Annotated in this window: 57 protein-coding genes (2 of these 57 only partly in view); 28 read left to right on the top strand and 29 right to left on the bottom strand. The window is 73.2% G+C overall.

Going from position 1 to position 54,844, the window contains the following annotated elements:
* The 5 genes from KZ813_RS11190 to KZ813_RS11170 all read left to right on the top strand — a co-directional run.
* Positions 1-1,173 carry the 3' portion of a hypothetical protein gene (locus KZ813_RS11190; protein WP_219755058.1) on the top strand. The gene continues 78 nt to the left of window position 1, outside the view, so 1,173 of the gene's 1,251 nt are visible here — the last part of the coding sequence; its start codon lies off the left edge, out of view; it ends in the stop codon at positions 1,171-1,173.
* A 63-nt stretch (positions 1,174-1,236) separates the two neighbouring features.
* Positions 1,237-1,611, top strand: a complete 375-nt coding sequence (locus KZ813_RS11185) for a hypothetical protein (protein WP_219755057.1) — start codon at positions 1,237-1,239, stop codon at positions 1,609-1,611.
* Positions 1,608-2,336 (top strand): C39 family peptidase, encoded by a 729-nt coding sequence (locus KZ813_RS11180; protein ID WP_219755056.1) that lies wholly within the window; start codon positions 1,608-1,610, stop codon positions 2,334-2,336. Before KZ813_RS11185 ends, KZ813_RS11180 begins: the two co-directional genes overlap by 4 nt.
* Positions 2,333-3,019: a hypothetical protein gene (locus KZ813_RS11175; protein WP_219755055.1), complete on the top strand. Its 687-nt coding sequence runs from the start codon at positions 2,333-2,335 to the stop codon at positions 3,017-3,019. The genes KZ813_RS11180 and KZ813_RS11175 overlap by 4 nt, the downstream gene beginning before the upstream one ends.
* Positions 3,019-4,359: a transporter gene (locus KZ813_RS11170; protein WP_219755054.1), complete on the top strand. Its 1,341-nt coding sequence runs from the start codon at positions 3,019-3,021 to the stop codon at positions 4,357-4,359. The genes KZ813_RS11175 and KZ813_RS11170 overlap by 1 nt, the downstream gene beginning before the upstream one ends.
* 15 nt (positions 4,360-4,374) lie before the next feature.
* On the opposite strand, the gene KZ813_RS11165 is transcribed toward KZ813_RS11170, so the two are convergent.
* Positions 4,375-5,109: a hypothetical protein gene (locus tag KZ813_RS11165; protein ID WP_219755053.1), complete on the bottom strand. Its 735-nt coding sequence runs from the start codon at positions 5,107-5,109 to the stop codon at positions 4,375-4,377.
* Between the two features lie 89 nt (positions 5,110-5,198).
* On the bottom strand, positions 5,199-5,933 hold the full coding sequence (locus tag KZ813_RS11160) for an SDR family NAD(P)-dependent oxidoreductase (protein WP_219755052.1): 735 nt from the start codon (positions 5,931-5,933) through the stop codon (positions 5,199-5,201).
* An 88-nt stretch (positions 5,934-6,021) separates the two neighbouring features.
* Between KZ813_RS11160 and KZ813_RS11155 the strand changes: the two genes are divergently transcribed.
* The 5 genes from KZ813_RS11155 (at position 6,022) to KZ813_RS11135 (ending at position 9,177) form a co-directional block, all read left to right on the top strand.
* Positions 6,022-6,417 (top strand): winged helix-turn-helix transcriptional regulator, encoded by a 396-nt coding sequence (locus KZ813_RS11155; RefSeq protein ID WP_219755051.1) that lies wholly within the window; start codon positions 6,022-6,024, stop codon positions 6,415-6,417.
* Positions 6,418-6,512: 95 nt separating this feature from the next.
* Positions 6,513-7,091, top strand: a complete 579-nt coding sequence (locus tag KZ813_RS11150) for a LemA family protein (RefSeq protein ID WP_219755050.1) — start codon at positions 6,513-6,515, stop codon at positions 7,089-7,091.
* A 150-nt stretch (positions 7,092-7,241) separates the two neighbouring features.
* Positions 7,242-8,042 carry a TPM domain-containing protein gene (locus KZ813_RS11145; protein ID WP_308461863.1) on the top strand — a complete coding sequence of 267 codons (801 nt, stop codon included), beginning with the start codon at positions 7,242-7,244 and terminating at the stop codon, positions 8,040-8,042.
* Positions 8,042-8,701, top strand: coding sequence for a TPM domain-containing protein (locus KZ813_RS11140; RefSeq protein WP_219755048.1), 660 nt, complete (start codon positions 8,042-8,044; stop codon positions 8,699-8,701). The genes KZ813_RS11145 and KZ813_RS11140 overlap by 1 nt, the downstream gene beginning before the upstream one ends.
* Positions 8,702-8,748: 47 nt before the next feature.
* Positions 8,749-9,177, top strand: a complete 429-nt coding sequence (locus KZ813_RS11135) for an acyl-CoA thioesterase (protein WP_219755047.1) — start codon at positions 8,749-8,751, stop codon at positions 9,175-9,177.
* Between the two features lie 13 nt (positions 9,178-9,190).
* On the opposite strand, the gene KZ813_RS11130 is transcribed toward KZ813_RS11135, so the two are convergent.
* The 5 genes from KZ813_RS11130 to KZ813_RS11110 all read right to left on the bottom strand — a co-directional run bounded on the left by KZ813_RS11130 (position 9,191) and on the right by KZ813_RS11110 (position 14,002).
* Entirely contained in the window at positions 9,191-9,382 is a 192-nt protein-coding gene (locus tag KZ813_RS11130; protein ID WP_219755046.1) for a hypothetical protein, read from the bottom strand.
* Between the two features lie 47 nt (positions 9,383-9,429).
* Positions 9,430-10,080 carry a peptidylprolyl isomerase gene (locus KZ813_RS11125; RefSeq protein ID WP_219755045.1) on the bottom strand — a complete coding sequence of 217 codons (651 nt, stop codon included), beginning with the start codon at positions 10,078-10,080 and terminating at the stop codon, positions 9,430-9,432.
* Between the two features lie 56 nt (positions 10,081-10,136).
* The gene (locus tag KZ813_RS11120) at positions 10,137-11,261 is read right to left on the bottom strand and encodes an alpha/beta fold hydrolase (protein WP_219755044.1); all 1,125 of its coding nucleotides are present in this window, start codon (positions 11,259-11,261) and stop codon (positions 10,137-10,139) included.
* A 41-nt stretch (positions 11,262-11,302) separates the two neighbouring features.
* Entirely contained in the window at positions 11,303-12,541 is a 1,239-nt protein-coding gene (locus KZ813_RS11115) for a histidine-type phosphatase (RefSeq protein WP_219755043.1), read from the bottom strand.
* A 150-nt stretch (positions 12,542-12,691) separates the two neighbouring features.
* Entirely contained in the window at positions 12,692-14,002 is a 1,311-nt protein-coding gene (locus tag KZ813_RS11110) for a gluconate:H+ symporter (RefSeq protein ID WP_219755042.1), read from the bottom strand.
* 122 nt (positions 14,003-14,124) lie between these two features.
* Between KZ813_RS11110 and ubiA the strand changes: the two genes are divergently transcribed.
* Positions 14,125-15,030 carry a 4-hydroxybenzoate octaprenyltransferase gene (ubiA, locus tag KZ813_RS11105; protein WP_308461862.1) on the top strand — a complete coding sequence of 302 codons (906 nt, stop codon included), beginning with the start codon at positions 14,125-14,127 and terminating at the stop codon, positions 15,028-15,030.
* A 26-nt stretch (positions 15,031-15,056) separates the two neighbouring features.
* Here ubiA and msrA read toward each other — a convergent pair whose 3' ends face one another.
* From msrA to pabB, 4 genes are all read right to left on the bottom strand, one after another.
* Positions 15,057-15,719 carry a peptide-methionine (S)-S-oxide reductase MsrA gene (gene msrA / locus KZ813_RS11100; protein WP_219755040.1) on the bottom strand — a complete coding sequence of 221 codons (663 nt, stop codon included), beginning with the start codon at positions 15,717-15,719 and terminating at the stop codon, positions 15,057-15,059.
* Between the two features lie 89 nt (positions 15,720-15,808).
* On the bottom strand, positions 15,809-15,949 hold the full coding sequence (locus tag KZ813_RS11095) for a hypothetical protein (protein WP_219755039.1): 141 nt from the start codon (positions 15,947-15,949) through the stop codon (positions 15,809-15,811).
* Positions 15,950-16,154: 205 nt separating this feature from the next.
* A complete protein-coding gene (locus tag KZ813_RS11090; protein WP_219755038.1) occupies positions 16,155-17,354 on the bottom strand; it encodes a pyridoxal phosphate-dependent aminotransferase in 1,200 nt (399 codons plus the stop codon).
* A gap of 52 nt (positions 17,355-17,406) precedes the next feature.
* Positions 17,407-19,155: an aminodeoxychorismate synthase component I gene (pabB, locus tag KZ813_RS11085; protein WP_219755037.1), complete on the bottom strand. Its 1,749-nt coding sequence runs from the start codon at positions 19,153-19,155 to the stop codon at positions 17,407-17,409.
* 194 nt (positions 19,156-19,349) lie between these two features.
* Between pabB and KZ813_RS11080 the strand changes: the two genes are divergently transcribed.
* The 6 genes from KZ813_RS11080 to KZ813_RS11055 all read left to right on the top strand — a co-directional run bounded on the left by KZ813_RS11080 (position 19,350) and on the right by KZ813_RS11055 (position 23,331).
* Positions 19,350-20,009: an MBL fold metallo-hydrolase gene (locus KZ813_RS11080; protein ID WP_219755036.1), complete on the top strand. Its 660-nt coding sequence runs from the start codon at positions 19,350-19,352 to the stop codon at positions 20,007-20,009.
* Between the two features lie 265 nt (positions 20,010-20,274).
* Positions 20,275-20,454 (top strand): 50S ribosomal protein L32, encoded by a 180-nt coding sequence (rpmF, locus tag KZ813_RS11075; protein ID WP_022688053.1) that lies wholly within the window; start codon positions 20,275-20,277, stop codon positions 20,452-20,454.
* 43 nt (positions 20,455-20,497) lie between these two features.
* Entirely contained in the window at positions 20,498-21,532 is a 1,035-nt protein-coding gene (gene plsX / locus KZ813_RS11070) for a phosphate acyltransferase PlsX (protein WP_219755035.1), read from the top strand.
* On the top strand, positions 21,529-22,509 hold the full coding sequence (locus tag KZ813_RS11065; protein ID WP_219755034.1) for a beta-ketoacyl-ACP synthase III: 981 nt from the start codon (positions 21,529-21,531) through the stop codon (positions 22,507-22,509). Before plsX ends, KZ813_RS11065 begins: the two co-directional genes overlap by 4 nt.
* A gap of 91 nt (positions 22,510-22,600) precedes the next feature.
* Complete coding sequence (locus KZ813_RS11060; protein ID WP_183944491.1) at positions 22,601-22,900, top strand: integration host factor subunit alpha; 300 nt, start codon at positions 22,601-22,603, stop codon at positions 22,898-22,900.
* A 5-nt stretch (positions 22,901-22,905) separates the two neighbouring features.
* Positions 22,906-23,331: a MerR family transcriptional regulator gene (locus KZ813_RS11055; protein ID WP_219755033.1), complete on the top strand. Its 426-nt coding sequence runs from the start codon at positions 22,906-22,908 to the stop codon at positions 23,329-23,331.
* A 51-nt stretch (positions 23,332-23,382) separates the two neighbouring features.
* Here KZ813_RS11055 and KZ813_RS11050 read toward each other — a convergent pair whose 3' ends face one another.
* Positions 23,383-23,823 (bottom strand): MarR family winged helix-turn-helix transcriptional regulator, encoded by a 441-nt coding sequence (locus KZ813_RS11050; RefSeq protein ID WP_219755032.1) that lies wholly within the window; start codon positions 23,821-23,823, stop codon positions 23,383-23,385.
* A 124-nt stretch (positions 23,824-23,947) separates the two neighbouring features.
* Between KZ813_RS11050 and KZ813_RS11045 the strand changes: the two genes are divergently transcribed.
* On the top strand, positions 23,948-24,373 hold the full coding sequence (locus KZ813_RS11045) for an organic hydroperoxide resistance protein (protein ID WP_219755031.1): 426 nt from the start codon (positions 23,948-23,950) through the stop codon (positions 24,371-24,373).
* A 133-nt stretch (positions 24,374-24,506) separates the two neighbouring features.
* Here KZ813_RS11045 and KZ813_RS11040 read toward each other — a convergent pair whose 3' ends face one another.
* The 5 genes from KZ813_RS11040 to argH form a co-directional block, all read right to left on the bottom strand.
* Positions 24,507-25,460: a zinc transporter ZntB gene (locus tag KZ813_RS11040; RefSeq protein WP_219755030.1), complete on the bottom strand. Its 954-nt coding sequence runs from the start codon at positions 25,458-25,460 to the stop codon at positions 24,507-24,509.
* A complete protein-coding gene (locus KZ813_RS11035) occupies positions 25,457-26,245 on the bottom strand; it encodes an NAD(P)-dependent oxidoreductase (RefSeq protein ID WP_373369272.1) in 789 nt (262 codons plus the stop codon). Before KZ813_RS11035 ends, KZ813_RS11040 begins: the two co-directional genes overlap by 4 nt.
* A gap of 4 nt (positions 26,246-26,249) precedes the next feature.
* Positions 26,250-27,506 (bottom strand): diaminopimelate decarboxylase, encoded by a 1,257-nt coding sequence (gene lysA, locus KZ813_RS11030; protein WP_219755029.1) that lies wholly within the window; start codon positions 27,504-27,506, stop codon positions 26,250-26,252.
* Between the two features lie 218 nt (positions 27,507-27,724).
* Positions 27,725-27,970 carry a hypothetical protein gene (locus tag KZ813_RS11025; protein WP_183922270.1) on the bottom strand — a complete coding sequence of 82 codons (246 nt, stop codon included), beginning with the start codon at positions 27,968-27,970 and terminating at the stop codon, positions 27,725-27,727.
* Positions 27,967-29,346, bottom strand: a complete 1,380-nt coding sequence (gene argH / locus KZ813_RS11020) for an argininosuccinate lyase (RefSeq protein WP_219755148.1) — start codon at positions 29,344-29,346, stop codon at positions 27,967-27,969. The genes KZ813_RS11025 and argH overlap by 4 nt, the downstream gene beginning before the upstream one ends.
* 16 nt (positions 29,347-29,362) lie before the next feature.
* Between argH and KZ813_RS11015 the strand changes: the two genes are divergently transcribed.
* Entirely contained in the window at positions 29,363-29,959 is a 597-nt protein-coding gene (locus KZ813_RS11015; RefSeq protein ID WP_219755028.1) for a TlpA family protein disulfide reductase, read from the top strand.
* 45 nt (positions 29,960-30,004) lie between these two features.
* On the opposite strand, the gene KZ813_RS11010 is transcribed toward KZ813_RS11015, so the two are convergent.
* Genes KZ813_RS11010 through KZ813_RS11000 form a run of 3 tightly spaced genes read right to left on the bottom strand, consistent with a single transcriptional unit; the run spans position 30,005 to position 33,086 of the window.
* The gene (locus KZ813_RS11010; RefSeq protein WP_219755027.1) at positions 30,005-31,120 is read right to left on the bottom strand and encodes a lactonase family protein; all 1,116 of its coding nucleotides are present in this window, start codon (positions 31,118-31,120) and stop codon (positions 30,005-30,007) included.
* A 20-nt stretch (positions 31,121-31,140) separates the two neighbouring features.
* Complete coding sequence (locus KZ813_RS11005) at positions 31,141-31,515, bottom strand: response regulator (protein ID WP_308461861.1); 375 nt, start codon at positions 31,513-31,515, stop codon at positions 31,141-31,143.
* Positions 31,512-33,086, bottom strand: a complete 1,575-nt coding sequence (locus tag KZ813_RS11000) for a sensor histidine kinase (RefSeq protein ID WP_219755026.1) — start codon at positions 33,084-33,086, stop codon at positions 31,512-31,514. The genes KZ813_RS11005 and KZ813_RS11000 overlap by 4 nt, the downstream gene beginning before the upstream one ends.
* 105 nt (positions 33,087-33,191) lie before the next feature.
* Between KZ813_RS11000 and KZ813_RS10995 the strand changes: the two genes are divergently transcribed.
* Entirely contained in the window at positions 33,192-35,123 is a 1,932-nt protein-coding gene (locus tag KZ813_RS10995; protein WP_219755025.1) for a CocE/NonD family hydrolase, read from the top strand.
* Between the two features lie 22 nt (positions 35,124-35,145).
* On the opposite strand, the gene KZ813_RS10990 is transcribed toward KZ813_RS10995, so the two are convergent.
* From KZ813_RS10990 to KZ813_RS10980, 3 genes are all read right to left on the bottom strand, one after another.
* Positions 35,146-35,334, bottom strand: coding sequence for a hypothetical protein (locus tag KZ813_RS10990; RefSeq protein ID WP_183922252.1), 189 nt, complete (start codon positions 35,332-35,334; stop codon positions 35,146-35,148).
* A gap of 227 nt (positions 35,335-35,561) precedes the next feature.
* Entirely contained in the window at positions 35,562-35,996 is a 435-nt protein-coding gene (locus KZ813_RS10985) for an NIPSNAP family protein (protein WP_219755024.1), read from the bottom strand.
* Positions 35,997-36,076: 80 nt separating this feature from the next.
* Positions 36,077-37,090, bottom strand: coding sequence for a serine hydrolase (locus KZ813_RS10980; RefSeq protein WP_258046656.1), 1,014 nt, complete (start codon positions 37,088-37,090; stop codon positions 36,077-36,079).
* 338 nt (positions 37,091-37,428) lie between these two features.
* Between KZ813_RS10980 and KZ813_RS10975 the strand changes: the two genes are divergently transcribed.
* A complete protein-coding gene (locus KZ813_RS10975; protein ID WP_258046655.1) occupies positions 37,429-39,507 on the top strand; it encodes a M13 family metallopeptidase in 2,079 nt (692 codons plus the stop codon).
* 194 nt (positions 39,508-39,701) lie between these two features.
* Here KZ813_RS10975 and KZ813_RS10970 read toward each other — a convergent pair whose 3' ends face one another.
* The 5 genes from KZ813_RS10970 to KZ813_RS10950 all read right to left on the bottom strand — a co-directional run bounded on the left by KZ813_RS10970 (position 39,702) and on the right by KZ813_RS10950 (position 45,475).
* Complete coding sequence (locus KZ813_RS10970) at positions 39,702-40,385, bottom strand: GIN domain-containing protein (protein WP_219755023.1); 684 nt, start codon at positions 40,383-40,385, stop codon at positions 39,702-39,704.
* Positions 40,373-41,143 (bottom strand): head GIN domain-containing protein, encoded by a 771-nt coding sequence (locus KZ813_RS10965; protein WP_219755022.1) that lies wholly within the window; start codon positions 41,141-41,143, stop codon positions 40,373-40,375. Before KZ813_RS10965 ends, KZ813_RS10970 begins: the two co-directional genes overlap by 13 nt.
* A gap of 113 nt (positions 41,144-41,256) precedes the next feature.
* Positions 41,257-41,790 (bottom strand): CarD family transcriptional regulator, encoded by a 534-nt coding sequence (locus KZ813_RS10960; protein ID WP_219755021.1) that lies wholly within the window; start codon positions 41,788-41,790, stop codon positions 41,257-41,259.
* Positions 41,791-42,164: 374 nt separating this feature from the next.
* Complete coding sequence (locus tag KZ813_RS10955) at positions 42,165-42,704, bottom strand: SixA phosphatase family protein (protein WP_219755020.1); 540 nt, start codon at positions 42,702-42,704, stop codon at positions 42,165-42,167.
* A complete protein-coding gene (locus tag KZ813_RS10950; protein ID WP_308461860.1) occupies positions 42,701-45,475 on the bottom strand; it encodes an ATP-dependent DNA helicase in 2,775 nt (924 codons plus the stop codon). The genes KZ813_RS10955 and KZ813_RS10950 overlap by 4 nt, the downstream gene beginning before the upstream one ends.
* 472 nt (positions 45,476-45,947) lie before the next feature.
* Here KZ813_RS10950 and sucC point away from each other — a divergent pair, with 472 nt between their 5' ends.
* From sucC to KZ813_RS10915, 7 genes are all read left to right on the top strand, one after another.
* Entirely contained in the window at positions 45,948-47,147 is a 1,200-nt protein-coding gene (sucC, locus tag KZ813_RS10945) for an ADP-forming succinate--CoA ligase subunit beta (protein ID WP_219755019.1), read from the top strand.
* Between the two features lie 367 nt (positions 47,148-47,514).
* Positions 47,515-48,264 carry an electron transfer flavoprotein subunit beta/FixA family protein gene (locus tag KZ813_RS10940; protein ID WP_219755018.1) on the top strand — a complete coding sequence of 250 codons (750 nt, stop codon included), beginning with the start codon at positions 47,515-47,517 and terminating at the stop codon, positions 48,262-48,264.
* An 11-nt stretch (positions 48,265-48,275) separates the two neighbouring features.
* Positions 48,276-49,205 carry an electron transfer flavoprotein subunit alpha/FixB family protein gene (locus KZ813_RS10935; protein WP_219755017.1) on the top strand — a complete coding sequence of 310 codons (930 nt, stop codon included), beginning with the start codon at positions 48,276-48,278 and terminating at the stop codon, positions 49,203-49,205.
* Positions 49,206-49,297: 92 nt separating this feature from the next.
* Entirely contained in the window at positions 49,298-50,926 is a 1,629-nt protein-coding gene (locus KZ813_RS10930; protein ID WP_219755016.1) for an NAD(P)/FAD-dependent oxidoreductase, read from the top strand.
* Positions 50,927-51,089: 163 nt separating this feature from the next.
* Positions 51,090-51,491 (top strand): DUF2147 domain-containing protein, encoded by a 402-nt coding sequence (locus tag KZ813_RS10925; RefSeq protein ID WP_219755015.1) that lies wholly within the window; start codon positions 51,090-51,092, stop codon positions 51,489-51,491.
* A complete protein-coding gene (locus tag KZ813_RS10920) occupies positions 51,488-51,649 on the top strand; it encodes a hypothetical protein (RefSeq protein WP_219755014.1) in 162 nt (53 codons plus the stop codon). The genes KZ813_RS10925 and KZ813_RS10920 overlap by 4 nt, the downstream gene beginning before the upstream one ends.
* Complete coding sequence (locus KZ813_RS10915; RefSeq protein WP_219755013.1) at positions 51,649-52,389, top strand: 16S rRNA (uracil(1498)-N(3))-methyltransferase; 741 nt, start codon at positions 51,649-51,651, stop codon at positions 52,387-52,389. Before KZ813_RS10920 ends, KZ813_RS10915 begins: the two co-directional genes overlap by 1 nt.
* 165 nt (positions 52,390-52,554) lie before the next feature.
* Here KZ813_RS10915 and KZ813_RS10910 read toward each other — a convergent pair whose 3' ends face one another.
* On the bottom strand, positions 52,555-54,844 hold the 3' portion of the coding sequence (locus KZ813_RS10910; RefSeq protein ID WP_219755012.1) for a DUF5695 domain-containing protein. It continues 413 nt past the right edge of the window; the window shows 2,290 of its 2,703 coding nt (coding positions 414-2,703); its start codon lies off the right edge, out of view; the stop codon is at positions 52,555-52,557.

The raw sequence follows: 54,844 nt of genomic DNA, 5'->3' as shown, positions 1-54,844 counted from the left end.
CCCACCAGCGGCGCCAGCGCGGGGCAGAACGCCGCCGCGGGGGGCTCGACCGCGTCGACCGACAGCTCGAACAGCTCGACCAACGACTGGTCGAACAGCTCGACGAACGATTGGTCGAACAACTCGACCACCGACAATTCGAACAGCTCGACGACGGATAATTCGAACAGCTCGACCAACGACTATTCGAACAATGCGGTGACCACGTCGGACAGCTCGAACAACTCGACCAACGATTATTCGAACAACGCGATGACCACGTCGGACAGCTCGAACAATTCGACGAACACCGCCGACAGCTATAATTCGTCGACGTCGGACAGCTCCAACAACTCGATGACGACCACCGACGCGTCGGACAACTCGACCACCGACAATTCGGTCACCACCAGCGACAGCGGGAACGCCACCGCCTCGTCGGGTCGTGTCGCCGCCAACAACAGCGCGACCGCGACCGACAACACCAACAACTCGACGAGTGATTCCTCGAACAACTCGACGAACACCGCCGACAGCTACAACGACAAGTCGACGACGACCACGACGACGACGGACGCGTCCAACAACTCGACCACGGACAACGCCGATCGCTCGACCACCGACAACTCGAACAGTTCGACGACGGACAACACGAACAGCTCGACCAACAACAGCAACAACGACAGCTCGACGACGACCACCACCGACGCGTCGAACAACTCCACCACCGAAAATTCCGACAACTCGATGACCGACAATTCGAACAGCTCGACCAACGACAATTCGAACAGCTCCACGACCGACAATTCGGACAATTCCGTCAACAACAGCAACAATGACAGCTCCGACAACTCGACCGACAATTCGGTGAGCAACAGCAACAACGACAGCTCGGATCACTCGATCTCGCTGGTGGGCACCTCGGCGACCGCCTCGGCGTCCAACGCCAACGTGTTCGGCGACAATGCGGTGGTCGCGAGCTCGACGCTGTCGAGCTACGTCACCGGCGTCTCGGTGACCTTCGGCGGCGGCGGTGAGGGCGGCACGCCCGGCACGGCCAACCAGCTGAGCAACAGCGGCAGCGCGTTCCAGAACTTCGCCGGCATGCAGGCGCTCAACCAGAACACCGGCGTGGGCGCCTCGCAGAACGCGAGCGTCTCGGTCGCGGTGACCACCGGCGACGTCACCTTCTGATACCCCCTGGGCCGGCGGCGGTGCCCCCGCCGCCGGTCCTCCTTCGTAACGAGGAGCGTGCCCATGCCCCGCCTGATCCCGATCTGCCTCTGGGCATCGCCGCTGATCCTGGCCGGCGCGCTCGGCGCCGGCGACGCCACCGCGCAGACCGCCGCCCCCCCCTTCGCAGCCGCCCCTTTCGCCGCGGCCGCGCTCGACGAGCCGACGCTCGCGCTGATCGCCGGGCGCGAGGACACGCGCCAGTCGGCGCTCGCCGAGCAGAACGCGGGCGTCGCGCACAACAGCGTCGGCGACAATGTCCGCACCGGCGACGCGACGATCGACGGCCAGGCCTTCCAGAACATGTCCGGCCTGTCCGTGCTCAGCGTCAACACCGGCAACAACGTGGCGATCAACGCCGCGATGAACGTCACGATCGCGCTCGCCCCGGCGCCATGAGCCGGTCCGTCCCCGCTTCGACCTGGCTCGCGGTCGCCCTGCTGGGCGCGCAGACCGCGGCCTGCGCCGGCGACGTGGCGCCGGGCTCGCGCTTCGTCGGCGGCGCGGGGGCGGGACCGGTCGGCGACTATCGCGTCGCGGTCCGCTCGATGGCGGAGCGACGCTTCGAAGGCATCGTGCGCCAGCGCTACGATTTCAGCTGCGGCTCCGCCGCGCTGGCGACGCTGCTGCGCTACCATTACGACTTCGACGTGCGCGAGGACCTCGCGTTCCGCGGCATGTGGCTGCGCGGCGACCAGGAGCAGATCCGCCGGCTCGGCTTCTCGCTCCTCGACATGAAGCGCTGGCTGGCGAGCAGGGGGCTGCGCGCCGACGGCTACAAGGTCTCGCTCGACAAGGTGCGCCAGACCGGCGTGCCCGGCATCGCGCTGATCGCGATCCGCCAGTACCGCCATTTCGTCGTGGTGAAGGGCGTCAGCGCGCGCGAGGTGCTGCTCGGCGACCCGTCGAGCGGGGTCAACGTGATGCCGCGCGCCGACTTCGAGCGCGCCTGGAACGGCATCTACTTCGTCCTCGCCGACGACCAGCCGCTCGCCAAGTCGCGCTTCAACCGCGACGCGCAGTGGCTCGCCTACGCGCGCGCGCCGATCGGCGGCCGCTTCTCGGACCCGGTCAGCCAGCAGGCGCTGTCGATCACCGCGCCGTCCTACGGCGACATATCGTGAGCGGCGCGGCGCTGATGCTGCTGGGGCTCGGCCAGGCGCTGTTCGGCGCGCTGGCGCCCGTGCCCGACGCGACGCTGGCGGACGAGCGCGGCGGCTTCATGCTGCCGGGCGGGATCGACGTCGCGCTGACGGTGCAGACGCAGACCGCGGTCGACGGCGCCGTCGTGCTGCGCACCGTCTTCCAGGCGAGCCAGGGCGCGCCGACGCTGACCGTCTACGCCCCGCGCGCGGGCGTCACGGTCGCCGCCGCGCCGGCGGTGGCGGGCGCCGCGGCGGCGACGCGCGCGCCGACCGTCAGCTACGACTCGCGCGGCGGTCTCCAGGTCACGCCCGCGGCGAGCGCGCCGGCGGTCGGCGTGGGCGCGGGCGGTGCCGCGGCGGCGGGAGTGCCGGCGGGGCTGGAGGCGATCGCGGGCGGGATGACCGACCATGGCGTGATCACGCAGGGTCAGCAGGGGGGCACACGGACGGTGGAACTGAGCGGCAGCGATCTCACGGTGACCCATCTCGCGGGCCATGTCTTCGGCAGCGCGATCGCGAACTCGGGCAGCGATCGCACGATCGACACGCAGACCAGCGTCGCGATCGACCTGGGCGCGGCGGGGGCGGAGCTGCTCGCCGGCTCGGCGCTGCTGCGCGTCGGCGAGGTCGCGGGTGCCGCCACCGCGATGAGGGCGCAGTGATGCGGCGAGTCGCGCTCGCGCTCCTCGCCGCCTCGACCCTCACCGCCCCCGCCGCCGAGGCGCAAACGCCGCGCCGCCGCGCCTCGATGCAGCGCCAGCTCGACCAGGCGCTGCGGCTGATCGAGGCGCAGCGCGCCCGGCTCGACGCGCAAGCGGCCGAGCTGGCCGAGCTGCGCCGTCGCGTCGACTCGCAGGCGCAGTCGGTCGCGCGCGCCGAGGCGGCGCCGCTGCCGCAGCTCGCCGCGGCGCCGCCGCGCGCGCCCGCGATCAGCGCGGCGCAGGGCGCGGCGCCCGGTACCCCGGGCGACCCGGCGGGCGTGCTTCAGCCCCCGCTCGAGCGCGTCGGCCAGGCGCCCGAGGACGCCGACCAGCCGATCCAGCTCGCGGTGCTCGACAGCCAGGCGAGCGTGGTGACGCGCAAGGGCCAGCTCACCGGCGAGCTGCAGGTCGATTACGCGCGCGCCGACCGCAGCCGCGCGGTGTTCCGCGGGGTCGAGCTGGTCGAGGCGGTGCTGGTGGGCGTGTTCGACATCAACGAGAGCCGCCAGGACGTGCTCACCGCCTCGGCGGCGCTGCGCTACGGCCTGACCGACCGGTTCGAGCTGGGCGTGCGCGCGCCTTTCATCCACCGCGCCGACGCCTCGATCATCGCGCCGATCGCGGGCAGCACCAACAACGACCAGGCCGCGACGATCGACAGCTCGGTCAAGGGGACCGGGATCGGCGACATCGAGCTGACCGCGCGCTACCAGCTGCTCAGCGGCGGCAACGGCCGGCCCTATCTGATCGGCAACCTCCAGGGCGTGCTGCCGACCGGCAGCAACCCCTTCGCGATCCGCCGCGACGATCTCGGCCGGCCGACCCGCGCCGCGACGGGGGCGGGCTTCTGGGGCATCGCGCCGAGCGTCACCGCGATCCTGCCGAGCGACCCGGTCGTGCTGTTCGGCACGCTCGGCTACACCTTCAACCTGCCGCGCGACGTCGACACGCGGATCCCGCCGGTGGTGATCACCTATGTCGACCCGGGCGACGCGATCTCGGGCTCGGCGGGGATCGGCATCTCGCTCAACCAGCGCACCACGGTGAACTTCGGCTACGCGCACACCTGGGCGTTCGGCACGCGCACCCGCACCATGCTGATCGAGCCCACCGCGGCCTGGCCCGGCGAGCGCGAGACGATCTCGCGCGACCTGCAGATCGGGCGCTTTCTGTTCGGCGTGACCTATCGCGTGACCGATCGCGCCAGCCTCAACTGGTCGGTCGAGGTGGGCGCGACCGAGGACGCGACCGACCTGCGCACGGTGCTGCGCGTGCCGGTGGTGCTGCTGACCGGGGGCTGAGCGGGCGGCGGCGGCTCAGCCCAACTCGCCGTCGGCGTCGTATTTCAGCTCGAGATAGCGGCCGCGCACCGCGATGCCGTCGACCGCGCCGCGGCCCAGCGCCTGGTCGACTCGCGCGATCTCGCCGTCGATCAGCCGCAGGCCGTTCTCGAGCAGGGCGTCGGGCGCGGCGCCGCCGTCCCGCGCGGCGCCGCGCAGCGAGATCGGCACCGCGCGCCAGCCCTCGACCAGGTCGGGCAGCTCGACCGCCAGCAGCGCGCGCACCTGCGCCGCGGCGGGGCTCCGCGGGTCGAGCTGCGCGAGCCGCGGCGCGAGCGCCTCGAGCCGCTGCGCCATCGTCTCGCTCAGCCGCAGCGCGGGCGCGGGCAGGCCGCGGCGCTGCGCGGCGAGCCACAAAGCGGCCTCGGCGGCGAGATCGGGCAGCGTCGCGCCCGCCAGCGCCTCACGGCCCGGCGCGCGCGGCGCCGCGCGGAGGAGGACGAGGATGGTCAGCAGCAGCATCAGCGCCGCGGCGACTCCGAGCGCGACCGCCGGCGCGACCGCGAGCGCGAGCAGCGCCCAGGTCAGCAGCGACGCCGCGGCGGCGAGCGCGAGCCGCACCAGCACGCGACGCCGCCGCCGCGCCCGCGCCTCGCGCTCGCGCCGCGCCTGCGCCCGGCCCTCGGGCGAGACGCGGCGCAGCAGCTCCTCGGCCTGGGTGAGGCCGACGTCGGCGAACCCGGCGGCGACGCTGCGCGCGCGCTCGATCATCGGCGCGTCTCGGCGGGAATCGGGTTCCATCCCCTGAGGTTGCCGCTGTTCGGCGGCGCGGTCCAGTGGATCCGCTCCGCCGCGCGCGCTCACACCTGCGCCAGCCCGCCGTCGGCGAAGACCTCGCCCCCGGTGAGGAAGCTGCTGTCCGAGGAGGCGAGGAACGCCGCCACCGCGGCGATCTCGTCGGGCTGGCCGACGCGGCCGATCGGCGTGCTCGCGCCCAGCTCGACCATCGCGTCGCGGCCGACGACCTCCTGCGCCAGCTCGGTCAGCGTCGGCCCGGGCGAGAGCACGTTGACGCGGATGCCGGTGCCGCGCAGGTCCTGCGCCCAGCTGCGCGCGAAGTTGCGCACCGCCGCCTTGGTCGCGCTGTAGACGCTGAACGCGGGCGTGCCCATCGCCCCGGTGGTCGAGCCGGTGAGGATGATCGAGCCGCCCGCGCGCATCAGCGGCAGCGCCGCCTGCACCGTGAAGAGGACGCCCTTCACGTTGATGTCGAAGGTGCGCTGATATTGTTCCTCGGTGATCTGGCCGAGCGGGACGAGGTCGCCGTGGCCGGCGTTGGCGAACAGCACGTCGAGCGTGCCGCGCTCGGCCTTCACCTGGTCGAACAGCCGCGCGAGGTCGGCGAGGTCGGAGACCGAACCCTGGACCGCGCGCGCGTTGGCACCGAGCTCCTCCACCGCCCGCTCCAGCGGCTCCTGCCGGCGCCCGGTGACGTAGACGAACGCGCCCTCCTCGACGAAGCGCCTGGCGGTGGCGAAGCCGATGCCCGTCCCGCCGCCGGTCACCACCGCGGTCTTGCCCTCGAGTCTCTTCATGATCGTCTGCTCCGTTCTGCGAACTGGCGCAGAGCTGAGGACGTGCCTACCTGTCGACAAGTATGCACCTTTTGGTAAGTACCAGGAAATGACCGATACCCTAGACCTACCCGCCGCCGGCTTCAGCTGCGGGCTCGACGCCACGCTCCGCGTCATCGCGGGCAAGTGGAAGCCGCTGATCATCTATTTCCTGATCCAGGGGCCGAACCGCTACGGCGCGCTCAAGCGCGCGGTCCGCGGCGTGAGTGACAAGGTGCTGATCCAGCAGCTGAAGGAGCTGGAGGCCGACGGCATCGTCACGCGCCGCGACTATCGGGAGGTGCCGCCGCGCGTCGATTACACGCTGACGCCGCTGGGCCACGGCCTCGCCGCCGCGCTGGCGCCACTGTGCGAGTGGGGCAGCGCGAACATGGACGCGGTGACTCGCCTGCTCGAGGAGCGCGCGCGCTGGCCGACCGCCCCGCGCGCCGCCGGCACGGGCTGACCGCGGCGAGAAGATCGTTACTCCCCTGGTAACTTTTACCCCTGTGCCCGCGTTGGCGCGGGCGTATGGTTCGCCGGAACAGAGGGGAGTTCAACATGATGCACCGTCGTGCCGCCGCGCTCGTGATGGCCCTGCCGCTCGCCGCCTGCGGCGTGAACAGCGTCCCCACCGCCGAGGAGAATGCCAAGGCGCGCTGGGCCGACGTGCAGAACGAGTATCAGCGCCGCGCCGACCTGATCCCCAATCTCGTCGCGACGGTGAAGGGCTATGCCAAGCAGGAATCGGACGTGCTCACCCGCGTCACCGAGGCGCGCGCCTCGGCCAATCGCGTGCAGGTGAGCGGCGACCAGCTCAGCGACCCCGCCGCGGTGCAGCGCTACGCCGCCGCGCAGAACGCGGTGACGCTGTCGCTGCAGCGGCTGCAGGAGGCCTATCCCGACCTCAAGTCGAACCAGAACTTCCTCTCGCTCCAGTCGCAGCTGGAAGGAACCGAGAACCGCATCACCATCGCGCGCCGCGACTACAACCAGGCGGTGCAGGACTATAACACGCGCATCCGCACCTTCCCCGACGCGGTCGGCGCCAAGATCTTCTACGGCGCCAAGCCGCTCGTCCCGTTCCAGGCGACGAGCCCCGGTGCCGAGCAGGCCCCCACCGTCAATTTCGGCGGCTGAGCCGCGACGATGATCGCGCGCGCGCCCGGATCGGTGTCCGATCCATCGGAGCGGAAGCGTGCTCCGGCGAGCGCCCGAGCCCACTCCTTCGGGAACGGCGCTCGTGGCTCCGTGCTCCCGCGGGCGCGGGAGCACGGTCGCGTCTCGCACGTGACGGATCGGACCTCGGCGACGGCGAAGCGCTGGTGCGCGCTGCTGGTCGCGGCGCTGTGGCTGATCGCGGCGGCGACCGCGACCGCGCAGCAGTTCCCGCCGCTGACCGGCCGCGTGGTCGACGAAGCGAAGCTGCTCGACGCCGAGCAGGTGCGCCAGCTCGAGCAGCTCTCCGCCGCGGTCGAGAAGGCCTCGTCGCGCCAGCTCGTCGTCGCCACGGTGCCCGGCCTGCAGGGCTATACGATCGAGGACTACGGCTATCGGCTGGGCCGCGCCTGGGGGATCGGGCAGAAAGGCGCCGACAATGGCGTGATCCTGCTGGTCGCGCCCAACGAGCGCAAGGTGCGGGTCGAGGTCGGCTACGGGCTCGAGCCGATCGTCACCGACGCTTATGCCAGCATCGTGGTCAACCAGACCATCCTGCCGCGCTTCCGCGCCGGCGACATGGCGGGCGGGATCGTCGCGGGCGCGCAGCAGCTCGCCGAGCAGCTCAAGCTGCCACTCGAGGCGGCCGAGCGCCGCGCCGCGCAGGCCAGCGCCAAGCCGGCGCGCGCGGAGGACGGGGGCGACTGGATGGTCGTCGCCTTCTGGATCGCGGTGGTGCTCGTCTTCGTGCTGCTGCCGCTGCTGCGCCGCTCCGCGGGCGGCAAGCGCTATCGCGGCGGCTGGGCGCCGGTGGTGCTGTGGGGCGGCGGCGGATCGGGCTGGGGCGGCGGCGGCGGCGGCGGCTTCTCCGGCGGGGGCTTCTCGGGCGGCGGCGGCTCCTTCGGCGGCGGCGGCGCGAGCGGCAGCTGGTGATGGCGCGGCTGGTGCTCACCCCCGCGGAGCGCGCCGCGGTGACCGCGGCGGTGACCGCCGCCGAGCGCGCCACCGACGGCGAGATCGTCACCGTGGTCAGCGAACGGTCCGACGCCTATCACGATGTCGCGCTCCACTACGCGCTGCTCGCCACCTTGGCGGTGCCCGCGGCGGCGGCGCTGTGGCCCGCCGCGCTCGCGCCGGGCAACGGCTGGGGCGAGTCGCGCGCGGCCGCGCTCGCGCTGCTGCTGGTGGCCCAGGCGGCGACCTTCCTCGTCGCGCGGCTGCTGCTCGCCTGGATGCCGCTGCGGCTCGCGCTGACCCCGCGCGCGACGCGGCGGCGGCGCGTTCGGCGGCGCGCGCTCCTGTATTTCCGCCTCGCCGCCGAGCGCCGCACCGCCGGACGCGAGGCGGTGCTGCTCTACCTCTCCGCCGACGAGCGCGCCGCCGAGATCGTCGCCGACCGCGCGGTCCACGCCGCGGTGCCCCCGGAGCGCTGGGGGGCGGCGATGGCGGCGCTGGTCGACTCGGTGCGCGCCGGGCAGCCGGGCGAGGGCATGGTCGCGGCGGTCGGCGCGGTCGGCGCGATCCTCGCCGAGCAGCTGCCCAAGAGCGCGAGCGACGCCAACGAGCTGCCCGACCGCGTGATCGAGCTCTGACGCGGGGACGTTGACCCGGCACCGCGGCGTCGCCACAGGCGCGGCCTATGACCCGCCCCGGCTTCGCCTTCTCCACCCGCTTCCGCGTCCGCTACGCCGAGATCGACGGCCAGCGCGTCGTCTTCAACTCGCGCTACCTCGAATATGCCGATGTCGCCGCGACCGAGTTCTGGCGCGCGAGCGGCATCGCCGAGGCGCTCGGCCCGGTGTGGGAGGAGAGCGAGTTCCACGTCCGCCGCGCCGAGCTCGACTATCTCGCGCCCTTCACCTGGGGCGATGAGGTGGAGGCGCACGTGCGAGTCGAGCGGCTCGGCACCACCAGCATGACGCTGCGCTTCGAGCTGGCCAACCCGGCGACCGGCGCCTTGTGCAGCGTGATCACGATGGTGAGCGTCAACGTCCACCTGCCGACCGGCCGCCCGGTGCCGATCGCCGACGCGGTGCGCGCCTATGTCGAGGCGCTGCCGCGCGGCTAGGGCGCGATCTGGGCTACTGCCCGTCGCTCTCGCCGCGGCCCGCGCCCACCGCGCTGTCCTCGCCGGTGGCGCGGCCGCCGTCCTTCTTCGGATAGGCCTCGGGCGTGGTGCCGCCCTGGTTCTTGACCGCCTGCTCGTCGCCCGCGTCGCGGACCTTGCCGTCCTCGCGGAAGTCACCGCCCGGCTTGTTCGGCTGCTCGCTCATGTCGCTCTCCTTCGCTCCGCCCTCAACGAGCCGGGGGCGCCGAGAGTTCAGCCGTCGCGGCGGCGCTCGATCAGCCAGGGGCGCGGGCGGCCGGTCGGCCTGGCGGCGCCGTCGAGCCGGATCGCCTTGTTGACCCGGACCGGCTCCAGCATCAGCGTGCCCTTCATCCCGCCGCCGGTCGGCTCGGCGAGGATGCGCTTCACCGTCGCCTGCCCCGCCACGACTCGGCCGAAGGCGGCATAGCCCGGGTTGGTCGGGCTCCAGTCCATCGAGGGGATCGCGCCGACCGTGATGAACCAATTGCCGTTGGCCGCGCCGGGCGGGCCGAGCCGCGCCATCGAGATCGTCATGTCGAGGTGCTTGATCCCGGTCTGCTTGGTCGATTCGTGCGGGATCGTGTCGAGGAAGCGGCGCGCGTCGGTGCGGATGCCCGACTGGATGAAGCCGTAGCGCGGGTCGCGCTTGTTGCGCGCGGTGCGATAGAAGCTGACGCCGTCGAACCGACCGTCGTCGACGTATCGCATGAAGTTGGCGGTGGTGATCGGCGCGTGGCGCGCGTCGAGCGCGAGCACGATCGGCCCGTCCGCGGTCTCGAGCCGGACGCGCACCCAGCCCGGCGTGGCGCGGTCGGCGCGCTGCGCCGCGGCGGGCGAGGGGAGCAGCGCGGCGAGCGCGACGAGCGGGAGGAGGGCACGCATGCGCCCGGCGCTAGGTCGCCCGGCGCGCGCGCGCAAGCCGCGCGCGTCCGGCCGGATCAGCGCCTGGCCGAGCGCGCGAGCAGCGCGACGAGATCGTCCTTCCACAGCCGCGCCCAGGTGTGGCTGCCGTGGCCGCGCGTCCCGACGCTCTCGGGGATCAGCCGGAAACGCGCGTCGCGCATCCGCCGCACCGCGCGCTCGGGATAGTCGAGCGCGCGCGGGTTGATGAAATCGTCCGCCGAGTTGATCCAGGTCACCGGCGCGGTGATCGCCTCCAGCCGCGGCCAGGGATCGTAGCTGCGCGACGAATCGAGCGCCCAGATCAGGTCGTTGGCGTCGAGCCCCTTGAGCGAGGCGGCGACTCGCTGGCGCGCGTAATCGGCGGCGGCGTCGCGCGTCGGATAGGCATCCTGCAGGTAGATCGGCGCGCCGCCCGCGACGAACAGCAGCGAGGCCGCGCCGCGCAGCCCGGCGAGCGGCTGCGCCTCGTAGCGGCCCCCGGCATAGGCCGGGTCGGCGGTGATCGAGTCGATCGCGAGCTGGCGCCACATCCGGTTGAGCCCGGCGATCGGCACCGCCTCGCAGCCGAGCGGCATCAGCGCCCGCGCGGCGTCGGGCCAGCGCTCGCCCCACATCAGCGCGTGCATGCACCCCATCGACGTGCCCATCAGCAATCGCAGCCGCTTGATCCCGAGCGTCTCGGTCACCAGCCGGTGCTGGAGCGCGACCATGTCGTCGTAGTCGTAGCGCGGGAAATCGGGACCCGCGCCGTCCGACGGCTTGGACGACCCGCCGTGCCCGATGTTGTCGGGGAGGATGACATAGTAGCGCGCGATGTCGAGCGGCTGGCCGGGGCCGTAGAGCTGGTCGGCGAACTGCGGCTGGAGGAACTGTTTGCCGGTGCCGCCGGTGCCGTGGAGCACCATCACCGCATTGTCGATCGCGCCGCGCGAGTCGCGGTGCGGCGTGCCGAGCGTGGTATAATGGAGCCGCACGCGCGCCATCCGCCCGCCCGCGGCGAAGGCGACGTCGCGCAGCTCGGCGTCGGCCTCGCGCGTCGGCCACGTGCGCGCCGCGGCGGGCTGCGGCGCCGCGGCGGTGAGCGGCGGGCGCTGGCCCTGCTGATGGGCGAGGGCGGGCGACGCGGCGAGCGCGGTAAGGGCGAGGAGGGTACGGATCATGTCCCCTTGTCGGCGCGCCGCCGCGGCGGTGCAAGCGGGGCTCAGCCCGCGGTGCGCGCGCGCAGCCGCCGCACGAACTCGCCGAGCGGGCAGCTCCGCTCCGGCCCGCCGGCGCAGCCCGGGATCGCGAGCCGGGTCACGGCGCCGCCGCGCGCGAGGCGGCGCAGCTGGGTCGGCGACTGGGTGCGATAGGTCACGCGCACGAAGCGCGCCCCGGCGCGGCCGCGCAGCAGCTCCAGCACCAGCGCGCCGCCCGGCGCGACGTCGCCCGCGGCATAGCCGGGCGCGGACAGCGTCACGCCCAGCACCGCGGCGAGCGCGGTGACGTTGGTGTCATGCCCGACCAGCAGCTCGACCGCGGGGCCGTCGCGCGCGGTGAGCCGCTCCTCGACGCGGCGCGCGAGCGGCCCCGCCTGACGCGCGGCCATATAGGGCGGCCGCGAGAAGACGTCGAACAGGGCGGCGTGGAGCGCGCCGAGCTGGCGCAGCGCGGCGGCGTCGACCCGTGCCCAGCGCGTGCGCGCGGTGAGCCCCTCGGCATATTGCAGCAGCAGCACCTGCGCCGTCCCGGACTGGTCGCGGATCGGGCCGCTGAGCTCGATCGAGCGACCGTCGGCGCCGGGGCGCAGCGCCGCGGGCGCGGCCGGGCTGCAGCCCGCCGCGTCGCCGCAGCCGAGCGCGCGGTCGAGCTCGGCGAGCTGGGGGCGGTAGCGCTCCGCCATCCGCTCGACCCCGCCGGTATAGGCCTGGATCGACTCGATCGCGGCGCGCGGGTCGAACGGCGCCGCCCCGGCGCGCAGCGGCTCGAACAGCGGATCGACCTCGCCCGCGCCGCGATGCCCGACCGGCACCGCGCAGCCCGGCGCGAGTCCGTCCACGAGCGCGGCGCCGCTGGCGACGGTGCGCTCGGCGGTGTTGGTCCAGACGCTCAGCTGCCCGGCCGCGGGGCAGCGCCCGCGCGCGGTGAGGCCGAGCGAGTCGAGCCAGCGGCGTGCCAGCGCGCCCTCGATCCGCAGCGCGCGCGCGCCGTGCGGGGTGAGCCGCTCGGGCGCCACCGGCCAGCGCGGCCACGCCGCGTCGGTGCGCGTGCCCGCGGGTACCTCGCCCGGGATCGGCGCGCGCACGCCGTGGCGCACCAGCGCGACCACGCGCTCGACTCGGAGCTCGTGCGGCCGCACCGCGCCGCGCGGCGCGGCGCCGAGCGGGGTGGCGAGCGGGGTGGCGAGCAGGAAAGCGAGGGGTATGAGCGTTCGCGTCCCGCGCGTGATCCGTCCCGTCATACCCGCCTCCGCCTCCACTTGCGGCTTCCATTATAGCCGCGCGGTGCCGGTCACCGTCGCATCGGGCGACGACGTTCCCGTGACACCGCATGGCCGAAGGTGCGTGCGGGCGCGCCGCGGCGACGCGTGGCGCAGGTCGGTCGCGCGGCGCTACACGACCGCGTCGAGCAGCAGCACGAACACCAGCCCGAAGCTGCCGACCAGCGTCTCCATCAGCGACCAGGAGCGGAAGGTGTCGCGCAGGCTCAGCCCGAAATATTCCTTGAACATCCAGAAGCCCGAGTCATTGACGTGGCTGCACATCAGGCTGCCCGCGCCGATCGCGAGCACCATCAGGTTCGGGTTCGCGCCGCTGGTGGCGAGCAGCGGCGCGACCAGCCCGCCGGCGGTGAGCCCCGCCACCGTCGCCGAGCCGAGCGCGATCCGGATCACGCAGGCGAGCAGCCAGCCCAGCACCAGCGGCGGGATCGGCAGCGTCGCCAGCTCGGCGGCGAGCACGCGGTCGGCGCCGCTCTCCACCAGCACCTGCTTGAGCGCGCCCGCACCCGCGATGATCAGCAGGATCGGCGCGATGTCGCGCGTGGCGCCGGCGAAGCTCTCCATCATCCGCGGCAGGGGCAGGCCGCTGCCCGCGCGCAACGCGAGCATCGCGATCGCGATCGCCACCAGCAGCACCACCGTCGGGTTGCCGACGAAGCGCACCGCCGACGCGAGGTCGGGCGGCAGCGCGAGATAGCCCAGCGCGGTGGTGCCCGCGATCAGCCCGACCGGCAGCAGCGCGCACAGGAAGCTCACCGCGGTGCCCGGCAGCCGACGCTCGCCCGCGTCGTCGCTGCCGAACAATGTCGAGGGCGGCGACTGGATGCCTCTCAGTGTCATCGCGAACAGCGGCCCCGCGATCAGCAGCGTCGGCACGCCGACGATCAGGCCGTAGATCAGCGTCTGGCCGAGATCGGCGTGGAGCTGGGTCACCAGCGCGGTGGGGGAGGGATGCGGCGGCAGGAAACCGTGCGCGATCGACAGGCCAGCGAGCAGCGGCATGCCGACATGCACCGGGGGCAGCTTGGCGCGCGCGGTGATCGAGAAGATCAGCGGCACCATCAGCACGAAGCCGACGTTGTAGAACAGCGGGATGCCGACCAGGAAGCCGGTCGCCGCCATCGCCAGCGGCAGCCGCCGCGGGCCGAACAGCGCGATCAGCGCGTCGGCGATCCGCCGCGCCGCGCCGCTGTCCGCGATCAGCTTGCCCGCCATCGCGCCGAGCACCACGATCACGACCAGCGGCCCGATCGTGTCGCCGATCCCCTTCTCGATCGCCTTGGGGATGGTCTCGAGCGGCACGCCGAGCAGCACGCCGCCCAGCAGCGCGGCGACGACGAAGGCGACCAGCGGCGGCGCCTTGGCGAGCGCCACCAGCAGCACCAGCAGCACGATGACGAGGGCGATGGCGAGCAACGTCATGCCGGCCGGGCGACCATGATTATCCTCTCCGCGGGGACGGTTGACGCGCGACCATGGCGGGCACGCGGTGGCACCGCAACCGCGGCTTTGGTCGCGGGGCGGGACGCGCTAGAGCGGCGCGCGTGACCGAGATCGTCCCCGACAGCCAGCACCGCGGCCTCGTCGCCGCGCTCCCGCCGCTACCGCGCGCGCTCGCGCTGCTCGCGCGGCTCGACCGGCCGATCGGCTGGTGGCTGCTGTTCTGGCCCGGCGCCTGGGCGGTGGCGCTCGCCGGCGGCGCGGTGGAGCGCTGGCCGCTCCTGCTGTGGCTCCTGCTCGGCAGCGTGGCGATGCGCGGCGCGGGTTGCGTCTACAACGACATCGTCGACCGCGAGCTGGACGCCAGCGTCGCGCGCACGCGCCACCGCCCGCTCGCCAGCGGCCAGGTCTCGCTCGGCGCCGCCTGGGCGTGGCTGGTGGCGCTGTGCCTGATCGGGCTGGTGGTGCTGCTCCAGCTGCACCTGTACGCCGCGATCGTGTCGCTCGCCGCGCTGGCGCCGGTCGCGGCCTATCCCTTCATGAAGCGCATCACCTGGTGGCCGCAGCTGTGGCTCGGGCTGGTCTTCTCCTGGGCCGCGCTGGTCGGCTGGAGCGAGGTGTGGGGCGCGCTCACGACGCCCGGCCTGCTGCTCTACGCCGGCGCGATCTGCTGGGTGGTGGGCTATGACACGATCTACGCGCTGCAGGACCGCGAGGACGACGCCTTGATCGGGATCGGCTCGTCGGCGCTGGCGATGGGGCGGCACGTCCGCGCGGGCGTCGCGCTGTGCTACGCGCTGGCGCTGGCGCTATGGGCGGCGGCCTTCTGGCAGGTCCGCGCCGACGCGCTGGTGCTCGCCGCCCTGGCGCCCATGGCGCTCCACCTCGGCTGGCAGGCGGCGACGCTGGTGCCAGACGACGGCGCCGGCGCGCTCGCGCGCTTCCGCAGCAACCGCTTCGCCGGGCTGCTGATGTTCCTCGCCTGCGCCGCGGTGGGGACGCGGCTGTAGCCGGTCGCCGCGCGATCGCGGTGGGCTCAGCCCGCCAGGCGCGGGAAGCCGGCGCGGAAGGCGGCCACCTTGGGCTTGTCCCAGCGCACGATGTACGGGTGGTACGGGTTGCGCCGGAAGAAGTCCTGGTGCTCCGCCTCGGCCGGGTAGAAGGCACCGGCCTCCACCTTGGTCGCGATCGGGCGCTGGAAGGCGTGCGCGGCGCCGAGCTGCGCGATATAGGCGTTGGCGACGGCGCGCTGCTCGGGAGTCTGCGCGAAGATCGCCGATCGGTAGCTGGTACCGACGTCGGGGGTCTGGCGGTTCACCTGGGTCGGATCGTGCGCCACCGAGAAATAGACGCGCAGCAGCGTCGCGTAGCTCACCAGGCGCGGGTCGTAGCGGACCCGGATCGCCTCGGCGTGGCGGGTCGTCTCGCTGCTGACGTCGCGGTAATTGGCGGTCGCGGCGGTGCCGCCGGCATAGCCAGCGGTGACGTCGCGCACGCCGCGGACCTGCTGGAACACCGCCTCCATGCCCCAGAAGCACCCGCCCGCGAGCACCGCGGTCTGGAGCCCGGGCGTGGGCGCGACGTCGCGCGCGGCGGCGGGGATCGGCACCGCGCGCTCGGCCTCGGCCGCACCGCAGCTCGCCAGCGAGAGAGCGCCGAGCGCGAGCGCGGCGAGGCGGCGGTGAGGGAGCTTGGTCATGTCGCGGAAGATGGGGAGCGCGCGGCGCGGCGGCAACATGGATCAGCGCATTTCATCGCCCGCGCGCGTGGCGGGCGCTCTGCCCTCGATCAGCGCGCGGCGTGGGTCGCGGCATAGGCGTTGGCGGGGGTCTCGGCCTGGCTGGCATGGATCCCGAGCATCGCCGCCGCGCCGATCAGGAAGCCGCCGGCGAACTGGCGCGCGAAGCTGGACTTGATGAAACGGTTCATGGCGTTACTCTCTTCTCTCCGACCGCCCGCGCGGCCGCTCCGGTTCGACGGGCGCGATGCGCGCCCTTGGGCTGGAGGAATAAGGATCGGTCGATGAACGGCCTCTGGGCGGAGCGTTCATCTGGCGCCCATATAGGCGCGGCGTTCCCGCGCCGATATGTCAACGTTCGAACCGAATCGTTTCCGTTCGTGACCGTCGCGTCACTCAGCGGAGCGCGGCGCACGCCTGCTGGATGCGGTGGCACGCCTCGGTGAGCAGCGCCTCCGACGTGGCGTAGCTGATCCGCATCGCGGGCGAGACACCGAACGCCACGCCCTGCACCGCCGCCACCTTGGCGTCGTCGAGCAGATAGCCGACGAAGTCGCTGTCGGTCTCGATCTTGCGCCCCGCCGGCGTCGCCTTGCCGATCACGCCGCTGACGTCGGGGTAGACGTAGAAGGCGCCCTCGGGCGTCGGGCAGGTGATGCCCTCGGCCTGGTTGAGCAGGCCGACGACGAGGTCGCGCCGGATCTGGAAGGCGGCGGCGCGCTCCTGGAGGAAGGACTGGTCGCCGGTCAGCGCGGCCACCGCGGCGGCCTGGGCGATCGAGCAGGGGTTGCTGGTCGACTGCGACTGCAGCTTGCTCATCGCCTTGATCAGCCACGGCGCGCCGCCGGCGAAGCCGATCCGCCAGCCGGTCATCGCATAGGCCTTGGAGCAGCCGTTGACCGTCAGCGTGCGCTCGTACAGCGACGGGCAGACCTCGGCGATCGTGGCGAAGCGGAAGCCGTCGTAGACGATATGCTCGTACATATCGTCGGCGAAGATCCACACGTGCGGGTGGCGCTCGAACACCGCGCCCAGCGCCCTGAGCTCGTCGACGGTATAGGCGGCGCCGGTCGGGTTGGACGGCGAGTTGAGGATCACCCACTTGGTGCGCGGCGTGATCGCCGCCTCGAGCATCGCGGGCGTCAGCTTGTAGCCGACGTCGGCGCCCGCGGCGACGATCACCGGGGTGGCGCCCGCGAACTGCACCACGTCGGGGTAGCTCACCCAAAAAGGCGCGGGCACGATCACCTCGTCGCCGGCGTCGAGCGTCGCCACCAGCGCGTTGAACAGCGTGTGCTTGCCGCCGACGTTCACGCTGATCTGCGCCGGGGTGTAATCCAGGCCGTTGTCGCGCTTGAACTTGGCGACGATCGCCTCCTTCAGCTCGGGCGTGCCGTCGACGTTGGTGTACTTGGTCTTGCCCGCGCGGATCGCCGCGATCGCGGCCTCCTTGACGAAATCGGGCGTGTCGAAGTCGGGCTCGCCCGCGCCCAGGCCGATCACGTCGACCCCGGCACGCTTCAGCTCCATCACGCGGCTGGTGATCGCCAGCGTCGGCGAGGGATTGATGCGGTCGAGCGCGGCGGAGGTGTGCATGGCGGGCGCCTTCGTTGAGGAAGCGCGCGTGCCTATGCGACGCGCGCCTCCATCATGCAACCGCGAGCGTCGCCGGCATCAGCCCGCGCAGCGCGTTGCCGAGCAGGAAGCCGCGCGCGAGATCGGCCGCGGTGAGATCGCCCTCGACCGCGCGCCCCTGCTCGATCAGCTCGGCGCGCAGCACGCCGGGCAGCAGCGGGCCGGCGCGCGGCGTCACCAGCACGTCGCCGCGCGCGACGAACAGCGTCGTGAAGCTGCCCTCGGTGAGGCGGCCGTCGGGGGCGACGAACACCACCTCGTCCTCGCCCGCGGCGCGGCGCGCGCGGTCGTAGAAGCCGCGGTCGCTGCTCTTGTGGCGCAGCCGCCAGTCGCGCGGCGTCACCGGCAGCGGCGCCAGCGCGACGCGCAGCGGGGCGAGCCGCGGCGCGGGCGGCGCGGTAACCTCGATCGCGACCGCGCCGGACGGCGCCAACACCAGCCGCACGCGCGCGCGCTCGCGCAGCCGAAAGGTCGCCGCCTGCAGCTCGTTGCGCGCGGCGTGGCGGTCGAAGTCGAAGCCGAGCGCCGCCGCGCTGGCCTTCATCCGCGCGAGATGGCGGTCGACCAGCAGCAGCCCCTCGAGCGGGTCGAAGGCGAGCGTCTCGATCAGGTCGGGCGTGGTCACCGCGTGCGCGACGAAGGCCGCCTTGGCGAGCGCCTCGTCCCATTCCTCTTCCGCGCGCGAGTCGGCGACGATCCCGCCGCCGACGCCGAGCAGCGCGGCCTCCGCGCCGGCGGCGAGCGTCAGCGTGCGGATGGCGACGCTGAACTGCGCGTCGCCGCCCGCGTCGATCCGCCCGATCGCGCCGGTGTAGACGTCGCGCGCGCTGCCCCGCTCGATCGCGGCGATCGCCTGCATCGCGCGCACCTTGGGCGCGCCGGTGATCGAGCCGCAGGGGAACAAAGCGGCGAGCACGTCGGCGGCGTCGCGCCCCGGCGCCAGCGCGGCGGTGACGGTGGAGGTGAGCTGGTGGACGCTGGGATAATGTTCCACCGCGAACAGCGCGGGCACCGCGACGCTGCCCGCCACCGCCACGCGCGCGAGGTCGTTGCGCATCAGGTCGACGATCATGAGATTCTCGGCGCGCTGCTTGGCGTCGCCCGCGAGCCGCTCGGCCGCGGCACGGTCGGCCGCGGGCTCGGGCTCGCGCCGCGCCGTCCCCTTCATCGGGCGGCAGGTGAGGCGGTCGCCGTCGAGCGCCACGAACAGCTCGGGCGAGAAGGACAGCAGCCAATGCTCGCCGGTGGCGACGATCGCGCCCCAGCCGGCGCGCGCGTGCGGGCGTAGCCTGGCGTAGAGCGCGAGCGGGTCGCCGAGCACGGGCACGCGCGCGCGGAAGGTGAGGTTGAGCTGGTACAGGTCCCCCGCGGCGATCAGCGCCTGCGCCTGGGCGAACATCGCGTCATAGTCGTCGCGCGTCGGCTCGGGCTCGGGCGCGCCGACCCAGCTCGCCGCCGCGTCGGGCAGCAGCGCGGCGACGTCCTCCACCGTCTGCCAGCCGTCGAACAGGCCGAACCAGGCGAGCGGCGGCGCGTCGGTCGAGCGCGGCGCCGCCCCCGCGCTGGGTTCGAACGCCGCGCCGGCGGCGTAGGAGAGGAAGCCCGCGGCGTCGGCTCCCGCCGCGCCGGCCTCGCGCAGCAGCGCCGGGACCGCCGCGGCCGCCTCGGCGCGCAGCACGCGACGCGGGTTCGTGTAGAGCCGCGCCGCACCCGCGCCCGGGCGCGCGTCGTCGAGCAACACGAAGGGCGGTTCGAGCACCATCAGACGGTTGATGCCCGCGCGCCGCCGCGCGGGCAAGTCGACTCGCCGCGGCTCGTCGCGGCGAAGTCGCGGGAACGACGTCGATTCGAGCTCCCGGCGGCGGTATGCTTGGCTGTGACAAGCGCGCCCGCCGCGGCTATGCGGGGCGCGCGCGGCGCCCCGGACCGCGCCAGGCGCGAGCCCAGGAGCGAGCAATGAGCGATACCCCGCTGCGCGCGGCGATCATCCCGGTCACGCCGATCGAGCAGAATTGCACGCTTATCTGGTGCACCGCCACGATGCGCGCCGCGGTGGTGGATCCCGGCGGCGACCTGCCCAGGATCACCGCCGCGATCGCGCGCGCCGGGGTGACGGTGGAGAAGGTCCTGCTCACCCACGGCCATATCGACCATGCCGGCGCGGCCAAGCCGCTCGCCGCCTCGCTCGGCGTGCCGATCGAGGGACCGCACGAGGACGATCGCTTCTGGCTCGCGCGGCTCGACGAGGACGGCCAGCAATGGGGGATCGAGGGGACCGTCTTCGAGCCGGACCGCTGGCTGGTCGAGGGCGACACGGTCGGGGTCGGCGAACTGGTGCTCGACGTCTATCACACCCCGGGCCACACCGCGGGCCACGTCATCTTCCACCACGCGCCGTCGAACTTCGCGCAGGTGGGCGACGTGCTGTTCCAGAACTCGATCGGGCGCACCGACCTGCCGCAGGGCAATTACCCGCAGCTGATCGAGTCGATCACCACCAAGCTGTGGCCGCTCGGCGACGCCACCGCCTTCATCCCGGGCCACGGCCAGCCGAGCACCTTCGCGCACGAGCGCCGGCACAATATGTTCGTGAGCGACCGGGTGCTCGCGCAATGACCTGCGCCACGGGGGATCCGCGCGGGGCGTGAGGGGCTTGTGCTCCGGCGCCGGCGGCATCAATTGCGCCGCTCGCTCGTTGATGACGCAGCGGAGAGACAGGTGACGGCGACTTGCAACAGTGGCGGAAATCGCTATAGGCGCGGGGCTTCGCGATACGAGCCGATGCCCGGCTGTCCGCCGCGGCCGGCCAACGCGTCGGCCGCGCGGCCTCGGACATCGGCTCGTCGCTGTTACGAACTCTTAGACAGATCAAGGTGCCGCGATGGCCGTCCCCAAGCGAAAGACTTCCCCCTCCCGCCGCGGCATGCGCCGCGCGCACGACGCGCTCTCGGTGGAGGCGTTCCAGGAGTGCCCGAACTGCGGCGAGCTGAAGCGCCCGCACAACCTGTGCACCGCCTGCGGTCACTACAACGGTCGCGAGGTCGTCGCGGTCGACGCCTGACCGCGGGTCTCCCGCGGCTGAGCATCAGGAGTTGGGTCCAGTGATGTCCGACAGGTCCCGGATCGCCGTCGATGCGATGGGCGGCGACGAGGGGCTGGCGGTCATGCTGGCCGGGGTGGCGCGCGCGCGCCGCCGCTTCGACGACGTCAGCTTCCTGCTGGTGGGCGACGAGTCGGCGATCGCCGAGGGGTTGAAGAGCCACCCGAACCTCTCGCAGCATTCCGAGATCGTCCACGCCCCCGACGTGATCGCGGGCGACGAGAAGCCCAGCCAGGCGATCCGCCGCGCGCGGACCACCTCGATGGGCGTCGCGATCGACCTGGTGAAGCAGGGCCGCGCCGGTGCGGCGGTGTCGTCGGGCAACACCGGCGCGCTGATGGCGATGGCGAAGCTGTCGCTGCGCACCATGCCCGGGATCGATCGGCCCGCGCTCGCCGCGCTGCTGCCGACGCTGGGCGACAACGACGTGGTGGTGCTCGACCTCGGCGCCAACACCGAGTGCGACGCGCGCAACCTCGTCCAGTTCGCGGTGATGGGGGCGGCCTATGCGCGCACCACGCTCGACCTCGAGTCGCCGCGCGTCGCGCTGCTCAACATCGGCAGCGAGGACCAGAAGGGTACCGAGGAGATCCGCGACGCCGCGCAGATGCTGCGCGCCGCGGGGCATCTGCCGATGAACTTCGCGGGCTTCGTCGAGGGCGACCGGCTGTCGCGCGGCGAGCATGACGTGATCGTGTGCGACGGCTTCTCGGGCAATATCGCGCTCAAGACCGCCGAGGGCACGGCGCGCTTCGTCGCCGACCTGCTCAAGCGCGCCTTCACCAGCTCGGTCCGCTCCAAGCTGGGCTTCCTGATCTCGCGCCCGGCGACCGAGCTGCTGCGCGACCATCTCGATCCCAACAACCACAATGGCGCGGTCTTCCTGGGGCTGAACGGTCTGGTGCTGAAGAGCCACGGCGGCGCCAACGAGGTCGGCGTCGCCACCGCGATCGGCAATGCCGCCAAGATGGTGAAGGCCGATCTCGCGCGCCGCATCGCCGAGGACCTGCGCCACTTCGAAGCGAAGGCCGCCGCATGATCCGTGCCGTGCTGACGGGGACGGGCTCCGCTCTCCCCGCGCGCCGCGTCTCCAACGCCGAGCTGGCCGAGCGGGTCGACACGTCGGACGAGTGGATCGTCGAGCGCACCGGGATCCGCTTCCGCCACATCGCGGGCGAGGGCGAGACCACCGCGACGCTGGCGCGCGACGCCGCGGTCGCCGCGATCGCCGCCGCCGGCGTGACGCCGCAGGACGTCGACCTGATCGTGCTGGCGACCGCCACGCCCGACAACACCTTCCCCGCCACCGCCACCAAGGTGCAGGCGATGCTGGGGATCAACGACTGTGTCGCGTTCGACGTCGCCGCGGTCTGCTCGGGCTTCCTCTACGCGGTGCAGGTGGCGGACAGCATGATCCGCGCCGGCGCGCATCGTCGCGCGCTGGTGATCGGGGCCGAGACCTTCAGCCGGATACTCGACTGGGAGGATCGCACCACCTGCGTGCTGTTCGGCGACGGCGCCGGCGCGATCGTGCTCGAGGCGCGCGACTCGGCCGACGACAATGCCGACCCGGCCGCGCGCGGCATCCTGGCGACGCGGCTCCACGCCGATGGCCGCCACAACGAACTGCTCTACGTCGACGGCGGCCCCTCGACCACCGGCACGGTCGGCAAGCTGCGCATGAGGGGCCGCGAGGTGTTCCGCCACGCGGTGGTGAACCTCGCCGCGGTGATGGAGGAGGCGCTCGTCGCGGCGGGGCTGTCGACCGACGCCGTCGACTGGGTCGTCCCACATCAGGCCAATGCGCGCATCCTCGACGCCACCGCGCGCAAGCTGTCGCTGCCCGCCGGGAAGGTGGTGATGACGGTGGACCAGCATGCCAACACCTCGGCCGCCTCGGTGCCGCTGGCGCTCGACCAGGCGGTGCGCGACGGGCGCATCCGCCCGGGCCATATCGTCGTGCTGGAGGCGATGGGCGGCGGCTTCACCTGGGGCGCGGCGGTGCTCCGCTACTGACCCTGACTGGTGGTCCCCGATCGACAAGATAACGATTGCATTATAACGGACCGTAATGACAGTCTTTTAGTCTCGAAGGGGGGACGCGGTCATGGTGGATGCTGGCACGCTCACGCGCGCTGATCTGGCGGAGGCGCTGCACCGGCGCGTCGGTCTCTCGCGCGCGGACTCGGCGCGGATGGTCGAGCAGATCCTCGAGAAGATGTGCGGCGCGCTGGCCGAGGGCGAGAACGTCAAGATCTCGGGTTTCGGCACCTTCGTGCTGCGCGACAAGGGCGAGCGGATCGGGCGCAATCCCAAGACCGGCGTCGAGGTGCCGATCGCGCCGCGTCGGGTGCTCACCTTCCGCGCCAGCCAGATGATGCGCGACCGCATCGCGGGCGCCAGCTGACGGTCGTGGCGTCGGACGAGAAATCCGCCGCCGCCTTCCGGACGATCGGCGAGGTCGCCGCGGCGACCGGGGTCGCCCCGCACGTGCTGCGCTACTGGGAGGAACGCTTCCCGCAGCTCCGTCCGGTGACCCGCGCGGGCAACCGCCGCTATTACCGGCCCGCCGACGTCGCGCTGATCGAGCGGATCGCCGCGCTGCTCGGCGCGGAGGGCTATACCATCCGCGGGGTGCAGCAGCTGCTCGCGCGCGAGCGCCAGGCCGGGCGCGGCGGTGCCGCGGCGGCGCGCCGCGACGCGGCCGCGCCGGCCCCGTCCGGCCGGACCGAGCTGCGCGGCGAGGCTGCCACGCTGGCGCGCGTGCGCGTCGTGCGCGACTGGATCGCCGCCGCGCTGCGCGACGACGAGGCGGAACGTGAGATCCATCCGCGCTGAACCGGGCTCCGGCGCACGCCGACGCGCGATCCGTCGGCGCTGAGCCGCATCTCAGTCCGCCGCGGTCGCCACCAGCGAGTCACGCAGCGCCTGCACCTTCGCGTTGAGTGCGGCGAGATCGTCGACCGAGAGCCGCGAGCGCTCGACCAGCCGCTCGGCGAGGCAGCCGCAGCGGTCGCGCATCGTCCGGCCCGCCTCGGTGAGGAACACCTGGACCTGGCGCTCGTCGCTCGGGTTGCGCCGCCGCGTCACCAGCCCGCCCGTCTCCATCCGCTTGACCAGCGGCGTCACCGTGCTCGACTCGAGCGCGAGCCGCTCGGCGATCGCGCCGACGCTGCGCCCGTCCAGCTCCCACAGCGCGTGGAGCACGAGATATTGCGGGTAGGTGATGCCGAGCGCGTCCAGCAGCGGCTTGTACGCGCGCCCCACCGCCATGCTGGCGGCGTAGAGCGAGAAGCAGAGCTGTTGGTCGAGCGGCAGCGGGGCGGGCATCACGTCATCCTTTCCCGCGACATAGCCCATTCCTTATCGCGATACAAATTTGGCTGGACACCGCCTCCGCCGGAAGATAAAGGATACATATCGAGCCAATCATTATCACGATAGGAGATCAACCATGTCCATCGACGTCAAGTACAGCACCCGCGCCACCGCCACCGGCGGACGCGACGGCGAGGCGCGCAGCGAGGACGGCACGTTCGCGGTCGCCCTTTCCACGCCCAGGGAGCTCGGCGGCGCCGGCGGCGAGGGCGCGAACCCCGAGCAGCTGTTCGCCGCGGGCTATTCGGCCTGTTTCATCGGCGCGCTCAAGGTCGCCGGTCAGCAGCTGAAGGTGAAGGTGCCCGCCGATACCAAGGTGACCGCGACCGTCGGCATCGGCCCGCGCTCGGAGGGCGGGTTCGGCATCACCGCCGACCTGCTCGTCGACCTGCCGGGGGTCGAGCGCGGCGAGGCGCAGCAACTGGTCGAGACCGCGCACCAGATCTGCCCCTATTCGAACGCGACCCGCGGCAACCTGGACGTCGGTATCACGCTCGCCTGACGGAGCCTCGGTCGAGCCCGCCCGGCCGGGACCGAGGGTCCGACCCGACGGGCGAGAGGACGCCGTGGACGACTGGCCCTGTTCTCCGGCGCACGCCGGAGCCCAGGGCCGGGAGGAGCGGTCTCGCCGACGCTCAGCGGAACCAGTGGCGCCGCAGGAAATACACCACCGTCCCGGCCGCGATCAGCGCGCACACGCCCGCGATCGCGTCGAACGCCCAGGGCTCCTTGGCATAGGGCAGCCCCTCGACGTTCATCCCGTACAGGCCGGTGAGGAAGGTCAGCGGCAGGAACACCATCGCCGCGATCGCGATCACCAGCCCGCGTTGGTCGAGCTGCTCGGCGCGCAGGTCGGTCAGCGCCTCGTGCACCAGCGCGGCGCGCTCGCGGATCGCCTCCACCTCCTCGGCCATGCGCGCGGCGCGGTCGGCCGCGGCGGAGAGGTGCGCGCGGTCGTCCTCCGCCAGCCAGTCGCCCGGCAGCGTCGCCAGTCTCTCCAGCGCGGCGCGCTGCGGCGCGAGGAAGCGGCGATAGTTGATCGCCTCCGACCGCACCTTGGTGACGCCGCGGCGCAGCTCGAAGATATGCTCCGCCGCCATCTTCTGCTCGCAGTCGTCGAGCCAGTCGCCGAGGTCGGCGACCACGGGGTCGAGGTCCTCGGTGATCTCGGTGGCGAAGGCGCTGATCAGGTCGCCGGGGTCGCGGATCGCGCCGTCGCGCATCTGCGCCACCACCTCGTCGAGCGCGACCAGATGCTTGCGCGAGACGCTGACGACCCGGCCCTTGGCCGCCCAGATGCGGATCGAGGCGAGCATGTCCGAACCGTCCAGCTCCTCGTCGGTGCGCCCGCGCAGGTTGACGAACGCGGCATCGGCCAATTTGTCGGCGCGCGGGCGCGTCTCGGCGGCGGTCAGCGAGTCGACGATATAGGTCGGCAGCCCGGCCTCGTCGCGCAGCCACGTCTGCGCGTGCTCGGCGTTGGTCGTGAGATGGACCCAGACGAACGGTGCGCCGCAGCCGAGCGCGCCCTTGACGGATATCTCCTCGACCTTGCCCTCGCCGGTGAGGCGCCACGCGGTGCCGCTCATCGTTCCTCCTCCATCGCGAGGTCGACCACCAGCCCGGTCGCGGGGGCGAGCGGCGGCGCGCCGCACTCGACCCGCTCGGCGTCGGCGCGCGCGCGATCGAGGATCGCGGCGGGGACATCGGGGCGGTGGGTCACCATGTCCGCCGCGGCGAGCAGGCGCGCCTGGCGCAGGGTCAGCTCGTCGGGGTCGTGCGAGCGCAGCCGCACGCGCGCCAGCCCGGTGGCGGGCCGCGCCGCGATCACCGCCGCGGTCACCTCGTCGAGCGCGGGCGCGCCGAGCGGGTCGAGCGCGCCGCCGGGGGCGAGCGCGGCGCCGATCGCGCGGCGCCGCTCGCCCCCGTCGGGCAATGCCGCGCGCAGCTCGGGCCGCGCGGCGTGCAGCGCCTCGGCGAGCCGGCCCAGCGTCGCGGGCAGCAGCGCCTCGAGCCGCTGGCGCAGCGCCGCCGCCAGCCCCGCCGACACGCCCGCGCTGCCGATCGCGACCAGCACCGGCGCGCGGTCGACGATCGCGGGCAGCGTGAAGTCGCACAGCTCGGGGCGGTCGACCGCGTTGACGAGCACGCCGCGCGCCCGCAGCCGCGCCACCGCGGCCTCGTCGTCGGCGACCACCGCGAGTCGCGCCTCGATGTCCGCCTCGTCGACGATCACCGCGCCGGCGCGCTCGAGCAGCCGCCGCTTGGCCGCGGCCGGCTCGCCGTCGCCGACCAGGATCACGCGTCGTCCCGCCAGCCGGAGGAACACCGGCAGGCTCGGCAGCGCCGGCCCGTCGTCGCGCGGGGCGGTCACCGCGTCACAGCCACTCGGGCACGCGCTCGGCGGCGAGGATCGTCTCCGCCGCGATCCGATCCGCCACCACCGCGAAACGGTCGCCGTCGACCAGCACCTCGGGCACCAGCGCGCGGCTGTTGTAGGTCGAGGCCATGGTCGCGCCATAGGCGCCCGCGCTGCGGAACACCGCGAGGTCACCCTTGGCGACGCGGTCGATCTCGCGCGCCATCGCGAAGGTGTCACCGGTCTCGCACACGGGGCCGGCGATGTTGGCGGTGACTCGCTCGCCGCTCGGCACGACGGGATCGAAGTCGTGCCAGGCGTCGTACAGCGCGGGTCGGGCGAGGTCGTTCATCGCGGCGTCCACGATGACATAGGGGTTCACCACGCCGGGCTTGACCCAGATCACGCGGGTGAGCAGCACCCCCGCGTTGGCCGCGATCACGCGCCCGGGCTCGAACATCAGCGTGACGTCCCAGTCGCGCGTGACGCGCTCGACCATCGCGCCATACTCGGCCGGTGAGCGCGGTTCGTCTCCCTCCCTGTAGCGCACGCCGAGCCCGCCGCCGAGATCGACGCGCGAGACGCGGTGCCCGGCGGCCCGCAGCGCCGCCACCAGCTCGCCGACGCGCCGATACGCGGCCTCCAGCGGGGCCAGATCGAACAGCTGGCTGCCGATATGGATCGCGACCCCTTCGAGCGAGAGGCCGGGCAGCGCGGCGAGGCGCGCGAACATCGCCGGCGCCTGGTCGATCGGCACGCCGAACTTGTTCTCCTTGCGCCCGGTGGAGATCTTGGCGTGGGTGCCGGCGTCGACGTCGGGGTTGACGCGCAGCACCGCGCGCGCGGTCAGCCCGCGCGCCGCGGCGAGCCGGGCGAGCGCCTCGCCCTCCTCCTCCAGCTCGAGGTTGAACTGACCGATCCCGGCGTCGAGCCCGCGCACCAGCTCGGCCTCGGTCTTGCCGACGCCCGAGAAGACCACCGCCTCGGCGGGCATCCCCGCGGCGAGCGCGCGCGCCAGCTCGCCGCCGGAGACGACGTCGGCGCCATAGCCCTCGGCGGCGAGCAGGCGCAGCACCGCGACGTTGGGGTTGGCCTTGATCGCATAGGCGAGATGCGCGTCACGCACGCCGGCCAAGCCGGCGCGGAACGCGCGCGCGTGGTCGCGGAAGGCGTTGGCGGAATAGACGTAGACCGGGGTGCCGACGTCCGCGGCGATGCCCGCGAGCGGCACGCCCTCGCACCACAATTCTCCGTCGCGATAGTGAAAATGGTCCATCGGATCTCTTCTAGCGTGGTTCGCGCGTCGGCGTGACACATACGGTGCAGGTTATCGCTCCCGCCACCGGCCCATCTCCTGGCGTCATCCCGAACTCGTTTCGGGATCCACGGTGCCGCACAACCTTCGGCGGCGGCGTATGCGGGCCAGTGGATCCCGAGACAAGTTCGGGGTGACGGCGTGTAGGTGGAGAGCTCCAGATCCATGCCGCCGCGCCCTCACCGCGGCGGCAGATCGTACTCGTCGCTCTGGCGCTCCTGCGAGCGGGTGAGCACCTCGCCGGTGCGGCGCGGGCGCGCCTGGACGCTGGGGGTGAGCAGATCGTTGATCCCGGGGGTCGCGGCGGCGCCATAAGGCGCCACCGGCAGCGGCGTGCCCGGCGCCGGCTTGAGCGCCTGGGTCGAGCCGCACCCCGCCAGCACGGTCGCCCACGCGAGCGCGACGAGTGATCGGTGCCTCGTCATGCCACCTCTCCCGCCCGCTCCGCGCGCGCGGCGGCGATCGCGGCGCGGACATTGTCGGGCGCGGTCCCGCCGAAGCTGCGCCGGCTCGCCACCGAGGCGTCGACCGACAGCACGTCATACACCGCGTCGGTGATCCGCGCGTCGATCGCCTGCAGCTCCATGAGCGGCACGCGGTCGAGCGTGCAGCCCAGCGCCTCGGCGCGCGCCACCGCGCGGCCGGTGATATGGTGCGCCTCGCGGAACGGCACGTCGGCCTCGCGCACCAGCCAGTCGGCGAGGTCGGTCGCGGTGGCGAAGCCGCTCTCGGCCACCTGGCGCATCCGCTCGGTGCGAAAGGTGGCGCTTTCCACCATCCCGGTCATCGCCGCCAGCGACAGCGCGAGCAGGTCGTGCGCCTCGAACACCGGCGGCTTATCGTCCTGCATGTCCTTGGAATAAGCGAGCGGCAGCCCCTTCATCGTGACCATCAGGCTGACGAGGCAGCCGGTGATCCGCCCGCTGTGCCCGCGCACCAGTTCGGCGGCGTCGGGGTTGCGCTTCTGCGGCATGATCGAGCTGCCGGTCGACCATTGATCGGACAGAGCGACGAAGGCGAAGGGCTGCGACGCCCACAGCACGAACTCCTCCGCGAGCCGCGAGAGATGGAGCGCGCACTGGCTCGCCGCCATCAGATAGTCGAGCGCGAAGTCGCGGTCGCTGACCGAGTCGAGGCTGTTGCGCGTCGGCGCGTCGAAGCCGAGCGCGCGCGCGGTGGCGTCGCGGTCGATCGCGAAGCCGGTGCCCGCCAGCGCCGCCGCGCCGAGCGGGCAGAGGTTGGCGCGCGCGCGATTGTCGGTGAAGCGCGAGCGGTCGCGCCGCACCATCTCGTGATAGGCCATCAGATGGTGGCCGAGCGTCACCGGCTGCGCCGACTGGAGGTGGGTGAAGCCCGGCATCACGCTGGCGGCATGGTCCTCGGCGCGCGCGAGCAGCGCGTCGTCGAGTCGGTCGAGCGCGGCGACGACCTGGTCGGTGGCGTCGCGCACCCACAGGCGAAAGTCGGTCGCGACCTGGTCGTTGCGGCTGCGCGCGGTGTGGAGCCGCCCCGCCGCGCCGCCGATCACCTCGCCGAGCCGCGCCTCGCTCAGCATATGGATGTCCTCCATCGCGAGATCGTCGGGCACGCCCTCGGCGGCGTAGCGATCGGCGACCTGCGCGAGGCCCGAGTCGATCGCGGCGGCGTCCGCGGCGGAGACGATCCCCTGCGCGCCCAGCATCGCGGCGTGCGCGCGGCTGCCCGCCACGTCCTGGCGCCACATCCGCTTGTCGAAGGGGATGGAGGCGTTTATCTCGCGCATGACGGCGGCCGGACCCTCGGCGAAGCGCCCGCCCCACATCTGGTTGGAACCGCTCATGGTCTCGCGTGTCGCGATCGTCTGTCTCCTCGGCGCCGCGCTGGCGGTCAGCGCGTGCGATAAGGGCTCGGGGGGCGGCGGGCAAGCCGCGGGCGGCAACGCCGCCACCACCGCCGCCAGCGCGGACGAGGTGCCCGCCAGCGGCGCGGCACGCCCCGACAAGGTCGACCGCAGCCACAAGGGCGAGGCGGCGCCGGGCGCGAGCTTCACCACGCTGACGGGCGCGCCGACCACCCTGGCCAGTCTGGGCGGCGGCCGGCCGCTGCTGGTCAACCTGTGGGCGACCTGGTGCGCGCCCTGCGTCAAGGAGATGCCGACGCTCGACTCGGCCGCCGGCACGCTGGCGGGCAAGGTCCGCGTCGTCGCGGTGAGCCAGGACATGGAGCCCGCCAAGGCGAAGGACTTCCTCAAGGCGCGCGGCTTCGCCAGACTCGAGCCGTTCCTCGACGAGAAGCTGGCGCTGAGCACCGCTTATGGCGCCAACCTGCCGACGACGATCCTGTACGACGCCGCGGGCAAAGAGATCTGGCGCGTGACCGGCGACCTCGACTGGACCGGGGCGCAGGCCAGGGCGCTGCTGGCCGAGGCGGGCTGAGGACGCGTCCTCCTCCCCTCGCGGGGAGATGAGCGCGTCAGCCCCTCACGCCTCCCCGACGAACGCGACGCCGGGCGCGCGCGCCGCCGTTCCGAACGGCGCGAGCCGCCCGTCGGTCCCGATCCTGAAGCCGTCGATCGTGCCGCTGCGCTCGTTGGCGACGAGCAGCCGGCCGTCGAGCACGCGCAGGTGGCGCGGCCAGCGCCCGCCGCAGGCGACGTGCTGGGTCGGGGCGAGCGCGCCGTCCGCGGCGATGGCGTAGACCGCGACGCTGTCGGCGCCGCGGTTGGAGGCGTAGAGCCAGCGCCCGCGCGGGTCGATCGCGATCGCGCCGGCGCTGCTCTTGCCCGCGAAGCCGGTCGGCAGCGTCGCGTGGCGGGCCAGCGCGGTGAAGCGCGCGTCGGCACCGCGGCGCAGCACCGTCACGCTGTTGTCGAGCTCGGCGACGAGATAGGCGAGCGGCAGCCGCGGGTGGAAGGCGAGGTGGCGCGGCCCGCTGCCCGCCACCGCGCGATAGGCCGCGCGGGTCTCGCCCAGCCGAGTCCCCGCGGCGTCGAGCCGGTGCGCGAAGATCGTGTCGGCGCCGAGGTCGACCGACCATAGCCATCGCCGGTCCGGGCTGAAGCCGACCCAGTGCGCGTGCGGCGCGGCCTGGCGCTCGGCGTCGGGCCCGCGCCCGCGATGCGCCACCACCTGCGCCGCCGCGCGCGGCAGGCCGGTGCGCCGGTCGAGCGGGATCAGCGCGACGCTGCCGCTGCTGTAATTGGCGACCGCCAGCGCGCCGCCGTCGGCGCTCAGCGCGAGGTGGCACGGGTCGGCGCCGCCCGAGCCGACCAGCGCGAGCCGCTGCCACGCGTCGCCGCGCCGGCGGAACACCGCGACCTTCCCGGCGCTGCCTTCCTGGACCAGATAGTGCAGCCCCAGGTCCGGGTGGCGCACGCCCCACGAGGCGTCGGGCGCGGCGGCGACCGGCGCGTACGCTCGCCACGCGCCGGTCGCCGGGACATAGTCGAGCGGCAGCAGCCCGGCCCCGCCCTCCTTGTCATAGCCGCCGGCATAGAGCGCGCGGGTCGCGGCGGGCGCGGCCATTACCGACGACGGCAGCGCCGCGGCGGCCGCGGCGCCGAGCAGGGTGCGGCGGGTGGGTCGGGCGTCGCTCATCATCGTCTCCGGGGTGGCGCTCATCCCGCCGCGCGCCCGACCAGCCGCGCGAGGCAGCCGCGCAGCGTCGCCATGGTCAGCGGCTTGTTGAGGTGGGGCGCGTCGGCGTAAGCGGGATCGCGGTCGGCCGCGTCATAGCCGCTGGCGAAGGCGAAGGGGATCGCCGCGGCGCGCAGCGCGGCGGCGACGGGATAGGCCTTCTCGCCGGCGAGGTTGAGGTCAAGCACCGCGACGTCGGGCAATGCCCCCGCCGCCAGCGCCGCCAGCGCCGCCGCGACCGAGGGCGCCACCGCGACCACGTCGGCGCCGTCGCGCCGGAGCGCGCGCTCGAGCTGGCGAGCGAGCAGATACTCGTCCTCCACCACCAGCACGCGCAGCCCGGCGAGCGCGGTCACGCCGCCGCGCCCTTCGCCAGCGTCTGCGACACCGGCAGCACCATCGCGCAGCGCACGCCGTCGGCGGTGAGCGCATAGTCGACCGTCGCCTCGAGCTGATAGGGCACCGCGCGCTCGATCAGCTCACGCCCCTGGCCGACGCGCTCGGGGGAGTCGTCGCGCGCCGGCATGGCGACGCCGCGCTCCTCCCAGTCGAAGCGCAGCCGCGGGCGCTCGCCCGCGGCGACCGGCAGCAGCGCCCAGCGCACCGACAGCGTCGCGCCGGGCTGGCTCAGCGCGCCATATTTGACCGAGTTGGTGATGAGCTCGTGCAGCGCCAGCGCCAGCGTCTGGATCCCGCCCGAGCGCAGCGGTACGCCGCGCGGCCCGGCGAGCGACACGCGCGCGTCCTCCTCGGGCAGCGCGCCGAAGGCGGCGAGCTCGCTGCGCAGCAGCTGGTCGAAGCCGACCCGCTCCAGCCCCTCGATCCGCGACAGCAGCTGCTGCACGCGCGACAGCGCGTCGAGCCGCGCCGAGAAGGCGCGCGCGAAGTCGGCGAGGTCGGCGCTCGCCTCCAGCGTGCTCTCCGCCACCGCCTGGATCACGCCCATCAGGTTGCGCGTGCGGTGCTGCAGCTCGCCGATCAGCATCTGCAGCCGCGCCGCGGTGTCGCGCTCCTCCGTGACGTCCTGCGCGATGCCGCCGATATGGCTGACGCGGCCGTCGGGCTCGCGCAGCGGGAAGGCGGTGTTCTTGAGCCAGCGCACCTTGCCGCTGCCGGGGATGCGCGCGCGAAAGTCGTGCGTGACGCGCTCCCCCTGGCGGACGCGGCGCAGCGTGGTGGCGGCGACCTCGCGATCCTCCTCCACGATCGAGGCGCGCCAGTCGAAGCGGAGCGGTGCGCCGCGCCCGCTCGCCGCCGCCGCGACGCCGTACAATTTGCGCAGCGGCGGGCTGAGATACTCGAACTGCGCGCTGTCCATGTCGAACAGCCACAGCACGTCGGACGAGGCCTCGGCGAACTCGCGGAAGCGCGCCTCGCTGGCGCGCAGCGCCGCCTCGACGCGGGCGCGCTCGGTCGTCTCCTCCACCACCGCGCCGATGCCGACGACGCGGTCACCGCTGCGGATCGGGAAGAAATGCTCGCGCCAGCTGCGCTGCTTGTCGCTGTTCGCGGGGGTGCCGCCATGGACCTCGACGTCGAGCCACGGCTCCCCGGTGTCGACGATCGTGCGCCACCGCTCCATCAGCGCGTCGATCCCGGCGATGTCGGGCAGCAGCTCGCGCGGGGTGAAGCCGATATGCGCCTCGGGCGGCAGGCCGTTCATCTGCGCCAGGCTGGCGTTGACGCGGACGAAGCGCAGCTCGCGGTCCCAGATCCCGAGGCCGAGCGGGGCGGCGTCGAACAGCGCGTCCAGCGCCGCCGCGGCGCTCGGGGCGGGCGGGTCCGCCGGCGCGCGCGCGGCGAGCGACTCGGCCACCGCGGCGCGCAGCGCCGGGCTCCACCCCGCGGGGGCGCCCAGCGGGGTGGACGCCCAGTCATAGTCACCCAGCGCGGTGACGGCGGGCACAGGAGGATCGGGGACGTGCATGCCGCAACCTATTGTCTCTACGCAACGAATAGCAGGTCGCGCGGGGCTGCCAAGACCGCGCCCGCGCGCTTGACCGCGCGCGCGCGTCCCGGCACCTCAGGCGGCATGACCCGCCGCCTCCCGCTCGCCCGCCGCGCCGCCCCGTTCCTGCTCGCCGCCGCTCTGCCGGGGGTGTTGAGCGCGCAGCGCGCGCCCACCGACACCATGGCGAACGAGCAGGTCGCCGGCTACGACTGGGTCCGCCCCGAGGCCGACTACGTCCGCCGCACCGCGATGGTGCCGATGCGCGACGGCACGCGGCTGTACACGGTGATCGTGTATCGCAAGGGCGCGCACGACGCGCCGATCCTGCTCAGCCGCACGCCCTATGACGCCGACAAGGCGACCAGCCGCAACCGCAGCCAGCATATCGAGGAGATCCTCCCCGTCGCGGACGCCGAGTTCGTCGACGACGGCTATATCCGCGTCTACCAGGACGTGCGCGGGCTGGGGAAGTCCGAGGGCGACTATGTCATGAACCGCCCGCTGCGCGGCCCGCTCAACCCCACCAAGGTCGACCACGCCACCGACGCCTATGACACGATCGACTGGCTGGTGAAGAACGTGCGCGAGAGCAACGGCAAGGTCGGCATCACCGGCTCGTCGTACCTCGGCTTCACCTCGCTGATGGCGCTGATCGACCCGCATCCCGCGCTCAAGGCGGCGGTGCCGCAGAGCCCGATGGTCGACGGCTGGATGGGCGACGACTGGTTCCACAACGGCGCCTTCCGCACCTTCGGCTTCGACTATGACCTGTCGCAGACCGTGAAGTCGGGCGGCGGCGCGGTGCCCAAGGGCGGCGGGGACGAGTACGCCGCCTATCTCGCCGCCGGCTCGGCGGGCGACTACGCGCGCCGCTACGGGCTGCTCGACCTGCCGGTGGTGCGCAAGGTGCTCGAGCATCCCAGCTACGATTCTTGGTGGCAGGGCCAGGCGGTCGACAAACTGCTCGGCGCGCGCAAGCTGACGGTGCCGACGATGCTGGTCGTCGGGCAGTGGGACCAGGAGGACAGTTACGGCGCCCCCGCGGTCTACCAGGCGCTCGAGGGACAGGACCCCGACAACCGGCTCGTCAGCCTGGTGATCGGCCCGTGGCGCCACTCCCAGGTGAATTACGAGGCGCGCGAGCTCGGCCCGCTGAAGTGGGAGGGGGACACCGGGCGCCAGTTCCGCACGCGCTGGATGAAGCCCTTCCTCGACTGCCACCTCAAGACCGACCCGGCGCCGTGCGACACCCCGCCGGTGCTCACCTATGCCACGGGCGAGGACCGCTGGGAGGTGTCGCCGCGCTGGCCCGCGGGCCAGTACACGCCGCTGTACCTCGCGGCGAACGCGACGCTGTCGTGGCAGAAACCGGCCGCGGGGAGCGACAGCTATGTCTCGGACCCCGCCAAGCCGGTGCCGATGCTGCCGCGCCCGATCCACATGCAGGGCGAGGAGTGGCGCACTTGGCTGGTGCACGACCAGCGTTTCGTCGACGGCCGCCCCGACGTGCTGAGCTACACCGGCGCGGTGCTCGACCGCCCCGTCCACATCAAGGGGGCACCCAAGGTCGACCTGCGCGCCGCGACGACGGGGCGCGACGGCGACTTCGTGGTCAAGCTGATCGACGTCTACCCGGAGGAGAATAGCGCGAACCCGGCGATGGCGGGCTATCAGCTCGCGCTCGGGATCGAGATCTTCCGCGGCCGCTACGTCGGCGGCTTCGCGACGCCGGCCGCGCTGACGCCGGGCAAGACCTACAAGTTCGACTGGTCGCTGCCCAACGTCGACCACGTCTTCCTGCCGGGGCACCGCATCATGGTGCAGGTGCAGTCGTCGCTGTTCCCGCTGTACGACCGCAACCCGCAGAGCTGGGTGCCGTCGATCATGGACGCGCGTCCGAGCGACTATGTGAAGGCGACGCAGACGGTGCGCCGGGGCGGCGACGCGGCGAGCGCGCTGTGGTTGCCGGTCGCGGCCGACCCGCCCGCCGGGGCGGCGACCGCGGCGAACTGAGCGCCGCGGCCGCCGGCGCGCGTCAGCCGCGGCCGCGCAGCGTGTTGAGCACCGCGAGCGCGGCGACCCCGACGAACGCGGCACTGGTCCACGGCCGCTCCTTGGCGAAGCCGCGCGCCTTCTCGGTGAGCGGCGCGTCGCCGGTGAAATGCGTCTTGAGCGAGTCGGTCAGCGCGGTCTTCTTGTTCGACGTGGTGGCGGTATCGGCCATGGCCTGTCTCCTGCTGGATCCGGGGGGCACAACGAACGAGGCGCGATGCGGTGCCGTAGAGCGTGAGCTTGGCCGAAGCAGATCCTCCCCGCTCGGCGGGGAGGGGGGGGGCGCTCGCCGAAGGCGAGTGGTGGAGGGGGCTCTCCCCGCAGCGCAGCGTTCGCGGAGCCCCCCTCCACCAGCCTGCGGCTGGTCCCCTCCCCGTGCCGGGGAGGATCTGGTGCGCCTCACCTCAGCCGCAGCGGCGGGGAGTAATCGGTCATCGTCATGAACACGCTGTCGACCTTGGTCACGATCTTGCCGTCGACCTCGCTCGCCGCCGCGACCTTCTGCCACTCGGGGTCGGCGCCGAACGCCTTCCAGTCGGCGTCGCGCGCGGCGCGGTCGGGATAAGCGAGGACATAGACCACGCGGCCCTCGGGATAGTCGGCGCTGGGCAGCTCGTTCCAATAGGCCACGTTGGTCATGCCGTGGCGCTTGAAGATGCCGAGCGTATGCTCGCGGAAGCGCGTGTTGAGGGCGGCCAGCTTGCCGGGGGCGGGGTAATAGGTACGCAGCTCGTACAGCGCGATACGCGGGTCGAGCGTCGCCTTGGGCGCGGCGGCGGTGAGCGCGAGCGGGGCGAGCAGGGCGAGCGTGAGCGCGGTCAGGGCAGGGCGCATGCGGCAGGTCTCCGGAGGGTGGGACCGCAGGCTGCGCCGGTTTTCGCCGCGACGCCAGTGACTCGGATCAATCCGCCGACTCAGCCGTGCGCGCGCACCACCGCCCGGGTGACGTCCCCCATCAGCCGCAGCCGCGCCGACAAGGGCGCGCGGGTGCGCGCGATCAGCACCGCCACCGCGTAGCGATGCCCGTCGGGCGCGGTGAGCAGGCCGACGTCGTTGGTCCCCGTCGCGGTGCCCGCCAGTTCCTGCCCCGTCCCGGTCTTGTGCGCGAGCGTCCAGCCGCGCCCCAGCCCGGCGCGCAGCCGCAGCGGCCCGGTGCGGCTCGCCCGCATCAGCGCGAGCATCCGCGCGGTCGACGCCTTGCTCAGCAGCCGCCCCTGCGCCAGCCGCGCCAGACCGAGCGTGACGCCGTCGGCGGAGGCGCCGTCGGGCGGGCTCGCGACGTAGCGGTCGAGCGCGCGGCGCCGCGCGGCGAGGCTGAGCCGCGCGCGCGCGCGCAGGAAGCCGTCGCCCCCCGCCCAGGAGTCGCGCCACGTCAGGCCGGCGGTGCGCGCCTGGAGCAGCCGCTCGCCCGGACCGAAGGTGACACCGCCGATCCCCTTGCGCGCGAGCGTGCGCCGCACCGCCGCGGGTCCCCCGACCTGGCGCAGCAGCACGTCGTTGCACGTGTTGTCGCTGCGCGTCAGCGCACACTCGAGCAGGCCCGCGATCGTGATGCGCAGGCCGCCCTTGCCGACGCGCGCGCGGATCGGCTGGTGGAACAGGGTGAGGTCGCCGCGCCGCACCGTCACGGTCTGGCGCAGGCCGAGCGCGCCGCGGTCGACCGCGTCGAAGGTGGTGAGCGCGACCCAGAGCTTGCTCACGCTCTGCTGCGGGCGGCGCGCGCCGCCCTGCCAGGAGACGGTCCAGCCGCGATCGACGTCGCGCACCGAGATGCCGACCGCGCCGGGGAAGCGCTGGCCGAGCGCCTCGACCGCGTTGAGCAGCCGCGCCGGCGGCTGCGGGCGCACCGCGCCGCGGTCGCGCGCCGCGGCGGGCGCGGCCAGCGCGAGGGCGGCGAGCATCGCGGCGATCAGGCGGGGCAGGGGCATGCGTCGGGCGATCTCGCTGTCATGATCACGTATCGGCGCGCGGGGTTCCGCGTCGCCGACCTCGCCCTGGCGGCCCTGGGCCCCTGCCAGCGCAGGAGCCCCCATGGATCGACCATGTTCCCGCGCACGCGGGAACCCGGCACCGCGCGCGAGGCGGTGCGGTGGCGGACCTGGGTCGCCCGGGCGCGCCCGCTGTAGCCGCGCCGCGCCAGAAGGGAAGCGTCGACCGGCCCATCACGGCCGATGATCCGGCAGCAGCCCTGGCCTATTGCCTCCGCCGATGGCACGTGCCACCCCGTTGTCATACCAAAAGTTACTATGTTCCCGGAGACGATCCCTTGACCCTGAAGAGCGCGCTGCTGGCGGCGACCGCCGGCCTCCTCCTCGCCGTCCCCGCGCTGAGCCGCGACCAGCAGGCCGCGCCCGCGGCCACTTCGGCGCCGGCGCCCGACGCCGGTGCGACCCGCTACGGCGCCTGGGGCTTCGACCTCACCGGCATGGACCGCGGCGTCCGCCCCGGCGACGACTGGTTCCGCTTCGTCAACGGCGCCTGGGCGGCGCGCACGCAGATCCCGGCGGACCGCTCCTCCTACGGCGCCTTCGCGGTGCTGCGCGAGCTCTCCGAGCAGCGGCTGCGCGCGTTGATCACCGGCTATGACGCGGGCGACGCCGCGCATCCCGACCGCGCCAAGGCGGCGCTGCTCTACACCGGCTTCATGGACACCGCCGCGGCCGAGCGCGCCGACGCCGCGCCGCTGACCGAGCGGCTGCGCCCCATCACCGCGGCGACGAGCAAGGACGATATCGCGCGGCTGATGGGCCGCTCGGTCGGCGGCTTCGGCGCCAGCTTCGTCAGCGCCGGGGTGAGCGACGACGCCAAGCGCCCCGAGGTCTACGCGCTCTACCTGCGCCAGTCGGGGCTCGGCCTGGGCGACCGCGAATTGTACCTCGACGCCAAGTTCGCGCCGCAGGTGGCGCGCTACCGGCAATATATCGCGCAGATGCTGACGATGGCGAACTGGCCCGACGCCGCCGCGGCGGCGCAGCGCGTGGTGGCCATGGAGACCGAGCTCGCGCGGGCGCACTGGACGCGCGCCGAGAGCCGCGACCGCGACAAGACCTACAACCCGATGACGCTGGCCGAGCTCAAGGCGCGCGCGCCGGGCTTCCCCTGGGACGCCTATTGGCAGGCCGCCGGGCTCGGTGCCGCGGACCGCGCGATCGTCGCGCAGAACACCGCTTTCCCCAAGATCGCGGCGCTGTTCGCCGGGACCGACCTCGCCACGCTGAAGGCCTGGGCGGCGTTCCGCACCGCCGACGACGTCGCGCCTCTGCTGTCGCGCCGCTTCGTCGACGCCGAGTTCGACTTCCGCTCCAAGTTCCTCAACGGCCAGCCGCAGCAGCGCGAGCGCTGGAAGCGCGCGGTGGCCTTCACCGAGAACGCGATCGGCGAGAGCATCGGCCGCGACTATGTCGCGCTCTACTTCCCGCCCGAGTCGAAGGCGAAGATGGACACGCTGGTCGGCAACCTGCGCGTCGCGCTCGCCGGGCGGATCCGCAACCTCGCCTGGATGAGCCCCGCCACCAAGACCCAGGCGCTCGACAAACTGCAGGGCTTCACCGTCAAGGTCGGCTACCCCTCGAAGTGGCGCGACTATACCGGGTTGGAGGTGCGCCCCGGCGACCTCGTCGGCAACGCCGAGCGCGCCACCCGGTTCGAGTGGGACTATGACCGCGCCCGCGTCGCGCGCCCGGTCGACAAGGCCGAGTGGGGCATGACGCCGCAGACGGTCAACGCTTATTACAGCTCGGTGAAGAACGAGATCGTCTTCCCCGCCGCGATCCTCCAGCCGCCCTTCTTCGATCCCCAGGCCGACGACGCGATCAACTATGGCGGGATCGGCGGCGTGATCGGCCACGAGATCAGCCACGGCTTCGACGACCAGGGCCGCAAGTCGGACGGGCGCGGCGTGCTGCGCGACTGGTGGACCGCCGAGGACGCCACCAAGTTCGAGGCGCAGGCGGCGCGGCTCGGCGCGCAGTACGAGGCGTACACCTTCCCCGGTCTTCCCGGCGTCCACATCAACGGGCGCGCCTCGATGGGCGAGAATATCGGCGATCTCGGCGGCGTGCTGATCTCGCTCGACGCCTATCACGCCTCGCTCGGCGGCAGGCGCGCGCCGGTGATCGACGGCTTCACCGGCGACCAGCGCTTCTTCCTTGGCTGGGGGCAGGTGTGGCGGACGCTGTTCCGCGACGAGGCCCTGCGCCAGCAGCTCGTCAGCGACCCGCACTCGCCGGGGCAGATCCGCGCGGTCAACCCGCTGCGCAACGTCGACGCCTGGTACGCGGCCTGGAAGATCGACCCGTCGCAGAAGCAATATGTCGCGCCCAAGGACCGCGTGCGGATCTGGTGAGGGGGCGCCGCGGCCCGCGACCCAGGGAGTGGCGCACCACGGCCTCCCTTGCATCCTCCGTCATCCCGGACTTGTTCGGGGATCCACGGTGCCCCGGGGTCTCGCAGCCGTTGCTCTAGCGGACGGGTGGTTCCCGGACCACGTCCGGGATGACCGGAGAGGAGAGACGCGGGCTCTCACTCGGCAGCAGCACCTCACCGTCCGCACGCCACCGTCGCCGGCGCCACCGCCCGCACGTCGCACCGCGGGCGCCCGGCGACGCTGACCTGCGCGCCCTGGATCGCGACCACCGTCGCTGCCTGTGACGCGGCGGCGCGGACGATCGAGTCGCCCGCGCCGCGCACCGTCAGCCGCTGCGTCGCCAGCGCGTGCGCGTCGATCGTGCCGATGCCGTTGGCGATCAGCGTCGCGTCGGGCGCGCGGCCCGCGAGCGTGATCGTCGCGTCGCCTGCCAGCGTCGCGCTGAGTCGTGCCGCGTCGACCGCGGCCACGTCGATCGACCCCGCCGCCGCCGACAGCTCGACCCGCTCGCCGCGCATCGCCGCGATCGTCACGCGCGCCGCGGCATAGGCCGCCACGCCGGCGAGCCGCGGCGCGACCACCGTCACCACGGCGCCCGCGCTGGCCGACCCGCCGCGCAGGACCAGCGTTCCCCCACTGGCCTCGACCTTCAGCGCGTCGAGCGACGCCGGGTCGGGCGCACTCGCCGAGACGCCGGTGCCGGCACCGTCCGACGCTACGGTGACGACCCGCACCGCCGCGGGAGTCTCGACGCGCAGCCGCTCGACCGTGGCGACCGGCCAGCGCCGCTCCGCCGCGGTCGCCGGCGTCGACGCGAGCGCGGGCAGCGCCGCGACGGCCAGGATCAGCCGCCGCACCGCACGCTGCCCGACCCCATCTTGCGCACCGAGCAGCGCGCGCGCGGCCCGAGGTCGACGTCGCCCGAGCCCATCGCCATCACCGCGGCCTGGCCGTCGACCGTCGCGCGGACGCTGCCCGAGCCCATCACCTTGATGTCGGCGGCCTTGGCAACGAGCCGCTCGCCCGCGACGTCGCCCGAGCCGGCGACCGACACCTCGAGCCGGTCGCTCTCCCCCGCCAGCGTGGCACTGCCCGAGCCGGCGACCGACAGAGCGAGCGTGCGCGAGCGGCCGGTGAGCGCGGCGTTGCCCGAGCCGGCGATCGAGACGTCGGCCTCCTCGGCACGCAGCGCCGCCACGGTAAGGTTGCCCGAGCCGGCGAGCTTCGCCTTGAACGCGCGCGCCTCGACGCGGTCGACCGAGAGGTTGCCCGAGCCCGCCAGGTTCGCGCCCGTGATCGCGGGCATGGTCACCAGCACGCGCGCGTGCCCGCGCGAGCGGCCGCTGCGGCGCGACACGCGCAGCGTGCTGCCCTCGCGCGTGATCTTGAGCTTGTCGAGCGCCTCGGCGTCGCCCTCGGCGCGCACGGCGAAGCCGCCGCCGACGCGCACGTCGACGTCGTCGCTGCCGGCCAGCTCGACCGAGTCGAAGCCCGCGACCTGGTAGCTGCGCTGGTTACCGCTGCCGGTGCCCGGGATGCCGGGGCCGTCGTCCTGGGTGAAGCTGTTGCCGCAGGCCGCCAGCGGCAGCAAGGTGGCGACGATGATGGCGCGCATGTGCGGTTCTCCCCTACGTGTGTTGTCACACTAATACACGATCACCGCGCGCGCAAACGAAAAGGGGCGGCCCGACCGGACCGCCCCTCTCTCATCCGACCCGGTACGGCGGCTCAGGCCGGCACCTTGTCCTTGTTGTAGATCGCCGCGGCCTTGCGGAGGATGTCGAGGATCTTCTCCTGCGCGGCCGGCTCGTCGATCTGCTCCATCGCGGCGAGTTCGCGCGCGAGGCGGCTGCACGCGCCCTCGAAGATCTGGCGCTCGGAATAGCTCTGCTCGGGCTGGTCGTCGGCGCGGAACAGGTCGCGCACCACCTCGGCGATCGAGACGAGATCGCCCGAGTTGATCTTCGCCTCATATTCCTGCGCGCGGCGCGACCACATCGTGCGCTTGACCTTGGGCTTGCCCTTGAGCGTCTCCATCGCCTCGCGCATCGTCTTGTCCGACGAGAGCTTGCGCATGCCGACCGACTCGGCCTTGTTGGTGGGGACGCGCAGCGTCATCCGCTCCTTCTCGAACCGCAGCACGTACAGCTCCAGCTGCATGCCCGCGATCTCCTGTTTCTGCAGCTCGATCACACGGCCGACCCCGTGCTTGGGATAGACGACATAGTCACCGACATCGAAATGCAGAGCCTTGGCAGCCATAGGAGGCCTTTCCAATGTTAGGGCTCCCGCAGTCCGCTGCGACCCGCGCCGGCAAGCACCGCGGAACGGACTGACAGGGGGAGCAGAAGGTTTGACGTCTCCAGGGGCGCGAGAACGGATGCGCCCGTGCCGGTCTCATATAGCAACTCGGCAACAAAATTTCCAGCCCAATTGGGGCAGGGAGGCTGTCGCGAAGGAACCTTTTTACAGTTCTGCGTCACCGGCGGCGGTGGCGTGACCCGATATGGTGCTTTGAGCGCGCCTCGCGGGCGGAGGGGGCGGGCAGGTCAGCGTCATCGTTTGAAGCACGCGCTCGCGCCCCACGAGGACGTCGCCGCGAGAACCTTCGCGCTCCTCACCCGCGCCGGGCGCGGCTATTCCCCGTCGGGCCCGAGCGTCGCGTCGATGTCGCGCGGCCGGACGAAGCGGGTCAGCGTCGCGCCGCCGCTCGCCACCGCCTCCCACCGGTCCGCCGCGAAGGTCATCTCGGCCAGCGTGGCGGTGGGATATTTCTCCTCCACCGCGTCGCGCAGCCCGCCCGGCGCCTCGGGCACTAGCGCGAGCACCAGCTCCTCCAGCCCCGGATTGTGCCCGACCAGCAGCACCGTCTCCGCGCGCTCGTCCTGCTCGTGCACCACGTCGAGCAGCGTCGCCGCCGAGGCGAGATAGAGCCGCCGATCCCACTCGGGCGCCAGCGCCCGGCCGAGTCCGCGCTCGACCTCGTCGATCGTCTCGCGCACGCGCACCGCGGGCGAGGCGATCACGCGATCGAAGTCGAGCCCCATCGCGCGCAGCTCGCGCCCCATCGCCTGCGCCGCGCGACGCCCCTTGGGGTTGAGCGGGCGGTCGAGGTCGCGCGGCACGGCGTCGTCCCAGCCCGACTTGGCGTGGCGCAGCAGCGTCAGCGTCTTCATTCGGGCAGCTCCGCTCGGGCGTCGTCGAGGTCGGCCTCATGCCCGATCGGCCCCGCCGTGGAAAGCCGCTGCCGCACGCGGCTCACCGCCTCGTCGAGCGGCACGCGCGCCACGCGCACCCCGGGGGGGAAGGCGTCGAGCAGCCGCGACGGCATCGCCGCCGACAGCAGCACGAACAGGCCCGCGTCGTCGCCGCGCCGGATCAGCCGCCCGAACGCCTGCGCCAGCCGCGCGCGCACGATGCGATCGTCATAGGCGCTCCCGCCCCCCTGTTCCTTGCCCCCCGCGAGCCGGCGCGCGGCGTGGAGCACGGTCGGCTTGGGCCAGGGCACGCCCTCCATCACCACCAGCCGCAGCGACTGGCCGGGCACGTCGACGCCGTCGCGCAGCGCGTCGGTGCCGAGCAGGCTGGCGTGCGGATCGTCGCGGAAGATGTCGACGAGCGTGCCCGTGTCGATCGGGTCGACGTGCTGCGCGTGGAGCGGCAGCCCGGCGCGCGCGAGCCGGTCGGCGACGCGCGCGTGCACCGCGCGCAGCCGCCGGATCGCGGTGAACAGCCCGAGCGCGCCCCCGCCCGAGGCCTCGATCAGGCGGGCATAGGCGTTGGCGAGCGCGGGCACGTCGCCGCGCTTCACGTCCGTGACGATCACCACCTCGGCGTTGCGCGCATAGTCGAACGGGCTCGGCGCGGTGAAGCGGCCGGGCGCGCGTTGCAGGTGCGGCGCGCCGACGCGCGCCTCGGCGATCTCCCAGTCGCCCCCCGCGGTCAGCGTCGCCGAGGTGACGAGCGCGCCGTGCGCCGGCTTGAGCACCGTCTCGGCGAAGGGCAGTGTCGGGTCGAGCCAGCGGCGGTGCAGCCCGACGTCATACTCTCGCCCCTCGCCGCGCTCGACCGCGAGCCAGTCGACGTGGCGCGGGTCCGCCGGGCCGCCGACGCGCGCGAGCAGCGCCAGCCACGCCGCCACGGTCTCGGCGCGCCAGCCGAGCGAGGCGATCGCGCCCTCGACGCGCGCGCGCGCCGGCGCGTCCATCCAGTCGGGCGCGTCGGCGAGCACCGCCTCCAGCCGCTTGCCCAGCGCCACCATCGGTCGCACCAGCGAGTCGAGCGCGTGCGCGGCGGGCGCCGCCGCCTCGATCAGCTCGGGGGTGGGCTCGGCCAGCTCGGTCTCCAGGCCGTAGCCCGCGTCGGCGTCCTGCTCGGCGCGCGCGTAGGCGAGCCCGCGCACCGCGGCGAGCAAGGTCTCGATCGCGCCGAACGGCTGACCCTCGGCGACGCGCTGGAGCCAGCCCTCGGCGGCGAGTGCCTGCGCCGCCGCGACGATCTCGGTGATCGCGCGCGCGCCCTGCTCGTCGTAGCTGGCGAGGTCGGACAGCCGCGCCTGCAGGCCACGCCGCCGCCCGCGCGCGTTGCCCTCGGGGCCGACGATCCAGCGGCGCAGCTCGATCGTCTCCTGCCCGGTGAGGGCGGTGCCGAACATCGCGTCGGCGGCGTCGAACAGATGGTGGCCCTCGTCGAAGACGTAGCGCGTCGGCCGCGTCGCGGTCTCGCGCCCGCGCGCGGCGTTGACCATCACCAGCGCGTGGTTGGCGATGACGAGGTCGGCCTCGGCCGAGGCGCGCGCGGCGCGCTCGATGAAGCAGCGGCGGTAGTGCGGGCAGCCGGCGTAGACGCACTCGCCGCGCCGGTCGGTCAGCGCGGCCGAGCCGTTGCGGCGGAACAGCGTGACGAGCCAGCCGGGCAGGTCGCCGCCCACCATGTCGCCGTCGTCGCTATAGGCCGCCCAGCGCGCGACCAGATGCGCCAGGATCGCGGCGCGCCCGGCGAAACCGCCCTGGAGCGCGTCCTCGAGATTGAGCAGGCAGAGATAATTCTCGCGGCCCTTGCGCGTGACGACGCGCGCCTTGCGCACCGCGCGATCGGGGTGGAGGCGGCGCGTCTCATGCCCGAGCTGGCGTTGCAGCGCCTTGGTGTAGGTGGAGATCCACACCGCGCCGCCGGCCTGCTCGGCCCATAGGCTGGCGGGGGCGAGATAGCCGAGCGTCTTGCCGATCCCGGTGCCGGCCTCGGCGAGCACTAGGTTGGGCATGTCGCGCGCGGCGCGCGGCGCGAAGGCGGCGGCGGCCGCGGCGGCATAGGCGCGCTGCCCGGTGCGGAGCTCGGCGCCGGCGCCGGCGAGTCGCTCGAGCCGCTCGAGCACCGCGGCCTCGTCGAGCGTCACCGCGCGGAGGGCGGGGCGCGGCGCCGCCTCCTGCCACTCGGGCAGGCGCGAGAACAGCCAGCGCTCGTGCTGCGCCGGCTTGGCGACGCGCGGGGCGACGATCGGCGCCCAGGGCCAGCGCGCGCGCGTGAGCGACTGCGCCGCGGTCCAGGCGCCCTCGCGCTCGGGCCAGTCGCTCGCCTGGGTCACGGCGAGCAGCCGCTCCGCCGCGGCGGCGAGGAAGCCGGCGACGTCCTCGTCGCGCGCGGGCACGTCGATCCCGGTCACCTGCGCGATCCCGCGCGGCGTCGGCACCGCGAAGCGTGCGGGGTGGAGGAAGGCGAACAGCTCGAGCAGGTCCAGCCCCGACAGCTCGGCGTAGCCGAGCCGCTGCGCCACCAGCGGCGCGTTGAGCAGGATCACCGGCGTGTCGGCGGCGAGCCGGATCGCCTCGCCGCGCGACAGTGCGCGCGTCTCGCCGGCCCGCGCCACCCACACGCCCGAGTGGCTGGCGTGGAGCGCGGGGTGCGGCAGCGCGGGGAAGGGCGACGTCACGCGCCCGCTCTGCGCCACGCGGAACAGATCGGCAACCGCAAAGGTGGGGACATGGTACGTGGTTCCTTGCCCGCCCATGCGGCGAAACGCTGCCGCGGCGTGCGGCGTCTCCACGACCCGCAACCGTCATCCCGGGCGTGGCCCGGGATCCAGCCTTCCGCGCGAGCTCCGCTTCCGGAATGGGCGGGTCGGTGGATCCCGCACCACGTCCGGGATGACGGAGGTATGTGGGGCTGGTCTACCCGACCACCACTGGCTGCGACACGCCTGCGAGCGGCACGGTATCGGCGGATCCCGGCGCACCGAGTGGACAGCCCATACCACCGCCGACCGGCGCTCGACCCTTGCCCCACATCCGACCGGCAACGCTAATGCTATCGCATCGCAACTGCGGAGTGCGGTTCAGAAAGCCTAAGCGCAGGGTGGATTCCCTTGCCGCAAGCGCCTAAGGCACGCTCCAGTTTATTCTGCCCCGGCTCGGAGACCGCGCATGAACATCCACGAATATCAGGCCAAGGAACTGCTCGCGAAGTTCGGCGTGCCGGTGCCCGCGGGCTTCGCCGCGATGAGCGTGGAGGAGGCGGTCGCCGCGTCCAAGAAGCTGCCCGGGCCGCTGTACGTGGTGAAGGCGCAGATCCACGCCGGCGGGCGCGGCAAGGGCAAGTTCAAGGAGCTGCCGGCCGAGGCCAAGGGCGGCGTCCGCCTGGCCAAGACCGAGGAGGAGGTGCGCCACGCCGCCACCGAGATGCTCGGCAACACGTTGGTGACGATCCAGACCGGCGACGCCGGCAAGCAGGTCAACCGCCTCTACGTCACCGACGGCGTCGACATCGCCAAGGAATTCTACCTCGCGCTGCTGGTCGACCGCGCCACCGGCCGCGTCGCCTTCGTCGTCTCGACCGAGGGCGGGATGGACATCGAGACCGTCGCGCACGACACGCCCGAGAAGATCCACACCTTCGCGGTGGATCCCGCCACCGGCTTCCAGCCGCACCACGGCCGCGCGGTGGCCAACGCGCTGGGGCTAACCGGCGACCTCGCCAAGCAGGCGCACAGCCTCGCCGCCAAGGTGTACGACACCTTCCTCGGCACCGACGCCTCGCAGATCGAGATCAACCCGCTCGCGGTCACGGACGACAACAAGCTGATGGTGCTCGATGCCAAGGTCGGCTTCGACGGCAACGCGATGTTCCGCCACAAGGACCTCGCCGAGCTGCGCGACGAGACCGAGGAGGACCCGGCCGAGCTGGAGGCGTCCAAGTACGACCTCGCCTATATCAAGCTCGACGGCGACATCGGCTGCATGGTCAACGGCGCCGGGCTGGCGATGGCGACGATGGACATCATCAAGCTCAACGGCATGTTCCCCGCCAACTTCCTCGACGTCGGCGGCGGCGCGAGCAAGGAGAAGGTGACCGCGGCGTTCAAGATCATCCTCGCCGATCCCGCGGTGAAGGGCATCCTAGTCAACATCTTCGGCGGCATCATGAAGTGCGACATCATCGCCGAGGGCATCGTCGCCGCGGCGAAGGAAGTGAACCTGTCGGTGCCGCTGGTCGTCCGGCTCGAGGGCACCAATGTGGAGAAGGGCAAGGAGATCCTGTCCACGTCCGGGCTCGCGATCGTCCCCGCCAACGACCTGGGCGACGCCGCGCAGAAGATCGTCGCCGAGGTGAAGAAGGTCGCCTGAGGCGGGAGGGGGCGGCGCCGGTGGTGTTCTTCGTCGTCCGCCATCCAACTCCCTTCCGTCATCCCGGACTTGTTCCGGGATCCACCGGCCCGCGTACCTGATGGCCGGCGAGTGAGCGGAGGAGTGGATCCCGGACCAAGTCCGGGATGACGGCAGGTTGCTGCGAGGTTCCACCGTCAAGCCACGACCGCGAAAATCATCGGGCCTGGACACCATGTCCGGGCCCGATGCGTTTACACCTCTGACGCTGCCGCTACGGCAACCGCGCTTTCCGTACTGAACTTGCGAAAAGCACGGAAAACCGCCATGTGGAGCGCATAACGGGGCCGCGAACGCTCGCCCCGCCCGCAGGATCGGAAGGACGCTGATGAAGGTCTTGGTGCCGGTCAAGCGCGTGCTTGACTATAACGTGAAACCCCGTGTGAAGGCGGACGGCTCGGGGGTCGACCTCGCCAACGTCAAGATGAGCATGAACCCCTTCGACGAGATCGCGGTCGAGGAGGCGATCCGGCTCAAGGAGAAGGGTACCGTCACCGAGATCGTCGCGGTCTCGATCGGCGAGCCCAAGGCGCAGGACACGCTGCGCACCGCGCTGGCGATGGGCGCCGACCGCGCCATCCTCGTCACCAGCGACACCAAGGTGGAGCCGCTCGGCGTCGCCAAGATCCTCGCCAAGATCGTGGAGGAGGAGCAGCCGCAGCTCGTGATCCTCGGCAAGCAGGCGATCGACGACGACAACAACCAGACCGGCCAGATGCTCGCCGCGCTGCTCGGCTGGGGCCAGGCGACCTTCGCCTCCAAGGTGGAGCTCGCCGCGGACGCGGTGACTGTGACGCGCGAGGTCGACGGCGGGCTCGAGACCGACCGCTACACGCTGCCCGCGATCGTGACGACCGACCTGCGCCTCAACGAGCCGCGCTACGCCTCGCTGCCCAACATCATGAAGGCCAAGTCGAAGCCGCTCGTGACCAGGACCGCCGCCGAGGTCGGCGTCGACGTCGCGCCGCGGCTCACCACGGTGAAGGTCGCCGAGCCGGCCAAGCGCACCGCGGGCGTCAAGGTCGCCGACGTCGACGAGCTGGCGGGCAAGCTCAAGTCGCTCGGCATCGCGAAGTAAGGGAGCGCAGCATGAAGACTCTGGTTTGGGTCGAGCACGACGGCAAGGCCGTGAAAGACGCCACGCTCTCCGCGGTGACCGCGGCGGCCAAGCTCGGCGAGGTCCACCTGCTGGTCGCGGGGCAGGGGGTCGACGGCGTCGCGCAGGCGGCGGCGAGGATCGCGGGCGTGGGCAAGGTCCATGTCGCCGACGACGCCGCCTACGCGCACCAGCTCGCCGAGAATGTCGCGCCGCTGGTCGTCGAGCTGATGGGGCATCACGACGCCTTCGTCGCCCCCGCCACCACCAGCGGCAAGGCGATCGCGCCGCGCGTCGCCGCGCTGCTCGACGTCATGCAGATCAGCGACGTGCTGTCGGTCGAGGGCGAGGACACGTTCACGCGCCCGATCTACGCGGGCAACGCGATCGCCACGGTGCAGACGCGCGACGCCAAGAAGGTGCTGACGGTGCGCGGCACCGCGTTCGAGAAGGCCGCGGCCGAGGGCGGCAGCGGCACGGTCGAGGCGGTAGCGGGCACCGGCGACACCGGGCTCGCCACCTTCGAGGGCCAGGAGATCGCGGCGCTGACCCGCCCCGAGCTGACCAGCGCTCGCGTGATCGTCTCGGGCGGGCGCGCGCTCGGCTCGGGCGAAAAGTTCCACGAGCTGATCGAGCCGCTCGCCGACAAGCTCGGCGCCGCGGTGGGCGCGAGCCGCGCCGCGGTCGACGCGGGCTATGTCCCCAACGACTATCAGGTCGGCCAGACCGGCAAGATCGTCGCGCCGGAGGTCTATGTCGCGGTCGGCATCTCGGGCGCGATCCAGCATCTCGCGGGGATGAAGGACTCGAAGATCATCGTCGCGATCAACAAGGACGAGGACGCGCCGATCTTCCAGGTCGCCGACGTCGGCCTGGTCGGCGACCTGTTCAAGATCGTGCCGGAGCTGACCGAGAAGCTGTGAGGCGGGCGAGATCCTCCCCGCCATGCGGGGAGGATCGGCGACCGCGCCCGACTCACGTTGGCCGCCGCGGCCGCCCGGTGTAAGGCGCGGCGATGATCCGGCTCTCCAACCTGCGCCTGCCGCTGCGCCACGACGACGCCGCGCTGCCCGCCGCGCTGCACGAGCGGCTCGGCGTCGCCGCCAACGACGTGCTCGACTGGCAGGTCGCCCGCCGCGGGCATGACGCGCGCGGGCGCGGGCGCATCGCACTGGTCTACTCGGTCGACGTCGCGCTGCGCGACGAGGCCGCGGTGATGGCGCGGCTCGGCGACGACAAGGACGTCCGCCCCACGCCCGACACCGCCTACCGCCCGCCCGTCCTCGCCCCGAGCGGCGGCGCGCGCCAGCGCCCGGTGGTGATCGGCGCCGGGCCGTGCGGGCTCTTCGCCGCGCTGATCCTGGCGCAGGCGGGCTTCCGCCCGATCGTGCTCGAGCGCGGCAAGGTGGTGCGCGAGCGCACCAAGGACACCTGGGGGCTGTGGCGGCGCGGCGTGCTGCACCCCGAGTCGAACGTCCAGTACGGCGAGGGCGGCGCCGGCACCTTCTCCGACGGCAAGCTCTACAGCCGCATCAAGGACCCGCGTCACCTCAACCGCAAGGTGCTGGAGGAGTTCGTCGCCGCGGGCGCGCCGGCGGAGATCCTCACCGACGCGCACCCACATATCGGCACCTTCCGGCTGGTGACGATGGTCGAGCACCTGCGCGCGTCGATCGAGGCGCTGGGCGGCGAGTATCGCTTCTCGACCCGGGTCGACGGGCTCCACGTCGAGGCCGACGCGCGCGGCGAGCGCCGCGTGCGCGGGCTCCACCTCCACGACGGCGGCTATCTCGAGGCCGAGCACGTCGTGCTCGCGGTCGGCCACAGCGCGCGCGACACGTTCGGCATGCTGGTCGAGGCGGGCGTCCACGCCGAGGCCAAGCCCTTCTCGCTCGGCGTGCGGATCGAGCACCCGCAGTCGTGGATCGACCGCGCGCGCTTCGGCGACGACGCCGGCCATCCCGCGTTGGGCGCGGCCGAGTACCATATCTCGCACCATTGCTCGAACGGCCGCACCGTCTACAGCTTCTGCATGTGCCCGGGCGGCACGGTGGTCGCCGCCACCTCGGAGGAGGGGCGCGTCGCGACCAACGGCATGAGCCAATATTCGCGCAACGAGCGCAACGCCAACTCGGGGCTGGTGGTCGCGATCGATCCGGCGCGCGACTTCCCCGGCGACCCGCTGGCCGGCATCGCGCTCCAGCGGCTGTGGGAGGAGCGCGCCTTCGTCGCGGGCGGGCGCGACTATCGCGCCCCGGCGCAGCGCGTCGGCGACTTCCTGGAGGGCCGCGCCTCGACCGCGCTGGGCAGCGTGACGCCGAGCTACCGCCCGGGCGTGACCCCGACCGACCTGGCCGCCTGCCTGCCCGGTTTCGCGATCGACGCGATGCGCGAGGCGCTGCCGGTGTTCGGCCGCCAGATCCGCGGCTACGACCATCCCGACGCGGTGATGACGGGGGTCGAGACGCGCACCTCCTCGCCGGTGCGCTTCACCCGCGGCGCCGACTTCCAGAGCCTCAACACCGCCGGGCTCTACCCCGCGGGCGAGGGGGCGGGCTATGCCGGCGGCATCCTCTCGGCGGCGGTCGACGGGATCAAGGTGGCCGAGGCGGTGGCGGCGCGGATGGTGGCGCGGACCGGCTGACCGGAAACGTGCCGCGGCGGCGGCCGGGGCCCAGGCGGGGGACGCTGATGAGTCTCACCTCCGCCTTCCCAGCTGGGCCCCGGCCTCCGCCGGGGCACATGCGCGCTCGTCTGTCCGACGCGGCAGACTTAAAACCGCCCGTTTCCTCCCCTATCTCGCCGACATGATCCCGCTCGCCCTGCTCCTCGCGCTCGCCCCCGCTCCCGCCGCCGCGGCGGACCCGCTCGCGGGGACGTGGCGCAACGCCGGCGACAGCGTGCGCATCCGCGTCGCGCCGTGCCGCGGCGCGCCCGGCATGTGCGGCACCGTGGTGGCCGCGAGCGAGAAGGCGCGCGCCGACGCCGCCGCGGGCGGCACCGAGCGGCTGATCGGCACGGCGCTGTTCCGCGGCTTCGAGCGCGGCGAGGACGGCGACTATGCTGGCACCGTCTTCGTCCCCGACATCGGCAGCGAGGTCGACGGCACGCTGCGCCTTGAGGGTCGCGACACCTTGGTGGCCGAGGGCTGCCTGTTCGCCGGCTTCGGCTGCCGCGAGCAGCGCTGGTCCCGCGTGACGGCGAGGTGATCCATCTCTCGGTCGCGCTCGGTCGCTTCTTCGAGGCGCTGTTCTACGCGATCCTGCGCGTCGCCGGCGTCATCGCGGCGAGCGTGATCGGCCTCGCGCTGCTCGGCGGCGCCGCCTTCCTGGTGGCGCGCCTGCTGCTCGCGCGGGGGCGGCGCTGATGGGCGCGACCCCCGCCTGGCCGCCGCGCTCGACCCCGCGGCTGTACGTCGAGGCGCCGCTCGGCCCGGGCCCGCGCGCGCTCGACGGCGCGCAGGCGCATTACCTGGTCGCGGTGATGCGAATGCGCGCGGGCGACCCGGTGCGGCTGTTCGACGACGTAACCGGCGAGTGGCTCGCCACCGCGGCGAGCGTCGGCAGGCGGGACCTGGTGCTCGACGTCACCGAGCGGCTGGCCGAGCGCGAGCCGGTGCCCGACCTGTGGCTCGCCGCCGCGCCGCTCAAGAAGGGGCGGGTCGACTGGCTCGCCGAGAAGGCCTGCGAGCTCGGCGTGGCGCGGCTGGTGCCGGTGGTGACGCGGCGCACCGTGGTCGACAAGCCCAACGCCGAGCGGCTGCGCGCGCACATGATCGAGGCGGCCGAGCAGTGCGGGCGCACCGCGCTGCCCGAGCTCGCCGCGATGGTGAAGCTGCCCGCGCTGCTGCGCGACTGGCCCGCGGGGCGCGCCCTGTTCTTCGCCGACGAGACCGGCGGCGTGCCCGCGGCGGCGGCGATGCGCGCGCACGCGGGGCCCGCGGCGATCCTGATCGGCCCCGAGGGCGGCTTCGACGACGAGGAGCGCGCGCTGGTCCGCGCGCTGCCGCAGGCGGTCGGCATCACGCTCGGCCCGCGCATCCTGCGCGCCGACACCGCCGCGGCGGCGGCGGTGGCGCTGTGGATGGCCGCGGCGGGGGATTGGTGAGGCGGAGTCGATAAGATCCTCCCCGCTTGAGCGGGGAGGGGGACCGCGCCCGGAGGGCGTGGTGGAGGGGGACCTCCACGTCGCGCGACGTTTGTGGAAGCCCCCTCCACCAGCCTTCGGCTGGTCCCCCTCCCCGTGCCGGGGAGGAGTGAGGCGGAGGCCTCCTCACCGCGGTCGCAGCACCACCTCGGTCGGCGCCGCGCCCAGCGCGATCGTGTAGCCGCCGCGCGCGAACGTCCCGCTCGCCGGCGCGTAGTCCCGCCCACCGGCGGCGGCGCCCCCGACGAACAGCCGCGCCGCCGGCGTCTCGGGTCGCGCCGGGTCGAGCGTCAGCCGGATCTCGCCGCTCGCCGGCACGTAGCGCGCCGCGGCGATCTTGCCCGCCTCCAGCGTGATCCAGGCCCGCGCCGGCGCCACGAACAGCCGCGCGCGCGCGCCGTCGCGCGGCGCCACGGTCACCGCGCCGTCCTCCTCGCGCAGGTTGCCGCCATAGGCGAGCCAGCCCAGCACCGGATCGCGCACCACATAGGTCGCCGCGGCATAGGCGTGGCCGAACAGTCCCATGCCATAGTCGCCGCTATAGGCGTCCCAGCGCATCATGTCGGGCGCGGAGTGGAAGGCGGCGGAGGAGAAGCCGTCGCGGTCGATGTTGGTGATGCCGCCGAGCAGGCCGCCATAGGCGACGCGCAGCAGGTGCAGGTCGGCGGGATCGCGGCGGAACGAGTCGAACAGCGGCACCGCGTTGAGCGTCGAGCCGTAGTGATGCACCTGGCGCTCGATCCGCGCGACCTTGCCGCCGTAGAGGAAGTCCCAGTAGCGCCGCGCGTTGCCGTTATAGGCCCAGCTCGGGACCGTGGGATCATAGCCGAGGATCACCTCGCGCGTCAGCTCGGCCTGCGGCGCGTGGCCGAAGTAGCGCATCCAGGCATAGACCTCGGGCTGGCCGGTCGAGTCCCACGCCATCTCGCTGCCGAACGGGTAGCGCAGCGTCGTCCAGTGGTCGGCGCGCGCGCGCATCAGCCGCTCCAGCTCGGCGGCCTCGGCGGTCATCCCCTCGCGCCTGAGGTCGTCGAGGATGTCGACGAACACGTCGCCCTCCATCAGACCGAACTGCGCGTAGTGCGGCGCGTCGCGCATCATCGCCACCACGGTGCGCTGCGCCCAGCCGAGATACCAGCGCCAGTCGTGCGCGCGCACCAGCCCGGGGTGGTTGCGGGCGGTGCGATAGAGCACCCAGTGGCCGATCGCGACGTGCGGGTAATTATAGGCGCGCCCGAGGTCCTCGGCGTCCCTCCGCGACCAGGAGGTCCAGGTCGTCCAGTCGACGCGCGGGTCGTAATAGCCGGGGTGGGCCTTGGGATCGTAGGAGAACAGGCTCTTGCGCACCGCGCCCGCGTGCGGCCCCTCGGCGACCTGGAGGCGGCCGACGACGGTGCTGCCGACCAGCCGCTCCAGCCGCGCGATCTCGCCCGCGTCGGGATGGTCGAGCTGCTTCATCATCGCCGCGACCCAGCTGCCCGCGCCGCCCTCGTCGCTCATGCCGGCGATCCACACGCGCGGTTCCTGCGTCACCACCGCGTCGCGCGCGCGGTCGTAGGTGAGGATCGCGGGCGAGCGGCCGAAGGGGTCGCCGCGCCCCTCATACCATTGCCGCGTCGTGGCGAAGCGGCCGAGGTCGGCCATCACCTGGTCGAGCGGCCTGGTCACGAAATAGCTCACCGTCTGCACGCTGCCGTCATCATAGGTGAGTGACACGCGCGCGCGCCCCCAGCCGCGCCCGCGCACCGCCAGCCGCTGCCAGCCGCCGACGCTGCCCGCGCGAGTCACCGTCAGCGCCCCGGCCGGGGCCACGTCGATCGCGCGGATCGCGTGCGGCGCCTTCACGAACAGCCGCGCGTCGAGGTCGGTCGGCACGACATAGCCGGGCACGCCCACCGCGACCGGGCGGTGCTGCGCCGCGAGCGTCGCCTCGATCGCGCGGATCGTCGGCGAGGCGACCAGCCGCACGCCGACGCTGCGCGACTCGCCGGGCGCGAGCGTCAGGCTGGTCGGCGTGTTCCACTGTTCCGCCGCGTCGGCCCACTCGCGCTCGGCGAAGGCCTTGCTGGCGACGGTCCAGTCGTAGAAGCCCTCCGACGTCTGCGCGCGCGGGCTGCGATCGGTGAAGGCCGCGCCGGGCGCCTGCGCCGCGGTGAGGATCGGTCGCCACGCCTCCAGCGGCGTGCCGCGCTCGGGCAGCACCAGCAGCGCCGGCCCGGCGCCGTTGAGCCGCGTGACCTGGAGATAGCCCGCGTCGCGCGCGATCGCCGGGTCGACGAAGCTGGCGCGCGCGTGCGCCTGGTCGAGGTCGCGCCCGCTGATGATATTGTCGAAGACCATCGGCAGGCCGAGCGCGCCGATCTCGACCGGGGCGGTGGCGGTGTTGGTCAGCGTGAAGCGCAGCGCGGGCGCGCCG

The sequence above is a fragment of the Sphingomonas folli genome (genome assembly GCF_019429525.1).
GTDB lineage: Bacteria > Pseudomonadota > Alphaproteobacteria > Sphingomonadales > Sphingomonadaceae > Sphingomonas > Sphingomonas folii.
Note: the sequence above shows the minus strand (reverse complement) of the source record. Positions and strands in the feature narration are given on the sequence as shown.

Bases quoted from the DNA above. Each gene is read 5' to 3' on its own strand.
- KZ813_RS11185 (WP_219755057.1), top strand. From the start codon at position 1,237: ATGCCCCGCCTGATCCCGATCTGCCTCTGGGCATCGCCGCTGATCCTG.
- KZ813_RS11180 (WP_219755056.1), top strand. From the start codon at position 1,608: ATGAGCCGGTCCGTCCCCGCTTCGACCTGGCTCGCGGTCGCCCTGCTG.
- KZ813_RS11170 (WP_219755054.1), top strand. From the start codon at position 3,019: ATGCGGCGAGTCGCGCTCGCGCTCCTCGCCGCCTCGACCCTCACCGCC.
- KZ813_RS11165 (WP_219755053.1), bottom strand. From the start codon at position 5,109: ATGATCGAGCGCGCGCGCAGCGTCGCCGCCGGGTTCGCCGACGTCGGC.
- KZ813_RS11160 (WP_219755052.1), bottom strand. From the start codon at position 5,933: ATGAAGAGACTCGAGGGCAAGACCGCGGTGGTGACCGGCGGCGGGACG.
- KZ813_RS11155 (WP_219755051.1), top strand. From the start codon at position 6,022: ATGACCGATACCCTAGACCTACCCGCCGCCGGCTTCAGCTGCGGGCTC.
- KZ813_RS11150 (WP_219755050.1), top strand. From the start codon at position 6,513: ATGATGCACCGTCGTGCCGCCGCGCTCGTGATGGCCCTGCCGCTCGCC.
- KZ813_RS11140 (WP_219755048.1), top strand. From the start codon at position 8,042: ATGGCGCGGCTGGTGCTCACCCCCGCGGAGCGCGCCGCGGTGACCGCG.
- KZ813_RS11135 (WP_219755047.1), top strand. From the start codon at position 8,749: ATGACCCGCCCCGGCTTCGCCTTCTCCACCCGCTTCCGCGTCCGCTAC.
- KZ813_RS11130 (WP_219755046.1), bottom strand. From the start codon at position 9,382: ATGAGCGAGCAGCCGAACAAGCCGGGCGGTGACTTCCGCGAGGACGGC.
- KZ813_RS11125 (WP_219755045.1), bottom strand. From the start codon at position 10,080: ATGCGTGCCCTCCTCCCGCTCGTCGCGCTCGCCGCGCTGCTCCCCTCG.
- KZ813_RS11120 (WP_219755044.1), bottom strand. From the start codon at position 11,261: ATGATCCGTACCCTCCTCGCCCTTACCGCGCTCGCCGCGTCGCCCGCC.
- KZ813_RS11115 (WP_219755043.1), bottom strand. From the start codon at position 12,541: ATGACGGGACGGATCACGCGCGGGACGCGAACGCTCATACCCCTCGCT.
- KZ813_RS11110 (WP_219755042.1), bottom strand. From the start codon at position 14,002: ATGACGTTGCTCGCCATCGCCCTCGTCATCGTGCTGCTGGTGCTGCTG.
- msrA (WP_219755040.1), bottom strand. From the start codon at position 15,719: ATGACCAAGCTCCCTCACCGCCGCCTCGCCGCGCTCGCGCTCGGCGCT.
- KZ813_RS11095 (WP_219755039.1), bottom strand. From the start codon at position 15,949: ATGAACCGTTTCATCAAGTCCAGCTTCGCGCGCCAGTTCGCCGGCGGC.
- KZ813_RS11090 (WP_219755038.1), bottom strand. From the start codon at position 17,354: ATGCACACCTCCGCCGCGCTCGACCGCATCAATCCCTCGCCGACGCTG.
- pabB (WP_219755037.1), bottom strand. From the start codon at position 19,155: ATGGTGCTCGAACCGCCCTTCGTGTTGCTCGACGACGCGCGCCCGGGC.
- KZ813_RS11080 (WP_219755036.1), top strand. From the start codon at position 19,350: ATGAGCGATACCCCGCTGCGCGCGGCGATCATCCCGGTCACGCCGATC.
- rpmF (WP_022688053.1), top strand. From the start codon at position 20,275: ATGGCCGTCCCCAAGCGAAAGACTTCCCCCTCCCGCCGCGGCATGCGC.
- plsX (WP_219755035.1), top strand. From the start codon at position 20,498: ATGTCCGACAGGTCCCGGATCGCCGTCGATGCGATGGGCGGCGACGAG.
- KZ813_RS11065 (WP_219755034.1), top strand. From the start codon at position 21,529: ATGATCCGTGCCGTGCTGACGGGGACGGGCTCCGCTCTCCCCGCGCGC.
- KZ813_RS11060 (WP_183944491.1), top strand. From the start codon at position 22,601: ATGGTGGATGCTGGCACGCTCACGCGCGCTGATCTGGCGGAGGCGCTG.
- KZ813_RS11050 (WP_219755032.1), bottom strand. From the start codon at position 23,823: ATGCCCGCCCCGCTGCCGCTCGACCAACAGCTCTGCTTCTCGCTCTAC.
- KZ813_RS11045 (WP_219755031.1), top strand. From the start codon at position 23,948: ATGTCCATCGACGTCAAGTACAGCACCCGCGCCACCGCCACCGGCGGA.
- KZ813_RS11040 (WP_219755030.1), bottom strand. From the start codon at position 25,460: ATGAGCGGCACCGCGTGGCGCCTCACCGGCGAGGGCAAGGTCGAGGAG.
- lysA (WP_219755029.1), bottom strand. From the start codon at position 27,506: ATGGACCATTTTCACTATCGCGACGGAGAATTGTGGTGCGAGGGCGTG.
- KZ813_RS11025 (WP_183922270.1), bottom strand. From the start codon at position 27,970: ATGACGAGGCACCGATCACTCGTCGCGCTCGCGTGGGCGACCGTGCTG.
- argH (WP_219755148.1), bottom strand. From the start codon at position 29,346: ATGTGGGGCGGGCGCTTCGCCGAGGGTCCGGCCGCCGTCATGCGCGAG.
- KZ813_RS11015 (WP_219755028.1), top strand. From the start codon at position 29,363: ATGGTCTCGCGTGTCGCGATCGTCTGTCTCCTCGGCGCCGCGCTGGCG.
- KZ813_RS11010 (WP_219755027.1), bottom strand. From the start codon at position 31,120: ATGAGCGACGCCCGACCCACCCGCCGCACCCTGCTCGGCGCCGCGGCC.
- KZ813_RS11000 (WP_219755026.1), bottom strand. From the start codon at position 33,086: ATGCACGTCCCCGATCCTCCTGTGCCCGCCGTCACCGCGCTGGGTGAC.
- KZ813_RS10995 (WP_219755025.1), top strand. From the start codon at position 33,192: ATGACCCGCCGCCTCCCGCTCGCCCGCCGCGCCGCCCCGTTCCTGCTC.
- KZ813_RS10990 (WP_183922252.1), bottom strand. From the start codon at position 35,334: ATGGCCGATACCGCCACCACGTCGAACAAGAAGACCGCGCTGACCGAC.
- KZ813_RS10985 (WP_219755024.1), bottom strand. From the start codon at position 35,996: ATGCGCCCTGCCCTGACCGCGCTCACGCTCGCCCTGCTCGCCCCGCTC.
- KZ813_RS10980 (WP_258046656.1), bottom strand. From the start codon at position 37,090: ATGCCCCTGCCCCGCCTGATCGCCGCGATGCTCGCCGCCCTCGCGCTG.
- KZ813_RS10965 (WP_219755022.1), bottom strand. From the start codon at position 41,143: ATGCGCGCCATCATCGTCGCCACCTTGCTGCCGCTGGCGGCCTGCGGC.
- KZ813_RS10960 (WP_219755021.1), bottom strand. From the start codon at position 41,790: ATGGCTGCCAAGGCTCTGCATTTCGATGTCGGTGACTATGTCGTCTAT.
- KZ813_RS10955 (WP_219755020.1), bottom strand. From the start codon at position 42,704: ATGAAGACGCTGACGCTGCTGCGCCACGCCAAGTCGGGCTGGGACGAC.
- sucC (WP_219755019.1), top strand. From the start codon at position 45,948: ATGAACATCCACGAATATCAGGCCAAGGAACTGCTCGCGAAGTTCGGC.
- KZ813_RS10940 (WP_219755018.1), top strand. From the start codon at position 47,515: ATGAAGGTCTTGGTGCCGGTCAAGCGCGTGCTTGACTATAACGTGAAA.
- KZ813_RS10935 (WP_219755017.1), top strand. From the start codon at position 48,276: ATGAAGACTCTGGTTTGGGTCGAGCACGACGGCAAGGCCGTGAAAGAC.
- KZ813_RS10930 (WP_219755016.1), top strand. From the start codon at position 49,298: ATGATCCGGCTCTCCAACCTGCGCCTGCCGCTGCGCCACGACGACGCC.
- KZ813_RS10925 (WP_219755015.1), top strand. From the start codon at position 51,090: ATGATCCCGCTCGCCCTGCTCCTCGCGCTCGCCCCCGCTCCCGCCGCC.
- KZ813_RS10915 (WP_219755013.1), top strand. From the start codon at position 51,649: ATGGGCGCGACCCCCGCCTGGCCGCCGCGCTCGACCCCGCGGCTGTAC.